63 protein-coding genes and 6 pseudogenes (1 of these 69 running past the window's edge) are annotated in these 53,726 nt (G+C 51.6%); 29 read left to right on the top strand and 40 right to left on the bottom strand.

The features are described 5' to 3' along the window. The 4 genes in view from A7C91_RS00300 to A7C91_RS00285 are tightly spaced (at most 3 nt apart) and all read right to left on the bottom strand, a layout consistent with a single transcriptional unit that may run on beyond the window. On the bottom strand, nt 1-23 hold the beginning of the coding sequence (locus A7C91_RS00300; RefSeq protein WP_068663888.1) for a DUF3216 domain-containing protein. It extends 271 nt beyond the left edge of the window; 23 of the gene's 294 nt are visible here — the first part of the coding sequence; it begins with the start codon at nt 21-23; the stop codon falls past the left edge of the window. Between the two features lie 3 nt (nt 24-26). After that, the gene (locus tag A7C91_RS00295) at nt 27-785 is read right to left on the bottom strand and encodes a YchF/TatD family DNA exonuclease (RefSeq protein WP_068663886.1); all 759 of its coding nucleotides are present in this window, start codon (nt 783-785) and stop codon (nt 27-29) included. Continuing rightward, entirely contained in the window at nt 778-1,041 is a 264-nt protein-coding gene (locus tag A7C91_RS00290; RefSeq protein ID WP_068663885.1) for a DUF504 domain-containing protein, read from the bottom strand. The genes A7C91_RS00295 and A7C91_RS00290 overlap by 8 nt, the downstream gene beginning before the upstream one ends. Further along, nucleotides 1,041-1,757: an MBL fold metallo-hydrolase gene (locus A7C91_RS00285; RefSeq protein ID WP_068663884.1), complete on the bottom strand. Its 717-nt coding sequence runs from the start codon at nt 1,755-1,757 to the stop codon at nt 1,041-1,043. The genes A7C91_RS00290 and A7C91_RS00285 overlap by 1 nt, the downstream gene beginning before the upstream one ends. Nucleotides 1,758-1,897: 140 nt before the next feature. Here A7C91_RS00285 and A7C91_RS00280 point away from each other — a divergent pair, with 140 nt between their 5' ends. Beyond that, nucleotides 1,898-2,950: a M20/M25/M40 family metallo-hydrolase gene (locus tag A7C91_RS00280; protein ID WP_068663883.1), complete on the top strand. Its 1,053-nt coding sequence runs from the start codon at nt 1,898-1,900 to the stop codon at nt 2,948-2,950. A gap of 80 nt (nt 2,951-3,030) precedes the next feature. On the opposite strand, the gene A7C91_RS00275 is transcribed toward A7C91_RS00280, so the two are convergent. From A7C91_RS00275 to A7C91_RS12085, 5 genes are all read right to left on the bottom strand, one after another. Further along, complete coding sequence (locus tag A7C91_RS00275; RefSeq protein WP_068663882.1) at nt 3,031-5,808, bottom strand: DEAD/DEAH box helicase; 2,778 nt, start codon at nt 5,806-5,808, stop codon at nt 3,031-3,033. Nucleotides 5,809-5,837: 29 nt separating this feature from the next. Further along, a complete protein-coding gene (locus A7C91_RS00270; RefSeq protein ID WP_068663880.1) occupies nt 5,838-6,971 on the bottom strand; it encodes an iron-containing alcohol dehydrogenase in 1,134 nt (377 codons plus the stop codon). 103 nt (nt 6,972-7,074) lie between these two features. Further along, nucleotides 7,075-7,509 (bottom strand): MFS transporter, encoded by a 435-nt coding sequence (locus tag A7C91_RS11385; RefSeq protein ID WP_234394405.1) that lies wholly within the window; start codon nt 7,507-7,509, stop codon nt 7,075-7,077. A 243-nt stretch (nt 7,510-7,752) separates the two neighbouring features. After that, a complete protein-coding gene (locus tag A7C91_RS11380) occupies nt 7,753-8,178 on the bottom strand; it encodes an MFS transporter (protein WP_234394404.1) in 426 nt (141 codons plus the stop codon). A 179-nt stretch (nt 8,179-8,357) separates the two neighbouring features. Beyond that, entirely contained in the window at nt 8,358-8,486 is a 129-nt protein-coding gene (locus A7C91_RS12085; RefSeq protein ID WP_267886237.1) for a hypothetical protein, read from the bottom strand. A 316-nt stretch (nt 8,487-8,802) separates the two neighbouring features. Here A7C91_RS12085 and A7C91_RS11375 point away from each other — a divergent pair, with 316 nt between their 5' ends. From A7C91_RS11375 to A7C91_RS00235, 10 genes are all read left to right on the top strand, one after another. Then, nucleotides 8,803-9,159, top strand: a complete 357-nt coding sequence (locus A7C91_RS11375) for a pyridoxal-phosphate dependent enzyme (protein WP_234394403.1) — start codon at nt 8,803-8,805, stop codon at nt 9,157-9,159. A 499-nt stretch (nt 9,160-9,658) separates the two neighbouring features. After that, nucleotides 9,659-9,937, top strand: coding sequence for a DUF1611 domain-containing protein (locus A7C91_RS11370; protein ID WP_267886236.1), 279 nt, complete (start codon nt 9,659-9,661; stop codon nt 9,935-9,937). Next, nucleotides 9,894-10,043, top strand: a complete 150-nt coding sequence (locus tag A7C91_RS12080) for a DUF1611 domain-containing protein (protein WP_267886235.1) — start codon at nt 9,894-9,896, stop codon at nt 10,041-10,043. The genes A7C91_RS11370 and A7C91_RS12080 overlap by 44 nt, the downstream gene beginning before the upstream one ends. 14 nt (nt 10,044-10,057) lie before the next feature. Continuing rightward, nucleotides 10,058-10,351, top strand: coding sequence for a DUF1611 domain-containing protein (locus tag A7C91_RS12075; RefSeq protein WP_267886234.1), 294 nt, complete (start codon nt 10,058-10,060; stop codon nt 10,349-10,351). A gap of 19 nt (nt 10,352-10,370) precedes the next feature. Then, complete coding sequence (locus A7C91_RS12070) at nt 10,371-10,742, top strand: DUF1611 domain-containing protein (RefSeq protein WP_324609525.1); 372 nt, start codon at nt 10,371-10,373, stop codon at nt 10,740-10,742. Next, on the top strand, nt 10,729-10,938 hold the full coding sequence (locus A7C91_RS00250) for a hypothetical protein (protein WP_068663876.1): 210 nt from the start codon (nt 10,729-10,731) through the stop codon (nt 10,936-10,938). The genes A7C91_RS12070 and A7C91_RS00250 overlap by 14 nt, the downstream gene beginning before the upstream one ends. Nucleotides 10,939-10,985: 47 nt before the next feature. Beyond that, nucleotides 10,986-11,213: a hypothetical protein gene (locus tag A7C91_RS00245; RefSeq protein WP_199920051.1), complete on the top strand. Its 228-nt coding sequence runs from the start codon at nt 10,986-10,988 to the stop codon at nt 11,211-11,213. Further along, nucleotides 11,213-11,407: a hypothetical protein gene (locus tag A7C91_RS00240; protein WP_068663871.1), complete on the top strand. Its 195-nt coding sequence runs from the start codon at nt 11,213-11,215 to the stop codon at nt 11,405-11,407. The genes A7C91_RS00245 and A7C91_RS00240 overlap by 1 nt, the downstream gene beginning before the upstream one ends. A gap of 2 nt (nt 11,408-11,409) precedes the next feature. Beyond that, nucleotides 11,410-11,544 (top strand): GNAT family N-acetyltransferase, encoded by a 135-nt coding sequence (locus tag A7C91_RS10655; RefSeq protein ID WP_234394402.1) that lies wholly within the window; start codon nt 11,410-11,412, stop codon nt 11,542-11,544. A 62-nt stretch (nt 11,545-11,606) separates the two neighbouring features. Continuing rightward, on the top strand, nt 11,607-11,825 hold the full coding sequence (locus tag A7C91_RS00235) for a hypothetical protein (protein ID WP_234394401.1): 219 nt from the start codon (nt 11,607-11,609) through the stop codon (nt 11,823-11,825). A gap of 13 nt (nt 11,826-11,838) precedes the next feature. Here A7C91_RS00235 and mtnA read toward each other — a convergent pair whose 3' ends face one another. Continuing rightward, complete coding sequence (mtnA, locus tag A7C91_RS00230; protein WP_068663870.1) at nt 11,839-12,909, bottom strand: S-methyl-5-thioribose-1-phosphate isomerase; 1,071 nt, start codon at nt 12,907-12,909, stop codon at nt 11,839-11,841. Nucleotides 12,910-12,965: 56 nt separating this feature from the next. On the opposite strand from mtnA, the gene A7C91_RS00225 reads away from it, so the two are divergent. After that, complete coding sequence (locus tag A7C91_RS00225; protein WP_068663868.1) at nt 12,966-13,493, top strand: NTPase; 528 nt, start codon at nt 12,966-12,968, stop codon at nt 13,491-13,493. On the opposite strand, the gene A7C91_RS00220 is transcribed toward A7C91_RS00225, so the two are convergent. Continuing rightward, nucleotides 13,479-14,024 carry a CBS domain-containing protein gene (locus A7C91_RS00220; RefSeq protein ID WP_068663866.1) on the bottom strand — a complete coding sequence of 182 codons (546 nt, stop codon included), beginning with the start codon at nt 14,022-14,024 and terminating at the stop codon, nt 13,479-13,481. The two genes, A7C91_RS00225 and A7C91_RS00220, sit on opposite strands and share 15 nt — an antisense overlap. Nucleotides 14,025-14,569: 545 nt before the next feature. Further along, the gene (albA, locus tag A7C91_RS00210; RefSeq protein WP_014789603.1) at nt 14,570-14,845 is read right to left on the bottom strand and encodes a DNA-binding protein Alba; all 276 of its coding nucleotides are present in this window, start codon (nt 14,843-14,845) and stop codon (nt 14,570-14,572) included. A gap of 190 nt (nt 14,846-15,035) precedes the next feature. On the opposite strand from albA, the gene purB reads away from it, so the two are divergent. Beyond that, complete coding sequence (purB, locus tag A7C91_RS00205; RefSeq protein ID WP_068663861.1) at nt 15,036-16,382, top strand: adenylosuccinate lyase; 1,347 nt, start codon at nt 15,036-15,038, stop codon at nt 16,380-16,382. 1,476 nt (nt 16,383-17,858) lie between these two features. On the opposite strand, the gene A7C91_RS00200 is transcribed toward purB, so the two are convergent. Further along, complete coding sequence (locus A7C91_RS00200) at nt 17,859-18,215, bottom strand: helix-turn-helix domain-containing protein (protein ID WP_068663859.1); 357 nt, start codon at nt 18,213-18,215, stop codon at nt 17,859-17,861. Between the two features lie 106 nt (nt 18,216-18,321). Here A7C91_RS00200 and A7C91_RS00195 point away from each other — a divergent pair, with 106 nt between their 5' ends. Next, nucleotides 18,322-18,780: a 6-pyruvoyl trahydropterin synthase family protein gene (locus A7C91_RS00195; RefSeq protein WP_068663857.1), complete on the top strand. Its 459-nt coding sequence runs from the start codon at nt 18,322-18,324 to the stop codon at nt 18,778-18,780. A gap of 92 nt (nt 18,781-18,872) precedes the next feature. Here the strand turns inward: A7C91_RS00195 and A7C91_RS00190 are convergent, their stop codons facing one another. Beyond that, complete coding sequence (locus tag A7C91_RS00190) at nt 18,873-19,430, bottom strand: hypothetical protein (RefSeq protein ID WP_068663856.1); 558 nt, start codon at nt 19,428-19,430, stop codon at nt 18,873-18,875. A gap of 54 nt (nt 19,431-19,484) precedes the next feature. On the opposite strand from A7C91_RS00190, the gene A7C91_RS00185 reads away from it, so the two are divergent. Next, nucleotides 19,485-19,922 (top strand): PPC domain-containing DNA-binding protein, encoded by a 438-nt coding sequence (locus tag A7C91_RS00185; RefSeq protein ID WP_068663854.1) that lies wholly within the window; start codon nt 19,485-19,487, stop codon nt 19,920-19,922. 46 nt (nt 19,923-19,968) lie between these two features. On the opposite strand, the pseudogene A7C91_RS12465 reads toward A7C91_RS00185, so the two are convergent. The 6 genes and pseudogenes from A7C91_RS12465 to A7C91_RS00160 all read right to left on the bottom strand — a co-directional run bounded on the left by A7C91_RS12465 (nt 19,969) and on the right by A7C91_RS00160 (nt 23,085). Continuing rightward, a pseudogene (locus A7C91_RS12465) lies at nt 19,969-20,427 on the bottom strand (ATPase domain-containing protein). 147 nt (nt 20,428-20,574) lie between these two features. Then, nucleotides 20,575-21,334 (bottom strand): annotated as a pseudogene (locus A7C91_RS12240) (SDR family oxidoreductase). Nucleotides 21,335-21,443: 109 nt separating this feature from the next. Further along, nucleotides 21,444-21,695 carry a hypothetical protein gene (locus A7C91_RS10910; RefSeq protein ID WP_199920049.1) on the bottom strand — a complete coding sequence of 84 codons (252 nt, stop codon included), beginning with the start codon at nt 21,693-21,695 and terminating at the stop codon, nt 21,444-21,446. A gap of 108 nt (nt 21,696-21,803) precedes the next feature. Then, nucleotides 21,804-22,217 carry a NifB/NifX family molybdenum-iron cluster-binding protein gene (locus A7C91_RS00170; RefSeq protein WP_068663850.1) on the bottom strand — a complete coding sequence of 138 codons (414 nt, stop codon included), beginning with the start codon at nt 22,215-22,217 and terminating at the stop codon, nt 21,804-21,806. Between the two features lie 64 nt (nt 22,218-22,281). Then, nucleotides 22,282-22,500, bottom strand: a complete 219-nt coding sequence (locus A7C91_RS00165; protein ID WP_068663848.1) for a hypothetical protein — start codon at nt 22,498-22,500, stop codon at nt 22,282-22,284. Between the two features lie 36 nt (nt 22,501-22,536). Continuing rightward, entirely contained in the window at nt 22,537-23,085 is a 549-nt protein-coding gene (locus A7C91_RS00160) for a NifB/NifX family molybdenum-iron cluster-binding protein (RefSeq protein ID WP_068663846.1), read from the bottom strand. A gap of 172 nt (nt 23,086-23,257) precedes the next feature. Between A7C91_RS00160 and A7C91_RS11350 the strand changes: the two genes are divergently transcribed. The 5 genes and pseudogenes from A7C91_RS11350 (at nt 23,258) to A7C91_RS12060 (ending at nt 25,404) form a co-directional block, all read left to right on the top strand. After that, nucleotides 23,258-23,578: a hypothetical protein gene (locus A7C91_RS11350; protein ID WP_234394398.1), complete on the top strand. Its 321-nt coding sequence runs from the start codon at nt 23,258-23,260 to the stop codon at nt 23,576-23,578. Beyond that, a pseudogene (locus tag A7C91_RS12460) lies at nt 23,523-23,972 on the top strand (substrate-binding domain-containing protein); the annotation flags it as partial. The gene A7C91_RS11350 and the pseudogene A7C91_RS12460, both read left to right, overlap by 56 nt. Nucleotides 23,973-24,069: 97 nt before the next feature. After that, nucleotides 24,070-24,642, top strand: coding sequence for an ABC transporter permease (locus A7C91_RS11345; RefSeq protein WP_234394397.1), 573 nt, complete (start codon nt 24,070-24,072; stop codon nt 24,640-24,642). Between the two features lie 295 nt (nt 24,643-24,937). Next, the gene (locus A7C91_RS12065; protein WP_199920122.1) at nt 24,938-25,135 is read left to right on the top strand and encodes an ATP-binding cassette domain-containing protein; all 198 of its coding nucleotides are present in this window, start codon (nt 24,938-24,940) and stop codon (nt 25,133-25,135) included. An 8-nt stretch (nt 25,136-25,143) separates the two neighbouring features. Continuing rightward, entirely contained in the window at nt 25,144-25,404 is a 261-nt protein-coding gene (locus A7C91_RS12060; RefSeq protein ID WP_068663844.1) for an ATP-binding cassette domain-containing protein, read from the top strand. Between the two features lie 18 nt (nt 25,405-25,422). Here A7C91_RS12060 and A7C91_RS10890 read toward each other — a convergent pair whose 3' ends face one another. After that, the gene (locus A7C91_RS10890; RefSeq protein ID WP_199920046.1) at nt 25,423-25,671 is read right to left on the bottom strand and encodes a hypothetical protein; all 249 of its coding nucleotides are present in this window, start codon (nt 25,669-25,671) and stop codon (nt 25,423-25,425) included. Between the two features lie 180 nt (nt 25,672-25,851). Next, entirely contained in the window at nt 25,852-26,250 is a 399-nt protein-coding gene (locus tag A7C91_RS00140) for a NifB/NifX family molybdenum-iron cluster-binding protein (protein WP_068663842.1), read from the bottom strand. 71 nt (nt 26,251-26,321) lie between these two features. Here A7C91_RS00140 and A7C91_RS00135 point away from each other — a divergent pair, with 71 nt between their 5' ends. The 4 genes from A7C91_RS00135 to A7C91_RS00120 all read left to right on the top strand — a co-directional run bounded on the left by A7C91_RS00135 (nt 26,322) and on the right by A7C91_RS00120 (nt 30,287). Further along, nucleotides 26,322-27,191, top strand: a complete 870-nt coding sequence (locus A7C91_RS00135; protein ID WP_068663841.1) for a nucleotide-binding protein — start codon at nt 26,322-26,324, stop codon at nt 27,189-27,191. Beyond that, a complete protein-coding gene (locus tag A7C91_RS00130; RefSeq protein WP_068663840.1) occupies nt 27,191-28,078 on the top strand; it encodes a nucleotide-binding protein in 888 nt (295 codons plus the stop codon). The genes A7C91_RS00135 and A7C91_RS00130 overlap by 1 nt, the downstream gene beginning before the upstream one ends. 151 nt (nt 28,079-28,229) lie before the next feature. Next, a complete protein-coding gene (gene pfdA / locus A7C91_RS00125) occupies nt 28,230-28,673 on the top strand; it encodes a prefoldin subunit alpha (protein ID WP_068663838.1) in 444 nt (147 codons plus the stop codon). 96 nt (nt 28,674-28,769) lie between these two features. Continuing rightward, on the top strand, nt 28,770-30,287 hold the full coding sequence (locus A7C91_RS00120; protein ID WP_082871957.1) for a DUF2341 domain-containing protein: 1,518 nt from the start codon (nt 28,770-28,772) through the stop codon (nt 30,285-30,287). Here the strand turns inward: A7C91_RS00120 and A7C91_RS00115 are convergent. Beyond that, a complete protein-coding gene (locus tag A7C91_RS00115; RefSeq protein ID WP_068663834.1) occupies nt 30,277-31,197 on the bottom strand; it encodes an SDR family oxidoreductase in 921 nt (306 codons plus the stop codon). The two genes, A7C91_RS00120 and A7C91_RS00115, sit on opposite strands and share 11 nt — an antisense overlap. Nucleotides 31,198-31,332: 135 nt before the next feature. Between A7C91_RS00115 and A7C91_RS00110 the strand changes: the two genes are divergently transcribed. After that, on the top strand, nt 31,333-32,352 hold the full coding sequence (locus tag A7C91_RS00110) for an adenylosuccinate synthetase (protein ID WP_068663832.1): 1,020 nt from the start codon (nt 31,333-31,335) through the stop codon (nt 32,350-32,352). 60 nt (nt 32,353-32,412) lie between these two features. On the opposite strand, the gene A7C91_RS11335 is transcribed toward A7C91_RS00110, so the two are convergent. From A7C91_RS11335 to fba, 10 genes and pseudogenes are all read right to left on the bottom strand, one after another. Beyond that, on the bottom strand, nt 32,413-32,709 hold the full coding sequence (locus tag A7C91_RS11335; protein ID WP_234394396.1) for a hypothetical protein: 297 nt from the start codon (nt 32,707-32,709) through the stop codon (nt 32,413-32,415). A gap of 122 nt (nt 32,710-32,831) precedes the next feature. Then, nucleotides 32,832-33,026: a hypothetical protein gene (locus tag A7C91_RS11330; protein WP_068663831.1), complete on the bottom strand. Its 195-nt coding sequence runs from the start codon at nt 33,024-33,026 to the stop codon at nt 32,832-32,834. 6 nt (nt 33,027-33,032) lie between these two features. After that, nucleotides 33,033-33,806: an alpha/beta hydrolase gene (locus A7C91_RS00095; RefSeq protein ID WP_068663829.1), complete on the bottom strand. Its 774-nt coding sequence runs from the start codon at nt 33,804-33,806 to the stop codon at nt 33,033-33,035. Between the two features lie 66 nt (nt 33,807-33,872). Then, a complete protein-coding gene (locus A7C91_RS00090) occupies nt 33,873-34,529 on the bottom strand; it encodes a hypothetical protein (protein WP_068663827.1) in 657 nt (218 codons plus the stop codon). 2 nt (nt 34,530-34,531) lie between these two features. Then, nucleotides 34,532-34,825: an iron-sulfur cluster assembly protein gene (locus A7C91_RS00085; protein WP_082871956.1), complete on the bottom strand. Its 294-nt coding sequence runs from the start codon at nt 34,823-34,825 to the stop codon at nt 34,532-34,534. Beyond that, nucleotides 34,815-35,806 (bottom strand): annotated as a pseudogene (locus A7C91_RS00080) (ArsA family ATPase). Before A7C91_RS00080 ends, A7C91_RS00085 begins: the two are co-directional and overlap by 11 nt. 15 nt (nt 35,807-35,821) lie before the next feature. Continuing rightward, nucleotides 35,822-36,082 (bottom strand): annotated as a pseudogene (locus A7C91_RS00075) (DUF7990 family protein); the annotation flags it as partial. Nucleotides 36,083-36,123: 41 nt separating this feature from the next. Then, nucleotides 36,124-37,720: pseudogene (locus tag A7C91_RS00070) on the bottom strand (carbon starvation CstA family protein). A gap of 180 nt (nt 37,721-37,900) precedes the next feature. Continuing rightward, the gene (locus A7C91_RS00065; RefSeq protein WP_068663825.1) at nt 37,901-39,652 is read right to left on the bottom strand and encodes a pyruvate/oxaloacetate carboxyltransferase; all 1,752 of its coding nucleotides are present in this window, start codon (nt 39,650-39,652) and stop codon (nt 37,901-37,903) included. Between the two features lie 130 nt (nt 39,653-39,782). Beyond that, a complete protein-coding gene (gene fba, locus A7C91_RS00060) occupies nt 39,783-40,628 on the bottom strand; it encodes a class I fructose-bisphosphate aldolase (RefSeq protein WP_068663822.1) in 846 nt (281 codons plus the stop codon). A gap of 99 nt (nt 40,629-40,727) precedes the next feature. On the opposite strand from fba, the gene A7C91_RS00055 reads away from it, so the two are divergent. From A7C91_RS00055 to A7C91_RS00040, 4 genes are all read left to right on the top strand, one after another. Next, nucleotides 40,728-41,462, top strand: coding sequence for a biotin--[acetyl-CoA-carboxylase] ligase (locus A7C91_RS00055; RefSeq protein ID WP_068663821.1), 735 nt, complete (start codon nt 40,728-40,730; stop codon nt 41,460-41,462). 103 nt (nt 41,463-41,565) lie between these two features. Next, on the top strand, nt 41,566-42,840 hold the full coding sequence (locus A7C91_RS00050) for a dicarboxylate/amino acid:cation symporter (protein WP_068663820.1): 1,275 nt from the start codon (nt 41,566-41,568) through the stop codon (nt 42,838-42,840). A gap of 126 nt (nt 42,841-42,966) precedes the next feature. Next, nucleotides 42,967-44,424, top strand: a complete 1,458-nt coding sequence (locus A7C91_RS00045; RefSeq protein ID WP_068663818.1) for a hypothetical protein — start codon at nt 42,967-42,969, stop codon at nt 44,422-44,424. Nucleotides 44,425-44,485: 61 nt separating this feature from the next. Further along, nucleotides 44,486-45,130: an alanyl-tRNA editing protein gene (locus tag A7C91_RS00040; RefSeq protein ID WP_068663817.1), complete on the top strand. Its 645-nt coding sequence runs from the start codon at nt 44,486-44,488 to the stop codon at nt 45,128-45,130. Between the two features lie 328 nt (nt 45,131-45,458). On the opposite strand, the gene csx1 is transcribed toward A7C91_RS00040, so the two are convergent. The 7 genes from csx1 to cas6 are packed head-to-tail and all read right to left on the bottom strand — an operon-like array spanning nt 45,459 to nt 53,287. Continuing rightward, nucleotides 45,459-46,757, bottom strand: a complete 1,299-nt coding sequence (gene csx1 / locus A7C91_RS00035) for a CRISPR-associated CARF protein Csx1 (RefSeq protein ID WP_068663815.1) — start codon at nt 46,755-46,757, stop codon at nt 45,459-45,461. Continuing rightward, a complete protein-coding gene (gene csm5, locus A7C91_RS00030) occupies nt 46,754-47,947 on the bottom strand; it encodes a type III-A CRISPR-associated RAMP protein Csm5 (RefSeq protein ID WP_068663814.1) in 1,194 nt (397 codons plus the stop codon). The genes csx1 and csm5 overlap by 4 nt, the downstream gene beginning before the upstream one ends. Further along, a complete protein-coding gene (csm4, locus tag A7C91_RS00025; protein ID WP_068663813.1) occupies nt 47,944-48,813 on the bottom strand; it encodes a type III-A CRISPR-associated RAMP protein Csm4 in 870 nt (289 codons plus the stop codon). The genes csm5 and csm4 overlap by 4 nt, the downstream gene beginning before the upstream one ends. Beyond that, nucleotides 48,813-49,685 carry a type III-A CRISPR-associated RAMP protein Csm3 gene (gene csm3, locus A7C91_RS00020; RefSeq protein WP_068663812.1) on the bottom strand — a complete coding sequence of 291 codons (873 nt, stop codon included), beginning with the start codon at nt 49,683-49,685 and terminating at the stop codon, nt 48,813-48,815. Before csm3 ends, csm4 begins: the two co-directional genes overlap by 1 nt. Then, complete coding sequence (csm2, locus tag A7C91_RS00015; RefSeq protein WP_394326655.1) at nt 49,682-50,239, bottom strand: type III-A CRISPR-associated protein Csm2; 558 nt, start codon at nt 50,237-50,239, stop codon at nt 49,682-49,684. Before csm2 ends, csm3 begins: the two co-directional genes overlap by 4 nt. Beyond that, nucleotides 50,236-52,569, bottom strand: a complete 2,334-nt coding sequence (gene cas10, locus A7C91_RS00010) for a type III-A CRISPR-associated protein Cas10/Csm1 (protein WP_068663804.1) — start codon at nt 52,567-52,569, stop codon at nt 50,236-50,238. Before cas10 ends, csm2 begins: the two co-directional genes overlap by 4 nt. A 4-nt stretch (nt 52,570-52,573) precedes the next feature. Then, nucleotides 52,574-53,287: a CRISPR-associated endoribonuclease Cas6 gene (gene cas6 / locus A7C91_RS00005; RefSeq protein WP_068663803.1), complete on the bottom strand. Its 714-nt coding sequence runs from the start codon at nt 53,285-53,287 to the stop codon at nt 52,574-52,576. Nucleotides 53,288-53,726: the final 439 nt, after the last annotated feature.

Below are 53,726 nucleotides of genomic sequence, written 5' to 3'. Positions count from 1 at the left end.
TCCTCAATCTCCGGAACGTTCATCTCTCACACCTCCAGTCCAAAGAACTCAACCGCGTTCTTCTCCGTTATCCTCTCGACTTCCTCGAACTCAATCTCCTTACGCTTTGCCACCTCCTCGATGGCAACCCTTACGTAGCACGGCTTGTTCCTCTGCCCCTTGAGGGGGCTCATGTAAGGAGAATCGGTTTCGACAAGAATCTCCTCGGGTTCGAGAACCCTGGCGGCCTCTCTAACCTCTGGGATGAAGGTTATCCCCGTGTTTATGCCCACCAGGTGGTCGTTTTCCGCGATTTCTCTGGCCAGCTCTGGGCTTCCGGCGAATGAGTGGAAGTAAGCTTTCACGCCATACTTCTGGACAATTTCAAAAGCCTCCTTTTCCGCTTCCCTAGCGTGTATCACCACCGGTAGCTTAAACTCGACCGCCAGCTCAATGAAGTGCTCAAAAATCACCCTCTGGTTCTTCCTCTGCTCCTCGTTTTCCGCGTAGTGGTAGTCGAGGCCTATTTCGCCCACGGCCACGATTTCGTCCTTGTGCTCCCGGATGAAGTCTTCGACTTTCTTCACCTTCTCCCAGTTGCCTCGCCTAGCCTCGTTCGGATGGTAGCCGAGCGTCGGAAAGATGAAGCCAAAGTAAGGCTTTAAAAGTTTCCAGCTCTTCCAGACATGGGTTTTTCTGTACTCGGTGATAGAATCAACCACGGCTTTGAGCTCCTTCCTGCACTCCTCGATTACTTGGGGCGCTTCCTTCTTGTAGAACTCGAAGTGAGCATGGGCGTCAATCACTTTCTCCCCTCCTGCTCTTTCTCGTTTCCCACACGACTTTCCCGTCATTTCTCACTACTCGAAGGATTCTGTGGTATGGTATCTGGGCCTCGCCGACGAAGAAGTAGCCGTGTCCGAGCTCGATGAGCTCGACTGGGATTTTTTTCACATCGCCGTAGGCACCGCGGTGCTCAATGATCACGTAATAGTCTCCCTCATCTTCGCGCGGGTCATACTTTATCTTTGCCAGAACTTCCTTAACGCTACCCTTTCTCATCAGAGCCACCCTAAGATTTCCCTAAGGTTTTCACTCCAGTTCTTTATTACCCAGCCGTGGCCTGGCAAACCGAGGTAAACGTCGAACTCCATGAGCATCTCCAGCGATTCCCAGAGCTCCCATCCGTTGCCCGTTGGCAAATCCGTCCTCCCTACTGTTCCTTCAAAGATTGTGTCTCCCGTGAACATCAGCTTTTCTTCTGGTTCATAGAGACACGCACTTCCCGCGGTGTGGCCCGGCGTGTGGATGAGCCTTAACTCAACCGAGCCTATTCTCAGCTTGTCCCCATCCTTGAGCTTGACCTCTATCTCGCGGGGGTCGTATCTTCGGCCGTAGTAGTGGGAGAGGATGACGTAATCGTCGCCCCTTTCGAGGGTTCTTGCTGTAATTTCATGAGTGGCAAAGATGACCTCGGCACCTTTTTCCTCGAAGTAGCGTTTCAGAGCCAAGTTCCCGCCCACGTGGTCGAAGTGTTCGTGGGTGTTGAAGATGACAACCCTCTCAATTCCCTCGGTGTAGCCCCCGCTCTCCCAAACCTCAGTGTAAACGTGCCAGTTAATCCCGGTTCCGGTATCAACGACCAACGCTTCTCGCCTATCCCTGAGGAGGTATATGTTTGAGTCCCAGCCGATGCCCCTTAGCATGACTGTGTGGGGCGGAATCTCGATGGGTATTACATTTCTCATGCGGAAGTCCTCTATGGGCATCGCTCTCACCTCGAAGGGGCTCCAGGGGGGACCGCGTCCTCATCCGAGGGAGCGAGTCTCGTCGGGAGGGATGAATCTCTTCATCGCCCGCTCAACCTATGTGGGGGATGTTTATAAACCCAACCACAGAGCTTTATTAGGTGACCCAAATGAAAACTGAGAGAGCAAAGGAAATCCTTCTCAACCTCCTCAAAATTCCGTCCCCCTCAGGGAGCGAAGATCGTATAGCCCTTCACCTCATGGAGTTTCTCCACAAGCTCGACTACGATGTCTACATCGAGAGCGATGGGGAGATAATCGACCTCGTCGTCAATCCCAACGCTGAGCTCTTCTACGAGGTCCACATGGACACGATACCGATGAGGGCTGAACCCTTTGTGAGGGGTAACATCGTCTACGGAACCGGCGCGAGCGACATAAAGGGCGGCATAGCTGCTATTCTGCTTATGCTCGAAGAACTTAAGAAAGAGGGTAAGGATCTCAACGTCGGCATTGTCTTCGTCAGCGACGAAGAGCACGGCGGTCGCGGGAGTGCACTCTTTATGGAGCGGTACAGGCCCAAGATGGCCGTTGTGCTTGAGCCCACTGATCTAGAGGTTCACATAGCCCACGCGGGCAGCATAGAGGCCTACTTTGAGGTCGACGGCAAAGAGGCCCACGGAGCCTGCCCTGAGAGCGGAATCAACGCCATAGACCAGACCTTCAAGATGCTTGAGGAGCTCAAGAAGCTCGAACCTTTCAACGCAAAAGGCAAATACTTCGACGCCCACATAGGCCTCCAGGAGCTTACCTGTGATAACCCCTACTACCTTATTCCCGCCCTCTGTCGCGGTCGTGTGGAGGCGCGCCTTCTGCCAGATCAGGAAGTCGAGGACATCCTTGACCTTATGGAGCCAATATTTGAGGAGTACACCCTCAAGTACGAGTACACGGAGATATGGGACGGCTACGAGCTTGAACCCGATGAGGAGATAGTCCAACTGGCTAAGAAGGCTATGGAGGTCACGGAGATAGACGAGTTCGGCGGCATGAGGAGCTGGACGGATGCGATAAACTTTATGTACAACGGGACGAGAACGATAGTCTTTGGCCCCGGCAACCTTGACCTCTCACACACAAAGAACGAGCACATTGATGTCAGGGATGTTGTCACAGCAAGTGAGTTTTTGAAGGCCTTGAATGAGATTTTTGGAAAGAGCTAAGGTTTCCCCCTCTTTTTACTTTCCCTTCGCATTACGGCCTTTATATAACTGGTCCACCAACAGATAATTTGTGGAATCCATTATTCCTCGGACTTCTTCGCTTCCTCCTTTTTTACATCCACCCAGAATCTCCTGGTCCTTATGAACTCCCTCTCGCGCTCCATTAGGGCCACGAGGAGTGTTTCTCCTCGGTACTGACTCAGAAGCCTCACCGCAGTGTCCGGGCCCGTTCCGTAGCTCGCCAAGGCCAGAACTGCGTCGAAGCCGTAGCTCTGAACCAAATCGGCCGCCTTTATGAGCTTTCTGTATGCCTTCTCCTCCTTCGGCTCAAGTTTTCCGCCGTGCCTGACCTTTTTGAGAACTCCTAAGAACTCCTCCGCATCTATTGGATGAGCTACCGCAAGCATTCTTGAGCTGCACTTAGGACACTCCCAGTGCTTAAGCCTCTCCTTCAAGCGGGAAACTTTAGTCTTTGAGCTCCAGCCGCAGTTGGTGCACACAAGAACGACCCCGTGGTCGAGTATCCGGCTCTTGAAAAGCTCAAGTATCTCATCCCTCTCGAGCTCTCCGCCGGTTAAGAACTCCCCTCCAACGCTCACGTTGAGCCTCGCAAGGGTCGAAGGTTCTTTCCTCAGCTCCGTTTTAACGCGTAGACTTCCGGCCTTGAGCATGCTCAGAACGAGTTCACCTCTCTCAATATCAACCTTGTCGTGATATAGTTCGTTCAGGGTTTCCCTCTCGATTACCGTCCCCTCGAAGAGCCTCTCGATTCTTCTGATCTTCGCGTCCCTCCTCAAAGCCCCGAAGCGCTTGGCAACGTTGAGCATCCTCCAGCGGTAGGCGTGCGAATCCCTTAAGACCCTCGCCACTATAAAGGGCAGCGCCTCTGGCTCCTGGTAGAGGTAGCCCTTCACCTCACTCGGATTCAGCTGGAAGGGCGTCTTTATCACTATCGCGTGGGCCTGGCTCCTGACCGAGAAGACCTTTCCGTACCGCATCATGAGGAAGGAGTGCACCAGTCTTCCAAGGGCTTCATTGGTTCTGTTCCCGAAGTCCGCGTGAATTATCAGGGCCTTGGGCGTGCTCTCTACTACGATGTCCCTGTCGGTTGAGAATGGCTCGTCCTTGATTTCCTCAAAGGCCCTTTTGAGCTCCTCCTCGCTGAACTCAACCCCCTCCAGAAGTTCGAGGGCCCGTTTGAAGTCAAAGGCCAGCTCCCTCTTGAGCCTCCCAACATCGAGCGCAACGCCAAAAGGAACAGGAATCATCTCGCCCTCCCAGCTCGGTATCGCGCTTTCCAAGCTTTTGCTCTCGTGCACCTTCAAAAGCCTGGCCCCTTCGTCGATTTTCAGGAGAATCCAGCTCCGCCCGTTCATGACAAACTCCATACCCTCCTCCAGATCCATGACGAAGCTCTCGTCTAAACGGCCTATCACGTGCCCGCTCCCGGCGTCGAAGACCCTCCACGAGATTTCATCGGGAATCGTCGAGAGGTTCTCGTAGTAGTACTGGAAAGCCCCGCGCCTGAGGTAGAGCAGGTTAGTCTCCTCGTCATAACCTACGAGCCTAGCCTCTTCAAGAACGGCCAGAACATCGAGATAATCGCTCCAGCTCAGATTCCTGTAAACGTAAGCTCTCTTTGCTATCTCATAGGGCCTCTCCCGCGGGAGCTTCTTGTACTCAACGAGCAGGCCGACGATGAAGTGTGCCAGAACGTCAAGGCCTCCGATAGGCTCAACTGCCTCGAATCTGCCCTCAAGCGAATGCTTGGCTATGACCAGACTCTGGAGGTAATCTTCCACGTTGGCCGTTATTACATAACCCTCGCTGACCTCGCCTATTCTGTGCCCTGCTCTGCCAACACGCTGGACGAGCCTGTTGACCTGCCTTGGACTCATGTACTGAATAACCACATCCACGTCTCCTATGTCTATTCCCAGCTCCATCGAGGAGGTACAGATTAGGGTCTTTATCTTCCCCTCCTTGAGGGCTTTCTCGGCCTTTATGCGTGCCTCTTTCGAGAGGCTCCCGTGATGGACCTCGACGGGCTTTCCCCAGGCCTTCAGGCGATGGGCGAGTATCTCTGCAAACTGCCTCGTGTTGGTGAAGATGAGCGCCTTACCGTGCCTTTCCACGATTTCCCAGAGCGTTCTGAGGCGTGCAGCGACGTCTGGAGTTAGGCTTAGCTCCTCGGCCAGCTTGAGGTCTTCCTCCCTTGGCTTTGGACAGAGCACGTGGAATCGGTAGAGCTTCTTCCAGCTCGGCTTTACGATTGTCTCGGCACCGAGCCACTCCTTGATTTCCCCCTCGTTGCCCACTGTTGCCGTCATACCTATCCTCTTGAAGTCCGCTATCTCCGCGAGACGCTCCAGGTTGAGCAGTAGCTGGGCTCCCCTCTTGTTGTCCACCAGCTCGGCTATCTCGTCCACGATGATGAACTTGACGTTCTCCAGGGCTTTTCGGAGTGATTTTACCGTTAGAATAACGCCAAGAGTCTCTGGAGTTATGATGAGCATCTGCGGCGGGTTCTTCGTCTGTTTGGCCTTTTTGTAGGCAGAAGTGTCCCCGTGCCTAACTTCGACACTTATGCCGAGCTTTGCCCCCCACCATTCGAGCCTTTCGAGCAGGTCCCTATTGAGGGCCTTGAGGGGAGCGATGTAGAGGGCGGAGATTGGCTTGAGGACTTCCTCAAGGATCGCGTTGAAGACGGGCAGAACGGCTGCCTCAGTCTTTCCTGAGCCTGTTGGTGCTATGATTAAAACGCTCTTTTCCGCGCTAACCTCTTTAAAAGACTTCATCTGGAGCTCGTTGAGCCTTCCAAAGCGCTCCCTTATGACCTTCTTGAGGAGGGGGTGCATGGTGGAAGAAGGGAGGGGAGGTTTATAAATCACTCCCCGTAGAAGGCCTTTAAATAGAGCTCCCTTATCTCCTCGGGCTTGGGCTCCACCGGGTTGAAGGCTATCAACCCGTCGCGGTAGGCCTTCTCCGCCATCTCCTCGACCCTGCTCACGAAAGTTTCTTCGTCAGCCAGCTCGCTCAGCTTCGGAACGCCGAGCATCTCGTTTAGCTCCTTAATGACTTCCACTAAATCTTTGGCGCTTGAGAAGCCCAGCTCCCTCGCTATCTCTACGTAGCGCTTCCTTGCGTAGTCGCTCCTCATGTTGAACTCCATCACATAGGGCAGGAATATCGCGTTGAGCAGGCCGTGAGGGCCCATCCAAGCAGCTTTGTGGCTCATGGCATGGCAGAGGCCGAGGCGTGCGTTGAGAAACGCTATCCCTGCCATGGTCGCCGCGTAGTGGATCTTTGCCCTCGCCTCAGCATCACCCTTCACGGAGAGCGGCAGCCACTTGTAGACGATCTTTATCGCATTTATCGCCATCGCGTCGCTGAAGGGGTTGGCTGTCTTCGTCGTGTAGGCCTCTATTCCATGCACCAAGACGTCCAAGCCGGAATTCCTCGACACTTCAGCCGGCATCATTCTGGGCAAGCGGGGATCGAGGATGGCTATATCTGGTGCTATCTCCGGCGTAACGATGTTGTATTTTATGCCACCCTTCTTGAGAACGCCCGCGGCAGAGACTTCGCTGCCGGCTCCACTGGTGGAGGGTATGGCTATCAGCGGTGTTTTAAGCTTTGGCACGGGCTTCGGCTTGGAAAAGCGGTCAATGAAGGCTATCTCCTCGAACTCAACGTCAGGAGCATCGTAGAAGACCTTCAGCGCCTTGGTAGTGTCTATGACGCTTCCGCCACCCAATGCTACCAAAAGATCCGGGTTGAACGCCCTTACCTTCGGCAGGAACTCCTCGATGACTTCCACACTCGGCTCGGCTGGAAGGCCCACTATCGAGAAAACCTCTGCTCCAGCGTCCCTCACGTAGTCCTCTGCCTCCTCTAGAAAGCCGTGTCTCTTCATCGAGTTTGATGAAAGGATTAAAACGCGCTCGTGACCCTTTGCAGCCTTGGAGAGGTAGCTCAGGCTCCCACCCCCTTCAACTATCTTCGTCTTCAGCCAGAACATGGGCATCACCATGGGGATTTGGGGCCTTATGCTTTTAATCCTCTCGCCCCGTTCCCTAGAGGAATAATCGACAACAGAAGCAGAAGCGATGCTATTGTAAAGTTCACCGTGAACCAAGGGTCGAGGTTATGACTCCGCTCAGGAAGTTTCCAGCTATCGCTCCGAGAGAGCTTATTGGATTGTAGGTCCCAATGAGTGCTCCCCTTTTCTTAGGCGGGGCGTTCTGGGAGATTAAAGAGGTCGTTGAAATGCTGATGAAGGACCATGTGTAACCCGCGAGGAAGTAGGAAACCGCCGCTAGAAAAATGAATGATTCCCCTTCAGAAACGGTTGAGAAGGCCAGCAGGGAAAATGCGAAGGCCCTGAGCGAAAGCCCCTTGAACAGTGCGCTCTTCCCCCTGTTCTGTTTTATGCTCCTCCCAACCCCGGTGTACATGAAGGCCGAGACCGCAGAGTTCACCATGCTCATCGCGTAGAGTGTGAACGTTCCAAAGCCGTTGGTCTTTAGCAGAACTGGGAACTGGCTGAAGCACAGCATGGCCTCCACCCAGAAAAGGAGGCTGGAAATGTAGAGTTCCCAACACCGCCCGTTGAAAAGCGCGGTAGGTGTGTTATCATGTTCGGGAGATACCTAAACTTTTCTATGACGTAGCAAAAGTATGCTCCGAGAATATGCCTGTTAAGGTGCAGCGGAATTTCCCTGATGGTTTTCAGCCCCAGTGAGACTGAGAAGAGCCCGATGATTCCGAACATCACGGAGAGATTCCTTAGGTCTACGACACTAAACCACCAGCAGGCCTATTACCATTCCCGCCACCCATGCCCAGATGCCTATCTCGTTGAATTTTCCAATGGCGTGGTACCGGTCCTCCAGCTGAAATGTTTTGGTGATGATGAGAATGGGTATCGGGATGGTGGCCGCGATGAAGAAGGTATAAACTTCGTTGATGAACATGACCTGATGCACGGTACGGGCAAGGGAAAAGAAGAACGTTGCAATGGCAGAACCAAGAAAACCCAGTATTAGGAATACCTTTCGTCTGTTGAGCCTGTCACTCAGCTTTCCCCAGAAGGGCCCACCCAGCATTGAGGCGAGACTTCCGACGGCGTTCACCACTCCGACTTCGGTGAGTCCGCCCCCAACTTCGAGGGTCAGGATGGGTATTAGGGGTGCCGTTCCCCCCAGCGGACACCTTGAAGGGTACAAAGGAGTGGAACCAGCTTTTATGGTTGAGCTTGTGCATTTGATGCCTCTTTTCCAGAGTTTTAAGGGTGGTGCGTTTGCGCTTCTGGGAATACCTGACCACTTGTAACACCCAAAACAGGGGAGAGGTTAGAATAATATCAAAAACGGGACGCTTCTCACTCTTCGTCCCACTCATCGTCTCAGTCTTCCTCAGAATTGTCTTCGTAGTAGTACTCCTCCCCAACCTCATCGAAGGGATCGAACTCTTCGTCCTCCTCGACGGGAGGCATCACCTTGGATTCCGGGACCTTCTTTTTCTTTGGCACCATGGCTTTAACCCTCTCACGGGGCGTTATTTCATGGTTAGAATGAGCTTAAAAACTTTTCGTGTACATAACCATCTTATCGCCAAGTACTAATAATTTTAGGCGCTTTGAACGTTGTTATGCTCAAAAAATGGCTTCTCTCAGGAGGAAGATTTATAAACCTTTGTCTGATTCCACAGTGCCCCCATCAAAATATGGGGAGAAATCACACGCTGGACCAAAAATTAGAGAGCTGTCAATATAGAAATCACAAATTAGAGCTAAGTAGTGGGGGATATGGAAGTCAAAAAAGGTCCCGATGACGACGAGGGCCCCCCTCATGAGGGTGCCAGCTCTCGAAGATCTCTCCGGTATTTCAAAAATATTCGTGAAATTTGAGGGGAGGAACCCCACTGAAACCCACAAGGACAGAAGAGCCAGGCTTCATGTCGAAACCGCTAAGACACTGGGGTTCTCTGTCATTACGGCTGGAACCTGTGGAAACTACGGTGTCGCATTGGCTTACTACGCGCGGCTGTTCGGCCTCAAGGCTTACATCTTCGTCCCTGCCAGCTACACCCTCAGGCGCTCTGAGGAGATGCTAAGGTACGGTGCAAGGATAATCCCAGTTCACGGGCCATATGAGAAGGCCGTCCTGGAGAGCAGGACATTCGCTGTTGAAAAAAGGTCTCTATGACGCCAACCCCGGAAGCCATCCCGAGGTAGGCTAACCTGGCTATGCTGAGATAGCGAAGGAAATAGCGTTGAGAATAAATCCCTATGCCGTCTTTGTTCCAGTTGGAAACGGTACAACACTTTAAGGCATTCATTATGGCTTTAAAGCGCTCGGCCTGAAACCGAGGATAGTTGGGGTGACCACCAGCTTTGGAAACCAAGTTCTTCGGGAGTTCTACGGGGTCGATGGGAATGACTTCACCGAGATCGAATTTAACGAGCCCCTTGTCTCCATCGTTTCCTTTGACAGAGATGCGGTCCTCAAAGCAGTGAACGAGTCTGGGGATACGTCTTCGGTTTTGCGGATGATACCGCACTGTATTACGCATCCCTCCTGAAGGGGGTTGGGATAAACGCCCTACCGGCGTCTCCACTTACCCTCGCGGGACTGGTAAAGTTCGTGAGAAAGTTTGGTGTTAACGTAAAGAACTTCGTTCTCATGGTTACTGGAGGTGTAAAGAATGGAAGAGGCCCTACTCTTGACAGAAGAGCGATATCTGTCAACGGATGGAAAGACCGCGCATGGATTGGTGAGGTACTCCAGAAGGTTTAGGATTGTGGACCTCGTGGACTCGACCCTCGCGGAAAGGGACGCCGGTGAGGTTCTAGACGGCATCAGGAGGGGCATTCCCATCTACGTAACATTGGACAACGCATTAGCTGAGAATCCTGGTGTGGGTTATCTAATAATCGGCGTTGCCACCCCTGGCGGTTACCTTCCCCCGATTACAGAAGGGTAGTCACAAGGCCATACGGAGGGGACTGAGCATCATCAGCGGACTCCACAGCTTTCTGAGCGATGACCCTATCTCAAACGGCTGGCGAAGAGGTATGGAGTCGAGCTGATAGACGTCAGGAAGATGTTCTACAACCTGAGGATATCCTTCACCGGTAAGATAGAGGAGGTTTCCTTAATTAACGTGGCCGTTCTTGGAACCGATGCGGCTATAGGGAAAAGGACGACGGCCATAATGCTCCAGGAGGCATTTGAAAAGCTCGGAAAGAAGAGCAGTTTCGTCGCCATGGGTCAGACTGGGTGGATGCAGGGCTTCAGGTACACGATAGTTATGGACTCCATAATCAACGATTTCGTTGCAGGAGCGATAGAGGACGTTATCTGGAGGGCATGGGCCGAGGAGAGACCGACGTTATAGTGACCCACGGGAAGGTTCTCTGCTCCATCCGGCATATCCCTGCGGTTTCGAGCTGATAGCTGCTGGAAGGCCCGATTATATCGTCCTTCAGCACGCTCCAGCTAGGAAGAGCTTCGACGATTTTCCGCAGTATCCCCTACCGCCGCTGGACAGGTATATTCAGCTCGTGGAACTGCTCTCGGGTAGAAGGCCAATCGCCATAACGATAAACTCCCAAGGACTCACGAGGGAAGAAGCTTTGGAGAAGGCGAGGGAGATAGAGGAAACCTACGGCATACTGACGAGGGTTCCGCTATATGAGGAGGTAGAAGACATTGCCAGGATGATACTCGACGACGCAGAGGGAAAGCCTAGAACCACGGAGGAGGTGGGGGCTCTTGTCGCTCCCTGACCTTAAATGTTTTGACTATATCCTTTTGGAGAGCCCCAAGATTAGGAGAAAACAAGTAAGCTCGATTTACCGCTTCGGTCTCGATGGAAAGGAACTTGAGTTTAAGCTCATCCATAGTTACCAGGAGAAAATCCCCAGGATAGAGCCGTTTGCGAAGCTCATGAGCATCGCACCAGCGGTTTTACACCTCTTATAAGGTTCGAGCTTCCCCTCGATGCGAGGGATTTCAGGTTTTTCGTTGAAATGATGAACGTAACCTTCAGGGACATTTTCGTCAATAGAATTGCCCGGAGAACGGGCTTCGTGAGGGAGGAGTTCGTACCTAGAACGGTAACCCCCGAAATGGCGGAACCCATGGCAAAGGTGGAGGCCGAGGAGATAACCCTTGAGGACATAGATTTTATCCAAGACTATGAAAAGTGCGCCGTCATGCTCAGTGGAGGTACGGAAAGCCTTCTAAGTATGGCCTAATGAAGGAACTCGGTTGCGACGGCTATCCCCTCTTTTTCAATGAATCGGGTGGTCACTGGAAGATTGCCTTACCTGCATACCGCTGGTTTGAGAAGAACGAGCCCAACACAAAAAAGGTATGGAGCAACGTTGACAGGCTCTACACGTTCATCGAGAAGAATCCAAAGGCCGTGGTATTGGCTCTGCCCTGCTGAGAATGGCAGAGGAGTGGGCCAGAAAGCGAGGCGCCCTTAAAGTTTCTTTGAGGGTGGAAAAGGACAACCCTGCCATCGACTGGTACAAAAGAAGGGGCTACACTGAGCGGGCACTGATCCTAGAGAAAACCCTTTAACCAGCGGTTCTTAACCTCTTGTTCGAGAAATCTTTTAATTTCGAGCCATTTTTCAATTATCGATGCTCGTGAGGGGCAAAATCGCGGGGAATAAGGCCTCAGTGCCGTTTACGGCTCGCAAGGACAAGAAGGGTGTGGAGATAAAGGTCGATTTTTTGGACGAGGAATTTACCTATTCCGTGGACTGTCCATGCCTCGAACCCCTTGAGCTCCTCGACCTATTACTACCATCTTTGAGGAAAAGCTCGGCGAGATTCATGGGGTGTTCGTGGAGGGGGTAAAAGACGAGAAGAGTCACTCCCTCTTGAATAGCCTCTTGAGGTTCCTCTCGAAGGGCGGGTAAACGACTCCTCTGTCTGTGATTATGCCCGTCAGATACTTGTGCGGCGTCACGTCGAAGGCAGGGTTGTAGACGTCAACATCGGGCGCTATCTTACAACCGCCGCAGGTCAGGACTTCTTCTTTAGCCCTCTCCTCGATGGGTATCTCCTTCCCGCTCTTGAGGCTCATGTCTATTGTCGAGAGGGGCGCGACGGTGAAGAAAGGAATTCCATGCTCTTTGGCCAGGACTGCGAGGGTGTAGGTTCCTATCTTGTTGGCGAAGTCGCCGTTTGCCACTATCCTGTCCGCGCCGACTATAATCGCATCAACCTTTCCCTGCTGCATCACAAAGCCGGCCATGTTGTCGCTTATAATCTTGAGGGGAATTCCATCGTAGTGGTACTCCCATGCTGAGAGCCTCGCGCCCTGAAGGACCGGCCTCGTTTCGTCCACCCAGAGGAGCTTTAGGGTTCCTTCCTTGTGCATGACTCTCAACACGGCACCAACCGTTCCCAGGTGAACCGTTGCCAGGCTTCCGGCGTTGCAGTGGGTCAGAACGTTCCCCTCGGGAAGAACCTCTGCTCCGTAGTGTCCCATCCTGAGGTTTGCTTCCACGTCTTCGTCCGCTATCTTTTGGGCCTCTTCAACTATAAGGTGCTTTATCTTATCAAGTGAATTCTCTCTGTGTTCCTCAACCAGCTTTTTAACCCTGTTGAGGGCCCAGAAGAGGTTCACAGCCGTTGGCCTCGTGTTCTTGAGTCTCTCGTAGGTCTCGTAAAAGCCGTCAAAGAACTCGTCCTTTGTCTTTGCCTTCGTCGTCTCCGCGTAGAGGGCCAGGCCAAAGGCTACCGCGGCCCCTATCGCCGGCGCTCCGCGCACCTGCATCGTAACTATTGCCCTGGCCACTTCCTCGATCGTCATGAGCTCTATGACCTTGAACTCCCTCGGAAGGAGCCTCTGGTCGATCAGCTTAACCTTTCCGTTCTCATAGGTAACGCTTCTCGGAAGCCTTGTGAGTTCCTCTGGATTATACCTGAGCTCCATTACGCACCACCTCAAAGGGTTTAAGTATCGTGCTTAAAACTCAATCGGTGGTGACGATGAGGATATTCGTAACCGGTCCCGCAGGAGTCGGGAAGACGACGCTTGTGAGCAGAGTTGCCAGGGAAGTCAATCGCTGGGGCTACATCGTCGGCGGCATGATAACTCAGGAGGTTCGCCAGCGGGGAAGGAGGATGGGATTTAAAATCACTGCCCTTGACACAGGCGAGGAAGGAACTCTCGCGTGGATCGGCAACGGAAGGCCGAGGATAGGAAAATACGTAGTCCATGTTGACGAGCTCAACCGCGTTGGCGTTTCCGCGATAAGGAGGGCCTTAACCGAGGCAGATTTGATAGTTATTGATGAAATCGGCCAGATGGAGTATATGAGCGACGAGTTTGTAAGGGTTGTGGGAGAAGTCCTGAAGTCAGAAAAGCCACTTCTAGCGGCAGTTCACAGACGCTTTGCGGACAAGTTCAGGCCGCTTGGAAAACTCTACACACTGAGCGTCGGGAACAGAAACGGCGTGTTCTCTGAGGTGAGGGATGAAGTCATGAAAGAGTTGAAGAGCTTAGAGCCTAAGTGAGTCCTTGCAGCTCTCGCATACCCACTTTTCGCCGCCCTCGATGTGGACCCTGTAGAGCAAACGGTACTGACCGCAGAGCTCGCAGATTCCATAGACGTCTGTCTCCGGCTCGGGCTCCTCTTCAGCCGCCTCCTCAGCTTCGGTGGCATAGGTATTGAGCGCTGCGAGAAGGTCCGCAGCAGTTACGAACCCTATCGGCTTTCCAAAGCGGGTAACGAGGAGCCTCCTTATACCCTTGTCCATCATCTTGTCAATAGCATCCTGCACCTCGTAGTCATCCTCGATCGTTACGGGGTTCCTGGTCATTACCTCTTCGACTTTAACGTCCTTGGGATCCCTACCTCTTGCCACGACCTTGTCGAGTATGTCCCTGTCGGTTATTATACCAACAATCTTATCGTCCTCAATTACAACGGCACTCCCGACCTTGTTTTTGGAAAGAATCCGCGCGACCTTGTGAACCGTGTCGCTCGGCTTGACGATGACTGCTTTCCTTCTAACTACTTGTCCCACAGCGATTCTCGATGCCATCACATCACCCCGCTAACGGGGGTTAGAGAAGAAACTTAAAAACCTTTCCTCGGCGCCTGCGCTTCAAAAGATACGAGACGAGGAGAAACGTTAAGATAAACGTCGCAAGGGGAAGCACCACTGGAAGGGCCGAAGTAGAAGTCTGCATTAGCGGTGTAGTGGTTGTTCGTTGCGTGGTGTTGGCCGTGAGCACGGTTATTTCCCTGTCCGCTTCCATCACGGCAAGTTCCCGATTGAGTCGTGTTGTTATAAGTGGGAATGCCATTTGGACTCAGCAAGTCCGTTGAGGGCCTTGTAGACGCCATCATCATGTGATGGCCAAACTTATCAGATGAAGCCTCTCAAAACAGGGCACGGCCTTCTTAACTTTGGCCACGCTTTTCCTGGGAACAAGCAGAATGGGCCTGTCCAAAGCCTATGGTCTCGTAGTCCAAGCGGGCCACCTAGGAAAATACGGTGGAGCCGATATTAAAGCTTTTCACGGCTTCAAACTGAGTTGAAGTCAATCCAGAAAAGCGCGAGAGTAAAAGGAAAGGAAGTCAGATTCACGGCTTCTCGAGAACGATCTCGATGGTCGAGGTGTTAGCAGTCCTACCGTCAGCGGTCGGAAGCTCCTCGGTGCCGATCCTGATCTCCTTGACCCTGACCTCTGGAAGGAACCTGTTCCTGACGATCTCGGCGACGTCGACAGCCCTGCTGATGGCCCTTCCCCTAGCCTTGACGCTAACTTCCTTAGCACCCTCATTGAACTGGGTTATGACGGCCAGGACGTAGTTCATAACCGGCTTCTTTCCGATGTAGACGACATGCTCCTCTGCCATCTTTGGCACCTCCGGAATTTTGTCGTTAGCTTCTCATGGCTATTGGTTAAATACTTTTCGGTCTTTCCTTGACGGTACTGGACAACCTTGTGGCTCTGATAAATCTATTGAATGTCCTTCTCCGTGCTGCATGTGAGTGTTAAAGCAAAATATTTTAACATCTTAACATTGCCATAGACATGGTGATAAAATGGCCGTTCATCCAATTGATTACCGCTATGGTAGTGAAGAAATGAGACGTATCTGGGATGAGAAGAACAAGCTCCAGAAACTCCTCGACGTTGAGGCAGCGTTGGCGAGGGCACATGCAAGGGTTGGTAACATACCAGAAGAGAGTGCTCGGGTCATAAGCGAGAGGGCGAACACCAATTGGGTCACGCTTGAGCGCGTCAAGGAGATTGAGGCCGAGATACACCATGATATAATGGCCGTTGTTAAAGCCCTGAGTGAAGTCTGCGGCGAGCACGGCAAATACGTCCACCTTAGTGCCACATCCAACGATATAATTGACACTGCAAACGCTCTCCTCATAAAGGAATCGCTCGACATCGTTCTTAGGGATTTGAGGGAACTTCGCTCGATTCTCAAGAACCTCGCTAGGGAGCATAAATACACCGTTTGTATAGGTAGAACCCACGGGCAGCACGCTGTTCCTACTACCTACGGCATGAAGTTCGCCATATGGCTCGATGAGATACAGCGGCACATTGACCGGATTGAGCAAGCAAAGGAACGCTTCTTGGTTGGCCAGATGAGCGGCGCCGTTGGAACCATGGCATCCTTCGGCGGGAAGGGCCTCGAAATACAGTGCCTCGTCATGGAAGACCTCGGCTTAAAGCCTGTAAGGATAAGCAACCAGATAATCCAACGCGACGTTTACGCGGAGCTCATAATGATTCTGGCCCTGATAGCTTCTACCCTCGATAAGATTGCCCTTGAAATAAGAAACCTCCAGAGGACCGAGATACTGGAAGTCAGCGAGCCGTTCGGGAAAAAGCAGGTGGGCTCTTCGACCATGCCTCACAAAAGGAACCCCATAAGGAGCGAAAAGGTGAGCGGATTGGCAAGGGTCCTCTACTCCAACGTTATCCCAGCGCTGCTCAACAATCCGCTCTGGCACGAGAGGGACCTTACCAACTCCTCTGTTGAGCGTGTTATCCTTCCAGAGAGCTTTATACTGCTTGATGAGATGCTTAAGAGCATGAAGAAGGTCCTCTCCGGCTTAGAGTTCTTCCCCGAGAACATAGAGCGCAACCTCTATATGACTCACAACCTTGTGATGGCCGAGCCACTGATGCTCAAGCTCACCGAAAATGGTATGGGGCGGCAGGAGGCTCATGAACTCGTGCGGCAGATTGCCATGAAGGCCTTTTACGAAAAGAAGGACTTGATGGATGTGGCTAAGGAGAGCGAAGAAGTTAGAAGGTTCCTGAGTGATGAGGACTTTGAGAGCCTGAAGCCTGAGAATTACATAGGCCTCGCGCCGCAGATAGTTGAAAATGTAATAGCCCATATAGAGGAGAAGGAGCAAAAATGAGGTCAGTGGATGGGTATTTAAATAATTAGGGCTTTATTCTCCCTTTTGCTATTCTTCACTTCTTCACTTTATGTTTAGAGGTGTCTCTCAAATTTTAGGGTCAATCTTTACGTTTTTCTTTATTAGAATCTCTACTTTTTAAGCTTGTTTTATTTTAACTTCTATTAATTCTTTATTTTTTTAAAATGTTAAACAAATCACAATTTCTAACTTTTGAAGTTTGTAAATATTGTTCGTGAATTGGGGGTAAATCACCAGTAAACATCCGAGCACGCAACCTTTTTGCAATGGAGAATATCTGAGAGATGCCACTACCTTTGCTCGTAACTAATTTTTGGTTCGTGAGGTCGGGGCTTCTGCAGTTAAAAATATGTATGAGGCACATGTTAACTTGAGAATGGTGTTCTAGGGAGAACATTGTGAGGGCAGGATAACCTAAGCAGGTTTGTTATTTAGTTTTGGCTGGTTGCTTTTATTTGCCCCTTCATTTACCTCTAGTTCTATGGACGTTAATTGCATATGAACAATCAGGTTAAGGTGTGTTGTCCATTCCCTAGGAAGTGGCTTCATATTACTCACCCGCCATTGTCTTATTGTACTTTGTTGTTCATGTATCTTAGATATAAGGTATGTTATATCTAAAACCTCTGCACATAAATGTTCGCTGATTTTGGCATTCCCTGCTGCAAGCGAGTGGACAAATACTAGAGTTCGAAGCTCTGAACGTAGGGGGAGGAGAATAAGAAGGCCTATGAATGTTCTTGTTAGATGAAGGTGGTGCCCCAGTAAGACACCAACGGCGCTAGGGACTTTCGAATCACCTCAGTATTAGTGTGGTATATATCCCTCTCCACAAGCTTTGTTTTTATTTCCCTAGTCTCTAATGAGGTGCCGTCAATATAAGTTAACCTTTCGCAGTGTTGCTCTACAATTTCATGAGAACACCAAAGGATCTTAAAGTTCACGTGATAAAGTCCGATGTCCACACTCTCCAACTACCTTAAGTTGTAACCAGGTATTTGAGTGTTTAGACGGCATCATACAGCCTAAATTTCCAGAGAAATTACAATCTTTCTGGATGCAGTTGGGGTTAAGTATTTGCCCTGAGTATATGCTCTCTAACTATATCCTCTGGCTGCTATATCTTGCACTAGTGTTTAATTTTACTTTCGTGTAAGGTCAACTTTTGATAATTTCTAACATTTTATTGCGTGTTTTAATAACTTTTTAAAGTAGTACTTTTTACAATTTTTATTAATTTTATGTTTTCTTATTCTTATCTTAAAAATAAAAACTATATTATAAAAAATAACTAATTTTAATATTACTTTGAGAAATAATTCACCGAAGAATTTGAGGGATATACCAACACAAAAAATTAGGCTAACCTAAAAATGTGAAAAGCTAGAAAACTGCCCTTGCGGACAAAAACAGCTACCAAAACCCAATTCGCCCAAAATAGCCTGAAAATCCAGCTCACTCACCCTCGGAGGAGTCCATCTTGGGGACCTCATTTCCTTCGGCAAGGATTATGAGTTCCCGGCCCTCAACTAGCATCTGGGAGACCTTCTTCCTGGCCGAGCTTAGCGCCCTCCAGACAGTGCCCCTTGAAACACCCATCCTCTTTCCTGCCTCCTCCTGGGTCAGGCCCTCGTAATCAACTAGCCTCAATGCCTCAAACTCCTCATAAGTCATAAAAATGGGTGGTTTTGGCTGTCCAACGGGGGGTATGGCTGGATAGAAATGTCTAACCTGGGGAATGAACCCTATCATCCTGAGCTTTCTCCGCCTTCCCCGGCCACGACCCCATCCGCGTCCCATTCCCATCGGCATGACTATCAACACAATGATAGTGAATTCGTTTATAGTTTTTTCTAATGTCCCATACATTCCAGTAATGATTATAACCTGTGCCTTCTATATAGGATGGGTGAGAAAAATGGGCTTTCGTCTGATTAAAAGAAAGATAGGTTGGCATAAAGATTTTGACAGCTCCCACTTCCTCGTCCTCCCGTACGAAAGCAAGTGCCTCAGGATTCACGGCCACACATACAACGTGGATGTCGAGATATGGGGTGAAGTAAACGAGAACGGCATGATATTTGACTTCAACCACTTAAGCGGATTAATTAAGTTGCTTGACCACCATATCCTTGTCAGTAGAGAGTGGGTTGTTACGGAAACTGACAAGGTTGTGGTCATTGAAAAGAACGGTAAGCGGCTTGAGTTACCTAAGGATGAGGCGGTGATTCTGGACAAGAGAAACGTTACCGCTGAATGTATTGCTGAGTGGTTTGCAGAGAGAATAGCCGAAAAAGCTGGCGACAACGTCAGAAAGATAAAGGTGAAAATTTGGGAGGATCCAAGGAGCTACGCGGAGGTCACTCTCGAGCGTTGACCGTCGTGATTCATAACTATCACATGACGCAGTGTACGTGCACTTCAGAAGGCTGACTGAGGAAGGGAAAGCTTAGCAATTCTTCTTTAACTTTACTTTTCGGTTATTTCTCTGCTGATACCATATTTCTCCCTGAGGTTTTCCAGGTTCTCTTTGGCCACTATCTTCAAATCATTGAAATATGGCTCGCCGAACGTATCCTCCGCGTCAAGAGCCAAGTTGTAAATGAGGGTCAAATATGCATCCGCCATTTCACGCTCTTGGCTTTCGGTCAGATAGGGCATCATGTCCACGAGATAGCCAAGGAAGTTGTGGAGTATGTTGAGCCAGTCCCTTTCGTAGCCGTTCTCGATGAGCCATCCTTTGAGGGTTACTAACACCTTAATCGCTGGAACAACCATGGCCTTTTCCTTGTACCTGCGATACCTTATGAGCAGGTACTGGAGAAGAGAGATAAGGAACTTTCCGACTACCTCCTTACTGCCTCCTTTCTCCTCGACGAACTTCTGGAACTCTACGAGGCCCTTCTCCTCAGTCCTTTCGAACTCCGTTAATAATCCCACGTATGGAGTGGAGTACTGGGAGAAATCGACGTCATCAAGCTCCGGAATCTCGGGAAATATACTCATAATGGCATCTTTAATGCCCATGATACCACCCAAATGTTAAAATGCTCCCCCGCTTATTAGCTTTGGGGTGATGGTATGGAGTTCTCCGCTGGAAGGAGCTTTCTCTTCAGGGTTCCCGAGGGCGAAGAGCTTTTGGGCTTCATCAACGAGTTCGCGAGAAAGAACAACATCTTAACTGGAACCATTAGTGCCATAGGGAGTCTGAGGAATCCCAAGATTGGCTACTTTGAAGAAAGCAAAGGAGAGTACAAAATCATCGAGCTGGAAGGGACTTATGAACTCGTCTCCCTCATGGGCAACATAAGTCTCAAGGATGAGAAGTCCTTCGCCCACATCCACATTGCCCTCGGCGATTCCGAGGGGCGGCTCTGGGGCGGCCACCTGGTTGAGGGTGAAGTTTTTGTCGCCGAGGTCTTCATCCAGGAACTCCTCGGAGAGCCCCTTGAGAGGAAGCCCCAGGAAAACGGACTGGCGCTTTGGAGTGTGGAGAACCTTAATTCTCAGCAACTTTGAAGGGTCTACTCACAGTTACCTAAACAATATCTTACCATTTTTGCAGTCAGAGATCGGGCTCTAATATTTTAAAATCGTTGGCTTTTGCTTGGTAGATTTTCCCCGAGGGAAATACGATTATTTCCATTTCAGTTATCTCGAATGGATACTTGTACATCGAATGGCGTGTTCCACACATCTTTCTAACGACTAAATAGCGTTTGAGTTTACCCATTCCTCATCCACTACTTCCTTGAGACCAAGGGTTACAATGCCATCGGCAATGTAGCCCTCCACAAGGTATTTGCTGAGTTCGTATGGAGTTTTCACGTATCAGAAGGATGGTTACGTTCATGTTGGAGAATGCTGTCTTGAGCTTCAGCATCATCGATCTAACGTCAAATTTTTTCCATGCGAGTGTTAGCGGCGATATAGAATCAATTACGAAGTGTTTTGCGTTGATTGATTTGACAAGTTGGGTTATATGCTTTATAAAACCATCGACGGTGATGTCTTTTCTGAGCAAATTTTTCCTCTATGGATGATCTGTAAATTTTGCCGACCCAATCAACGAGATATTCGCACTCTCCCGTCGTTTAGGATATACCGCCCAAACAATAAAAGTTCTTTAAGAGAGTGTTGTATTCTAGAAAGGCATACTGAAGAGCGCTTCTCAAAACACCGAGCTCAACCTTCCACCGTCGACTGAAAAACTCGCTTGCGAGGAGGGCAACTAGGTAGCTTATCTCCTCGGGCTCGCCGAGCCTTTCCAGAGGTATTGGCTTCGCATACTCATGGAGGACCTCCTTCACAGTCTTTCCTTCCCTCTTCGCCCTGTCATGGGCGAGCTGGATTATCTTGTCCGTCCTTATTATTCCAGGCATTATGCCGTTCACCGTTGTCCCCTTCGGCCCGAGTTCCTTCGCCAGAGTCCTCACAAGACCGCCATGGAAATCCTCACCACGTTGCTCAAGGCTATGTTGGATATGGGCTCCTTTATAGCCACACTTGTCAAGTATACTATCCTTCCGTAGCCCTTCCTTTCCATCGTCGGGACTAGAGCCTTGGTGGGATAGACTGCTAGATAGAGGAGAGCCTAATAGCTCCTTCCCAGTCCACCATTTCCATCTCCATGAAGTAGCCGGGCTTTGGGCCGCCTATGGAGAAGAATATCTTTGGCTCTCCTATGTTTCCAAGCTCTTTTACCGTTCTCTCGAGATCCTCTATCTTCGTGAGGTCGGCCACTATGTACTTAACACTAACGTCGCTCTCGGCCTTTATCTTCTCTTTCGCCCTCTTCAGGCTCTCCTCGCTCCTAGAGAGTAGTATCACGTCAGCTCCTGCCTTGGCAAGACCCTCGCAACGCCGAAGCCTATTCTCTTGCTTGAGGCTGTTGTAAAGGCAAGCTTTCCAGAAAGGTCTATGCCCAGCATAGGGATCACCAGAAAACCCTCGTGGGGAAGGAATAGAGGGTTTGCGGGTCATTTTTGAGTATCGGTCAGTCTGAATTCTGCTTGAGCGTTAGGATAGCACGTAGTGCCGTTATGATGCCAAGACGTCGATGAACTTGGGAATGGCAATGCCCCTGAAGGTTTTCATTGCCCACACCGCCAAGAGCCAGCCCATGAGGATCATTCCACGCTCGCTGTTATGAAGAAAACCACAGCTCAAGGGGTAGTGGGGACAAGTTCCCTCTGGAAACCAGTCGCGGTTGAGAAGTAGAGCGATAAAACCCCTTGGGCTATGAGCGGGCAAGAAGACCCGCGAGCCACCGCCTTCTGTTCCTCCTACCACCAATTGGGGATTCCAATACTCCGGCTATTAAACTTGTTGGGCACGTGCTGGACTCGATTGGGGGCTAATGTCCTAAGAAATCGGAAATGAAGGAAGGGAAGAGTTCAATCACCAGCCGCCCCTGCCGTGCCCCATGCCACGTCCCATACCACGACCCATTCCGCCGCCTTCTCTGCCCATCACGGCACCCTGAAGCTCGCCGCGGAAGAACGCTTCAACGGCCTCTTTGACGGTCATCGTCGGAGGTGCCGAGACCATCCTTATGCCTGCAGCCTGGAGAACGTTGTAGGAGTTCGGCCCGAACTGTCCGGCTATTACCACTTCCGCACCTTGGTCAATACAGAACTGGGCCGCGATAACCCCTGCTCCCCTTGGCTGGCTGTAGCCCGGGTTCTGGACGACCTGGACGTTGGTTATCTCTCCGTTCTCTACGTCCACTATGGTGAAAGAGGGAGTCCTTCCGAAGGCTTGGTTCACCCTGTCGTCGAGTCCTCCGTTTATGGTTGAGATTACTATCCTCATCTTTCCACCTCCAGTTAGGATTAGGAAAGCCAAATTTAAAAAAGTTTCATAAGCTCAAATAAATTCAAAATGACCTCCAGAACCTTGGTCTCATAAACTCGCGCAGGATTAGCAGAACCAGAAGACCAACCGCGTAGGGAGCCGCAACTATGAAGAGCTTGACCAGGAGGTAGAGGATCCCTATCAGCAGGAGAAGGTCTATCAGGCCGTAGAAGCCAAAGGGTCCCAGGTAATAACTCCTGCCGAAGCCTCTACCGTATCCCCTGCCCATTCCCCTCGGCATCTACCATACCTCCAAGGTAGAATAAAGAAAAAGGCCTCACCACCAGCCGTAGAGCCAGCGGGGGGTTTTCCTGCTTGGCCGGCCCGTCCATGGGCAGTAGCCCAGGCGAGCTCCCCAGCCTCTGCCACCTCTTCCCCAGCCACGGCCCCAACTGCGGCCACGGCCCCATCCAAAGCCGTAAGCGGGGTAGACCGGGTAGGCTGGTCCGTAAGCTCTGGCTGGGACAACTGGAGCAGGAGCGCCGAACTGGCTAGCACTTCCACTGGCAATGGCCTTTATGGCCTCTTCAACTGGAGTTCCTGGGGATACCTGATAGAGCTTTATTCCTGCTGCCTGAATGGCACCGAGCGCATTTGGTCCGACCTGTGGCGCTATAACCGCCTCAACGCCCTCGTTGATGAGGGTCTGCACTGCCATCGGCCCGGCTCCACCGCCGGCCATGGCTGTACCGTTCTGGATGACCTTGCTGTTCGTGATGTTGCCGTTCTCGTCAACGTCTGCTATGAGGAAAGCCGGAGCCCTTGCGAAGACAGGGGCGACCGTGTCTTCAAGCCCTCCACCGTTGGTGGGTATCGCAATCCTCATACTTATCACCTCCACACTATTCGTTCTTCACGTATTTGTGCATATGCACACAATTATAAACTTTTCGGTCACCCTAATCCTTGCGAGGGGTTTTTTGCAAAGAAAATCATTTAACTTTAGTGAAATTGTTTACCTAAAATGTTTAAATTCTCCCAAACCTGTGTATCACGCGGTGGTTTCCGTGAAGGAGCGCTTGGCGTTACTCCTGAGTGAACTCCTAATCCTGGGAGTGGTTTCAGGTGTCTGCATTAGCGAAAAGGTGGACAATACGAGCACAAGCACGAAAAAGTTTGAGGGTAAAACCCTCGTCATCTGTTCTGGAGCGGGCTTGATGAAGCCCATGAACGAGCTGATAGGAATGTTTGAGAACGAAACTGGGGCAGAGGTCGAGTCCACTATGGTGGGAGCAGCGAGATTTTTGGGATTCTGCAGACCACGTGCGGCTGCGACGTCTTTATCCCCAGCGCCTGGGACTACACCCAGGTCGGCATAGAGAAGGGCTACGTTCTGAGCGACACATTGAGAAACGTCACCCTGCACGTTCGGTCATAGCGGTTCCAGCCGGAAACCCCAAAGGGATACAATCTCTTGAGGACTTGGCAAAGCCCGGCGTTAGGGTTGTCCTCGGCGACCCGAAGGCCTGTGCCATAGGCAAAGTTGCGAAGAAAATCCTCGAGAATAACGGCCTCTGGGAGAACGTGAGCAGGAACGTCGTGACTTTTACGCCAACGGTCAATCAGCTGCTCATTTACATCACCACTGGGCAGGCAGATGCGGCGATAATCTGGGAGGACATGACAACGTGGGCACAGGCAAAGGGCAAGATCGAGGTCATCCAGATTCCACCGGAGCAGAACATCATAAAGACCATTCCAACTGCCGTGACGACCTGCGCTGAAAATGACAGGCACCTGGAGGTGGCAAAGGCCTTCAACGAATTCATAGCGAACCACGCAGAGGTCTTGAGAAGTGGGGGTTCAGGCCATGGCAGGGCTGAACTTCAGGGGGCTCTGCATTGCTGTTTCCCTCCTTTTTACCCCCTTCCTTTTCATGGCCATAGTGGCCCTCTTCGTTGTTCCGGGCCCAGAGGATATATTAGAAGCTCTGAAATCCGAGGAGATGATCTTCTCCCTCAAGCTGTCCCTTCTGACGGCTTCCATCTCTACGGTCATCGTCATGTTCATTGCCATCCCCATAGGATACGCCCTTTTGAGGTTCTCCTTCCCTGGGAAGAGCGTTGTCAAGTCGATACTTGACCTCTCCATGGCATTTCCAGAGCTGGTTCTGGAGCTCGCCCTGCTTCTCCTCTTTGGCAGGACCCTCGTTGGGGAGGCATTTCAGAGCCTTGGAATTAAAGTTGTCTTCACCAAGCTCGGCATCGTGGTGGTCCAGATATTCACCGCCCTGCCCTACGCCACCAGGATAGCCTACTCAACCTTTGAATCGGTAAGCTTTAGGTACGAGCTCGTCTCTAGGAGCCTCGGCTACGCGAGTTCGAGACGTTTAGAAACGTCACGCTCCCCCTGGCGAAGAACGGCCTCTTTACTTCTACCATAATAACCTTCGCGAGGTGCATGGGAGCCTTGGGTCCGTGCTCATCCTTGCTGGCGGCTCTTACATGAACACGAGATACTGCCCGTGACTCTCTACCTGAACAGCTCCTACGGCAACATAGGGATGGCCATAACGAGTGGCATATTGCTGATAGTGGGGTCCTTCCTCGCCATTCTTGCTTTCGAAAAGCTGGGGGTGGTACCTGTGTTCCTTGAAATCAGGGAACTGAGCACGACTTGGGAAAGTTCAGGCTCGAGGACGTTTCTCTGGATATTGAACGGGGGAGTACGTCACTGTAATCGGGCCCACGGGCAGCGGGAAGTCCATACTCCTGGAGACAATAGCGGGCTTCTATAAGCCACAAAAGGGACAGATAATCCTTGAAGGGCTGGACATAACGGAGTTGCCTCTAGAGAGAGGAGGAATCAGCGTGGTCTATCAGGACTACGTTCTCTCTCCGCACATGAGCGTCTATGACAACATAGTCATGGATTAAGGAAGCGTATGAAAGATAAGGAGAAGATCAGGGAGGAGGTTCACCACATCGCTAAGCTCCTCGGCATAGACCACCTCATCCACAGGAGGCCCACTACACTGAGTGGCGGCGAGCAGCAGAGGGCGGTGATAGCGAGGGCTCTCGTCGTTAAGCCCAAGCTCTATGAGGTCTTTTATGGCATCGTTAATCGTCTGAACGTCGAGCTCTGTCATCCTGGCCATTATCTTGGTGTAGTCAACCCCAGCCCTCCCAGGTGGAGCAGGACGTAGAGGTGAACTGGCAGGAGTTTAAATCCGCGGTATGAACCTGGGCGTTCTTGATGTGTACTCTCTCCACTCATTCCCGAACCGCTCCTCTATTTCCTTCTCCTCCTCACATATTAATCTCACCACAGCGAGCCAAATATGATATATGAACTGTAAGGGTGGAGGTTCTGCAAGCATCAGCGAAAATCCCGGAACGATAAAGAAACCCCAAATGGAGTATATTGAATGTCTGACCCTAGAATAGCAGCCCGAAGTCAGGAGCTTTTCCATTTCATGCCCTTCTGATTTGGGGGTAGCGGAGGAGCCATAGGGAAATCCCCAATGAGGAAAGCGGTCAGGCCTACGACGTAGCACTTAACCGTCAGAGGGTTTAGGGGAAAATCGAGGAAAAGCGCGAGGGCCTCGTAGGAGAGGACAATTTTTTCGACCCTTGGGGCTATCCCCGGAAGCTCATCCTCCCGTCTTGGCTTTCTTTTCCCGCACCTGCTCCCAGAGGTCATTGAAGTTCTCGGCAACCCTCTGGAGGGCGAGCTTCAAATCCCTCGTCCTCGTGAAGAAGGCTACCTTGTCGCTCTCATCTCTTATCCTCAGAAAGTTCGGTCCCATCCTGAATGCAGCTAGAACGTCAACATCCATTAGCTGGCCCACTATCGCTTTAGCCTTCCTCGGGTCGCCGTGCCCTTCGTTGTGCTCTTTTATATCTTTTGCCTTGTTGGGACGCTTTTCAAGGAGCTTGACGCTCCCGTCTTCACAGACCTCGTAGATGGCGAAGAACTCAGAATCGCCGTAGTGAGCATCGATGAGCGTCTCGTCGTTCTCCATCCCAAAGGCAACCTTCAGGCACTTCATCTACACCACCGTGTGAGCATATGCACAACGCTTAAAAACTTTTAGGTTATCCTAATTCTGGAGGTGAGGTAATGCAGATTGCAGTGAGCGGAGGAAAAGGAGGCACTGGAAAATCAACAGTTGCGATAAATCTCGCGATAGCCCTCAGCGAGTACTTTGACTTGGTGCTGGCTGATTTGGACGTCGAAGCCCCTAACGATCACATTCTCCTCGGAATTGGGCTCCAGAACGAGGAGCCCGTTGAGCTTTTCATGCCGCGCTTCGACTACTCCAAGTGCACCCGTTGCAGGAAGTGCGCGGAAGTTTGTGAGGAGCACGCAATAATAACCATGCGTGACGGAACTCCCTTCCTGATGCCTAACCTCTGCTCTGGCTGCGCCGCCTGTGAGATAGTCTGCCCAGTTCCTGGAGCGATACTGCCCGGTAAGAAACTTATGGGCCATACCTATCTGACGGAGACACCCTATGGCTTCCCGCTCGTTACGGGCAGGCTTTTGGAGGGCGAGGAAAGGGCCATGCCCATTGTCTCCAGAGCCAAGAAGAGGGCCCAAAGCTTAAACAAGGAGCTCCTCATAGTGGACACCGCAGCAGGTACGAGCAATACTGTTTCGAAGGCACTTGAGGATTCTAAGCTCATCATAGCCGTTACGGAGCCGACTCCCCTCGGCCTTCACGATGGTGAGCTGATTCTCAGGCTTGCCCAGCTTATGGACATTCCAGTGATGGTAGTTGTCAACCGTTCCGACCTCGGAGATGTGGAGAAGGTGAGGGAAATCACCGAGCGCTACGACGCCGAGATAATTGCCGAGATTCCCTACAGCGAGAACATCATACGGAGCTACGTCAGCGGAAAACCCATAGTCCTAACCAATTACTCCGAGGCCGAGATACTCAGGAGAATCGCCGAGAGGATCGTCGGGTTCCTGGGAGGTGGTGAGTGATGCAGCTCGTAATTGCGAGTGGCAAGGGCGGCGTTGGAAAGAGCACCGTAACTGCTTCGCTCCTCTACCTTCTGAAGGATGAATACAACTTCGTGGCGGTGGATGCGGACGCAGATGCGCCGAACCTCGACCTCCTTCTCGGCGTCAAGCGCTGGGAAGAGGAAAGGGAGCTAGTTGGGGCAAAGGTTGTGCACATCAATCAGGATAGCTGCATCCACTGCGGCATCTGCTATGAGAGGTGTCCCTATAACTGCATTAAGTTCGTAGACGGCAACTACGTCGTGAGCGAGCTCACCTGTGAGGGCTGCAACGTCTGCGGTCTTGTCTGTCCAGTGCCAGGAACCATAACCCTTAAGGAAGTCCGCTCAGGTATCGTACGCAAGACCACAACGCCCTATGGTTTTCCGCTCATCTCTGCCCAGCTCGACGTTGGAAGGCCGAACAGCGGTAAGCTGGTAACCGAAGAGAAGGAGTGGGCCAAGAATCTCATGGCCGAGCTCAACCTGGAGCACATGATAGTGGACAGTGCAGCGGGAATAGGCTGTCAGGTTATAGCTAGCATCGGCGGGGCAGATTTGACAATACTCATTGCCGAGCCGACGCCAGCGTCTCTCAGCGACGTTCAGAGGGCTTACAGGGTCGTCCAGCACTTCAGGCAGCAGGCTTACCTCATAATCAACAAGACCGACTTCAACCATGGGTTCAAAGCCCTCCACGAGTGGGCAGAGAGCGAGGGGATACCGATACTCGGCGAGGTTCCCTATGACAGGGCGATACCGAGGAGCATGGCGATGCTTAAGCCTGTCGTAGAGGTCTTCCCAGACTCAAAGGCATCCCAGGCGATGAAGGAGATAGCCGAGAGGGTTAAGGCCGAGATACTGAAATGAGACCACAGCTCGCGAAATCTGCACTCTTCCCATTTCTTGTCCTTTGTCATGAGCTCGTGCGCGGGCTGGTTCTGTAACTTTCCTTGTAGTTTGTGGCAAAGGCAACCCAAACCTTAAAAGCCTCCAACCCAAATCCAATCGGTGGTGCGAAATGGCGGAGAGAAACGAGCAACTCGAAAGGCTCGCTTACGAGTACCAGCTCCTGCAGGCTCAGGCTCAGCTTTTAGCCCAGAACCTCGAGCTCCTAACCCTCGGAATGAACGAGTTCCAGGTGGTAAAGGAGACCCTTGAGGAGCTCAAGAATGTTGAAGACGAGAAGCCTGAAATCCTCGTGCCAATTGGTGCTGGCTCCTTCCTCAGGGGAATGATAATGGATAAGAACAACGCGATAGTCAGCGTTGGCTCGGGCTATGCTATCGAAAAGAGCCTCGACGACGCTATAGCCTACCTCGAGGCCCGCATAAAGGAGTACGACAGGGCGATAAGGAAGACCCAGGAGGGTCTTCAGAGGCTTGAAGGCCAGCTCCAGGAGCTCGCCCAGAAGGCCCAGAAGCTCCAACAGGAGGGCGCAATGGGCTTCAGCTTGAAGAAGTGACGTCATTTGAGTTTCTTTTCTCTCCACTTTTGGAAATTTGAAAAGCGAAACTTGGAGATAACATTTTAAACTTTTCACTCTATATTTCATTTTAAGATGAGGAAGTTGAAGCTGACCCCATTGATAATTTCATTGATGCTTCTCCTCGCGACGTTTGGGTTAGCCGTCCTCAGCATTAATGTTTCCGTGCAGGAGATTGGAGTGGGGAGCTGTGATGTGGTGAGTCCAGTTAGGGAGGCAACCGTTAATATCTCTTGGAGTCCACGGACTGTTGGGCGGATTATTCCTGAGGATAGATACTATTACAGTAATGCCCAGATTGTGATAGTGTTCTCTGATGACATCCCTGCTGGCACTACAATCTACTTGAACATAACCTTGGAAAACTGGACGCGGCAAGGATTTTGGTGGTCAAAGACTGATCCGGGATATTATATTTATTCTACCACCTTAACCAGCGACCTTCCGGGTGGACAGCCGTTGTACGTGTCCCTTCCCAATAGCGTGGAGTATCTGAGCTATCCCTATGGAACCCCCCTCAATGTAGTTGGCATAAAAATGGTAGTATTGCCTCCTTCGGATAACTTCCTGTCTTATACTGGGTGTCTATCTCCCTCCATTTCTCTCAACGTACTGAAAGTTGGTGTGGGTTCCGATAAGTACTCGCCAGTTAGTAGTGGCAATGTTTCCATAACTATTACAGAAAGAAGCGGACAGGACCTTACGGACTATGTTGTAAACTTCACCCTTAATGGTGACTGGAGCTCTCTATACCCCTACGTCACTTATGAAAATGGCAGCCGTCTGTACTACTGGTATTTCTATGACAATACCTCGCAGAAAACTTGGTTCTGGGTCAAGATGAACCTGAGCGCCAGCCAGACAACCACGATATACATCTTTTACGGTAACCAGTCTGCTTATAACTCCACGTACAATAATCCCAACAAGGTATTCTGGTTCTTTGATGACTTTAATACTGCCCTAGACAATTGGACGGTAGTATTTGGGGCCACGCCGGTCCTCGTTGGTGGGATCCTTAATCTAACTGATGGCACTTTGATAATTACAACTGAGGACCTCGGCACCAATGTAGGGTCGTGTCCATATTGCGACGGATACGAGGTTGCACTTAGGGCGGATCTTGGAGTGCCTGTTGTTAACGGACAGGAAGTCTATGGACCACTCTATCTGATATATGTAGATACCGCTAATAATGTGGGTCTGGGAGAGATAATCTCTTCGCGCACTTACAGGTGGTGGGGAAACTGGCAAACTGATTACTATGACTACATGCTAACATTTGATCTGAGCAGCGGCAGCTACTATGTGTATGAATCAGCGTCAAACGAATACATACTTAACGAGTGGGCCATATTCCAGCTATCTGCAGACCAAAATGGCACTGTCTACACATACCAAAATGGCTCTCCAGTCTGGATATTGGATTTCAGTTCTGAAAATCCTGTTATTGGGCCTTTTGGACTTGGCCAGGACGACGGTAGTTTCAGCCTCTATGATTGGGTAGCGGTCTATCCATACGTGTATCCGAGGCCTTTGGTGAGGATTGAAGGGCAGGAAAACTACGTCCACACCATCTACTTCAAGCCCTGATCCTGTACCACTCTACCGTTTTCTTCAGCCCCTCTTCTAGCGTCCACTCTGGCTCGAAGCCGAGCTTTCTAATCTCGCTTATATCCGCCTGGCTGTGCCTTATGTCCCCCGGCCTCGGCTTGTCGAAGATTATCGAGCTGGTCGTGCCAGTTATCTCAATGATTTTCATCGCCAGCTCCAGAATCGTTGTCTGCCCCCCAGTTGCGACGTTGAATATCCTACCGTTAGCCCTTGAACTCTCAGCGGCTAAAACGTTGGCCTTAACGACATCCTTGATGTAGATGAAGTCCCTCGTCTGCTTCCCGTCGCCGAAGATTACAAGCGGCTCGTTCTTCAGCGCACTGTTGATGAAGATGCTTATAACTCCCGCGTACTGGTTGGCACTCTGCCTCGGGCCGAAGACGTTGAAGTAGCGCAGGGAAACCGTTGGGATGCCGTAGAGCTCGTTGAAAACTCTAAGGTACTGCTCGGCCGTTAGCTTCGTGACGCCATAGGGAGAGAGTGGTTTTGGCGTTTCCGTCTCTTTGAGTGGCAGATTCAGATTGTCGCCATAAACGGCGGCGGAAGATGCGAAAATCAGCTTTCCATAACCTTCCATTAGGGCTCTCAAAATGTTGAGTGTGCCTATAACGTTGACCTCCTCTGTGAAAACCGGATCCCTAACGCTCTCGACGACGCTGACCTGGGCAGCCTCGTGAAAAACGTAATCTGCGTGGCTTATCAGCTCGGCTATCGACTCGTAGTCCCTGATGTCGGCTTGAACGAACTTTGCTGCAGGTGGGACATTCTCCCTCTTTCCCGTGTAGAGGTTGTCAATAATCACCACGTCATTGTCCATGCTCACCTCCCATGCAATGTGCGAGCCTATGAAGCCTGCCCCGCCAGTAACGACGACCAGCTTGTTTTTCATCTTCCCTACCTCCGTAAGTAGTGTTTGCCGTGGGTTTTAACCTTTTGCCATTTATCTCCTCCACTTTTTGGCATACTCCTGTTTAATTCGAAACCATTATAAGCCCCCTATTGACTTAAACATGGGTAAGGAGCCATGCCGAGCTACATCGTTGTTGGCGGTCAATGGGGAGACGAGGGCAAGGGTTCCCTCATAGCCTATCTTGCCATGAAGGACAGGCCCCAAATCATAGCGAGGGGCGGCGTTGGAACGAATGCAGGACACAGCGTCTTCATTAACGGCAGGAAGTACTGGGTAAGGCAGTTGCCAACGGGCTTCATGCAGAGGAATGCCAGGCTTCTCGTTGGGGCTGGAGTTCTCGTAGATCCAGAGGTTTTCTTCTACGAGCTCGAGCAACTAAAAGATTTCAATGTTGCCAACAGGGTTGGGATAGACTACCGCTGCGCCATTATAGAGCCCAATCACAAGGAGCGCGACAAGAAAAACATCCACCTGCACGATAAAATAGGAACCACTGGCTCAGGCTGCGGGCCGGCAAACGCCGACAGGGTAATGCGCGTGGCAAAGCAAGCCAAGAACATAGGGGAGCTCAAGCCCTATCTGACCGACGTGGCTCAGGAAGTAAACGACGCGCTCGATGATGGGGAGCTAGTTCTCGTCGAGGGGACGCAGGGCTTTGGCTTGAGCCTCTACTACGGAACCTATCCATACGTTACATCCAAGGACACAACGGCATCTGCCATAGCAAGCGATGTGGGGATAGGGCCAACGAGGGTCGATGACGTCATAGTCGTCTTCAAAAGCTTTCCGACGCGCGTTGGAGAGGGGCCGTTCCCCACAGAGATGAGCGAAGAGGAAGCAGAAAAGCTGGGCCTGGTAGAGTACGGCACCGTAACTGGTAGGAGGAGAAGGGCGGGCTGGTTTGACTTCGAGTTTGCCCGCTATTCGGCCAGAATCAACGGGGCCACAATGCTGGCCATCACAATGCTCGATAAATACGATAAAGAGGCCTTCGGCGTTACGGACTACGATAAGCTGCCCATGAAAGCTAAGGAGTTCGTCGAGGAGGTTGAGGAGCGCGTTGGTGTTCCGGTCGGGCTGATAAAGACCGGTCCTGAGATGGAGCACATAATAGACCTGAGGGAGAACATCTAGCCTTCAAGGAACTCTAAAATCCTGCTCCTGACTCTTTCTTTCTCCAGTTTTACTATCTCCTCAAGGAGAGCGTCTCTTCAAGCCCCTGATGAACCTGTAGCCGGGATAATAGCCCGTAAACCGCATTCCGAAGAGCTTATACCACAAGCCAAAGAACGGGTTCAGCGGTTCGTTTTTCTGGACTCTTCTTGAGAACTCCTCCTTGATATACCGCTCATTCCTTTCGCACCATTCGAACCAGCCTTCATGTTCTAGATGCCACGGTCTCCCTGTAAAGATGTCTTCGAACCCCTGGGCGAATCCCTCCGGGTACAGCCACATAAGGGCCTCCTCTTCGAGCTTTTCCAGGTTTTTCACTCCTTATGAGCTAGTGTACAATGTGTCCAAATTCGTGTGCAATCAGACCCTCACTCCTGTCGTACCGTCCAAGTTCAGCTACAGCCTCTAGGCCGAAAAGAATTGGGGGGCTTTCCTTTGAATTACATCACCCACCCAGCCCCGTTTTCTAGACTCTTGTCCAGCAGCCTTAGGTACTCTCTCCAGCTCGCTCCGTACCTCTCATAAGTCCCTCCAATTTTTTCAAAGAGCTCTGGATAGTTGCTGATGTAGGCAATCCAGCCCTCCGCACTCCCGCCCCAGTGTTCCATAAAATCATGGAAGGTGTCAAATGGCACCAAACTTCACCCTGTGTGTCTCACTATCCACTCCACTATCGTTCTATGGAACTCATTCCCCCATTCGGGGTCCTCGAATATCTCATGGTATGCTCCCTCGAACTCTGTAAGGGTTTTGTCTCTGACCGTTAGCTTTTCAAAAAGCCTTCTGGAGCCTTCCGGTGGAGTTATCTGGTCGCCGGTGCCAACTACGATGAGAACGGGCACGGTTACCTTATCTGCTTCTTCGTGAGCCTTCTCCATGTTGACGAAGATGCTCTTCCCGAGCTTGAAGGATATCCTATCGTGGACGAGGGGGTCGTTTATGTATGCTACAACAGCCGCGGGACACCTGGAGAGGAGCTCTGGATCGAGACCGTTGCCTATGGTGACACTGGAAAGAACATCTCCTAGCAGCTTTGCGAGGGTCACGAGAAAACCTGGTGTCTTGGGACTCTTCGCCAGCGCTGGGGAGGAAGCTATTACTCCCTTTATCTTATTCGGTCTGGTCTCGGCGTATCTGATAACTGCCAGGCCACCTAGACTGTGTCCAAATAGGAATGGCCTCTCCCCGATTTCGTCTATGATTTTATCAATTATTTCCAGGGCCTCTTCGACGCTTGTATGTCCCCTCTTGCCCCTGCTCCTCCCGTGGCCGGGCCAGTCGAATGTGTATACGGCAAAACCCGCCTCGTTCAGCATTGCAACAAGTTGCCTATATCTCCCACTGTGCTCCCCAAGACCGTGGACGAGGACCACCCAGCCGAGCATCGGCTCTCCAAACTTGGCCGTGTATACCATAGAGGGTCACCTTCCCCTAATTATGCTCAGGTTAAGACATTAATCTTTCGGAAAAGAAGAAAAGGGTTAGCTTGTGAATTGGCTTTCTTTCAGTTTCCTCTTTGTGAACTCGACGATTTTCTTGATGTCCTCTTCTGTAGTGTCCGGCTCGGGCTTCATGAAGATATAAAAGACGTTGGTCTTAGGGGTAAGTGAAACATGCTTGACGTTGTGCGGCTTGGAGAGACTCTCGACGAGATATTTGAGTAGCTCCACGTCCCTCTTCTTTTCGTAGAGTGCCTCGTACTTCTTCCCAGCTATTTCGACGATTTCCCTTTGGAGGAACTCCTCGTTCTCTATCTTGGGCTTCATTCTGTAGTAATCCTTCTGTATCAGATGCGCTTCGTGCTTTATCTGTGAGAGAGGCTTGATGATGATGTACAGCTTGTCGTGCCTGCTCGTGAGGAGCGCTATCGGGAAGTAGAGGATGCTCTGCCTCGGCAAAAGCGTCAGTGTATACTCGAACTTTCTAATGTTGTCGCGGTTTATCTTGTAGAATGCCCTAAAACCGACATAGCCGCCGAGCCATATGTATTCTTTGTTCTCTGGCTTGACAACGTCCTCTATAGAGCGCAGGTAGTGCTGCATGAGCGCTAGGTTCAGCTTCCTCCCCTTGAAGAACTGTATCGACGAAATGGCCGCGAGCACCATCAAAGCGAGTATAACTCCGGATGTTATCTCCATGATTAAACCTCCTCAGGTGGGTAATACCGTTGGAACGTCATATCATCGACTATTTCAAAGTATCCCAACTTGTCCTCTAACACCTTTGCCATGTCTCTCACAATACGCGCTTGGATCGGCCAGGTGACGGCCATTGCGAAAGGTTTGCGAGGCGTAAAGCGGGAGAAGGCCACGTATACGACGGTCTTATCTTCCTCGACGATAATCTTTGTCACGAGGCCCTCACTTACTATGTCCATCTCTGTGAAGGGGTTCTTCACATTCCTCAGCAGTTTGAGTATCTCCTCAGTCCTCAAGCACCATTCCTCCAAGTTCTTCGAGCCACTTCATCCCCCTCGGCTCCTCCGCGAGCATGGGGACCTTCACGACATCAACGCCCCTGAACTTCTTTTCGACCTCCCTCAGAACCCTCTCCTGGGCCTCGAGTCTGACCTTAAGTTCGGGTATATCCCTCTCTAGCGTGATGACCTTGTTTATGACTATCATGTTGAAGGACACCTTGAACTTCTTGAGGCTCTTGTAGGCCCTCTCTGTTTCGTAGAGCGGTAGCATCTCCGGGTTCATAACTGCAACTACGCTCGTCCTGTCTGGATCGGTTATGACCTTCTCAACGAAAGCAACCTCCTCGCGGTAAGTCCTCAGCTCCCTCATAACTGGATCCTCTTCCTCCTCCTTGGGCAGGGTGAACTCCTCACCTTCAAGCATGAACTTCTGCTCTCCGTGTATCTTTGCAACGGCCCTTCTGCGCTCCAAAATCTTTCTCCTTATCTCTATCAGCTTGTCCGCCCAGATGAGGGAAATCTTTGGCAAAGCTAAAACCCTCAGTGTTAGACCTGTGGGGGGTGTGTCAAAGATTATGACGTCCCATTCTTCACCATTAGAGAGTATCTCCCTAATAGCTTCGAGCGTGGCATACTCCTCTATGCCCGGGGAAAAGCTGAGCACCTCGAAATACTTCTCAAGGTTTATGACGGTCAGATAGCGGTACATGTGCTTGAGGTTATTCTCCAGGTGCTTGAGGTAGGACTTTATGAGCTTCTCCATGTCCAGCTCGCTCGCGTAGAGGTTCTCCATCAGCTTCTTCGGTTTGTCGTTGAGCTTTACCATGAAGACGTCGCCCAGGTTGTGTGCCGGATCGAGGGAGACTATGAGCGTTTTGTAGCCCCTCTTAGCGAGGGCCACGGACAGGGCTGCACTCGTCGTGGTTTTGTCCACTCCCCTTTTCCGATGACGAACACCGTCCTAAACTTTCCCGTTGGAATTAGATATTCCCTCATGCTACCACCTCCATCTATGTCGAACATCCCGGCTATCTCTGCAAATATGTCATCCATATTTATTGCCCTCTGTTGCATCACGTGCATCTCCTTGACCATGTGGGGCATAAGCCTAATCACAAGCGTCGTTGGGGGTGGGGGTATGCCAACGAAGGCTCCCATAAGGACGAGGGCGAAGACGTTCTCTAGCTCCCTGAGCTCGAACTCTATGTATTCCATTGACTGATGCCTGAGGGACTTCATAAACCCCTTGAGAAACTGCTTTATCGGCTCCAATGTTCACACCTCCGAAAAAACAAAATTAAAAAAGGAAAGGTTCAAGCGGTGGCATACTCCTCGGTCGGCTTCTTCCATGCCGCGTACCAGTCGAAGACGAGGAGCACGTTGAGGATCAGGCCAACGACGGTTATGAGGGACACCCATAACCCTGGCTTGATGACGACGAGGAACCAGGCCAGTGCTGTCGTAACTGTAATCCACAGGAAGATCGCTGGGATGAGGACAGCCCATTTCCAGGCTCCCTCTGGCCTCTGAATCTTTGCTACCCAGAGCGAAGCCGTCATCATGGCTATGCTCGCGAGCATCTGGTTCATACCGCTGAAAGCCGGCCAGATGATAAGCCAGTTTCCGCCCCAGGCCAGGTAGATACCGAAGATGGTGAGAATAAACGATGCAATCCACTTGTTCTTGAGGATCTCAGGTCCGTTGACCATCTCTATAATCTCCTGCCAGGCGAACCTTCCAAGCCTCGTCGCCGTGTCTAGAGTCGTGAGGGCGAAGGCCGAGACCCAGAGGCTGGCGAAGATGGTTCCGGTCTTGACATCTACGCCGAAGGCGTCGTTGAGACCGTAGGCGTAGCTCTTGGAGAAGATGGTCACCTTACCAATGGTTCCAGCCACCTGTGGAGCGTATATCTGAGCCCAGTTGGAGGCGGTTATGCTAACTCCCGCATCGGCGAAGACCTGGTATCCGTAGATGGCTATGGATGCGATGACGATGGTCGAGAGGAGACCCTCGGTGAACATTCCGCCGTAGCCGACCATAAGGCCGTGGAGCTCGTTGTCAAGCTGCTTGCTTGAGGTTCCGGAGCCAACTATGGAGTGGAATCCACTCAGCGCTCCACAGGCGATGACAAGCGGTATCGTTGGCCAGAAGGGTGACGGCTTACCGCCGACTACGTTGGCGGACCAGGTGGTGAAGGCTGGGACGGTGAAAGTTCCGACACCCTTGAGGCCGACGACGATGAACGCTAGACTACCTACTATGAGGCCGAACCAAAGGATGTAGGCGTTGAGGTAGTCCCTGGGCTGCAGGAGGATCCATACCGGGAGAGATGAGGCTATGATGACATAGACTCCGAGGACGATGTACCAGGTCTCCTTACTCATCCAAGAATTACTGCAACGCCTAAGAAGAGCAGCGAAGCGGTTGCTGCTTCTGGAGTGCTGACGAATATTCCTGAAATGACCGCGGCGAAAGCGGCTATGACGAGAACCAGCGCGAACCAGACGTAGAGCTCGAAGGCCATGCTCGTCCTCTTGCTCATGAGCTTTCCTGCGATCCACTGGATGGACTTTCCATCGTAGCGGACAGATGACATCAGAGCCAGGTAGTCATGGACGGCACCTATGAAGACATTTCCAAACCAGACCCAGATGAGTCCTGGCAGTCATCCCCAGGCCATAGCAATTGCTGGACCGACGATTGGTCCTGCTCCAGCTATGCTCGCGAAGTGGTGGCCGTAGAGAACCATTGGGTGTGCCGGGACGTAGTCAACGCCGTCGTAAAGCCTGTGTGCCGGGGTTGGTCTGTTGGGGCGGCCTTAACGACCTTGTTCTGGAGGCCCCTTCCGTAGGTAACGTACATCCCGACGTATATTGCAGCTGCTATCAAGATTATTACAGCGGAGTTCATGGTTGCACCTCCACGAAAGTTTTCGGAGTAGTATAAAATTGTGTTCATATAAATGTTTTCGGCGATGGGCTGAAAGTTTTTCGACTTTTAACTAAAAGTTAGAAAGATTACTCTCAACTTGACGAAAAAACTTTAAGCAGAGCGTAACTGGAAAAAGGGGGTAGACAAGAGCTCCTCCCGTCACCCTATTTCTATGAGTGCTTGTCCGGTGTCGACGGTTTGGCCTTCTTTGACGAGGATTTTCTTTACTACGCCGTCTTTTGGTGAGGGTATTTCATTCTCCATTTTCATTGCCTCAAGGATGAGTAGTCCTTGACCGGTTTTGACCTCATCGCCTTCTTTGACTAATATCCTGATGATTTTGCCCGGCATTGGGGCAGTAACTACCCCCTCACCAGCGGGAGCCGGTGCCGGAGTCGGGACACTAGCAGGAACGCTTGGAGCACTCGGAACTGCCGGGACGGGGGCACCGGCACTTGCTATCTGAGGCAGATACTTGAGGGCGCTCAGGTCAACTCCCTCAACGCCAACTTCGAACTCAACACCGTCGATGTACAGTTTAAACTTCTGGGCAGTCTTCGGGATTTCTGGTTTTCTAACTCCCTCCCTTCTGGCCTTGAAGAACTCCAGTGCAATCTGCGGGAAGAGACAGTATGTGAGGACGTCCTCTTCCTTCTCCAGATAGCCGAGTTCCTCGAGCTCCTTTCTACATTTCTCTAATACAGGCTCTAGAAGCTCACCCGGTCTCGCTGATACTGGTTCTTCATCTCCAAGAACCTTCGTCCTTAGCTCGGGGTTTATCTCTGCTGGAGGCCTTCCGTACAGGCCTTTGATGTAGTTCTTGACCTCGTTGGTTATCCTCTCGTATCTTCCGAAGAGAACGTTGAGGACAGCTTGAGTGCCGACTATCTGACTCGTCGGTGTAACCAGCGGTGGCCAGCCGAGGTCCTCCCTCACGTGCGGAATCTCTTCTAGCACTTCGTCGAGTTTATCCAGAGCCTTCATCTCCTTGAGCTGGGCTATGAGGTTGGAGAACATTCCTCCAGGAACTTGGTACTTCAGGACGTATGGGTTCACCATGAGGGCTTCCTTGTGGAGCAGGCCGTAGTACCTCTCCTCAATCAGCTTTTTGAGGTAGCGCGAGACCTGATGGATCAGTTCCCTGTCGAGGTGAGAGCCGACTGCCTCAGGCAGCGCGTGCCATATCGTCTGTATCCCGGGCTGGGCAGTTCCGAAGGCGAGGGGGCTTATAGCTGTGTCAATGAAGTCTGCCCCGGCCTCGACAGCCTTCAGGTAAGTCGCGACGGCCATTCCAGTGGTCGAGTGGGTGTGAACATTAACTGGGATGCCGTAGGTTTCCTTTATCTCACTCACCAGTTCGTAGGCCTTCTCGGGTGTCAGTAGGGCTGCCATGTCCTTGATGGTAATTACATCGACGTCCAGCTTTAGGAGCTCCTCCACCTTTTTCATGTAATATTCAAGGGTAAAGATTGGTCCGGTTGTGTAAGCTATGGCACCCTGAACCTCAGCACCCACCTCTTTGGCCTTCCTTATTGCCACCTCCATGTTCCTGACGTCATTAAGGGCATCGAAGACTCTAAAAATGTCTATCCCATTCTTGTGGGCCAGCTCGACGAACTTCTCGACGACATCGTCCGGGTAATGGCGGTAGCCAACGACATTCTGCCCCCTGAGCAACATCTGGAGCTTCGTCTTCCTTATGTGCTCTCTCAAAAGTCTGAGCCTCTCCCAGGGGTCTTCCTTCAGATAGCGGATGCAGACGTCGAAGGTCGCCCCTCCCCAGACCTCCATGGAGTAGAAACCTATCCTGTCCATCTTCTCAGCTACGGCAAGCATGTCCTCTGTCCTGAGGCGCGTCGCTATGAGCGATTGGTGCGCATCCCTAAATGTGGTATCTACTATTTCAACCATTGTGATCACCTGCCTTCTTGTTGTTTACTCCGTATATGCCCCTCTAACCATCAGTTGACTTAAAAAAGTTCCGACGTTAGAGGACATATTTTCCGTCAAACGCCGAAAAGAAGGGAGCAGAAGAAAATGCTCAGAGAAGCCCTTCGGCCTTGGCAGCCTCTTCTGGCTCTTCGTTGCGATGGATGACTCTTATGAGGGCCTTGATGAGTGGCTCTGGGTTTTCACGCTGGAAGATATTCCTGCCGACGACCGCTCCAGCTCCGCCGGCCTCTATGACGTCGTAAACCACCCTAAGGAAGTCAACTGGATTCTCGGTCTTAGCGCCACCGCTCAGAAGGACTGGAACTCCTGCTGCGGCATCGACCACCTTGGTGAAGGTCTCCCTTGAGCCCGTCCAGTAGGTCTTTATCATGTCGGCTCCGCTCTCAACGGCCGCCCTCGCGCCGTACATAACAACACGATAGTCCTCCTTTTTGCCGTACTTCTCGTTGATGTACGGGCCGCGCGGATAGGCGAACTGTACAACCGGGAAGCCCATGTTGTGGGCGTAGCTCGCTATTTCGGCGAACTGGCGCATCATAACGTCCTCCTGCGGCGAGCCCCAGTAGACGGTCGCCGCTATGGCGTCGGCGCCGAGCTTAATCGCGTCTTCAACAAAACCGAGCTGGCTCTGTAAGAGCTGCTCATCCTTTGGCCTCAGGTTGGTCTTGCTGGTGAGCTTTATCATAAGCCCCCTGTAGGGCTTAACCTCGTCGCCCGCTAACCTTACGAGGCCAGGGAGCATCATCACACCATCTACTCCTGCGCGCATGACCTTTCTTGTGATGATTTTTGGGTTAACGTGCTCCCAGTACTCCTCAAAATCTGTCGGTCCGTGCTCGAAGCCGTGGTCCATCGCGAATATCAGCGCCCTCCCATCTCTGCGGAAGAATCGCTTCAACCTTCTTCTAATCCCAACGCTCTGGTAGGCATCCATACTAATCACCGGGAGTGATATATATCTTGGAGGATTTAAGGTTTTCCTTGATAGAAAGTTGTTTAAGCCTCCCGGAGGATTTCCCTCGGCGGTGGTTTGATGTCGGGACTGGGCAGTGAAATTATTGGCCGTAAAATAATCCACCTTCCTGAAGTAGATTCAACCAATGAGTACGCCAAGCTCATCGCTCTAGATGAGCGTGAGGGGACGGTGGTGGTGGCGGACAGACAGACCGCCGGAAAAGGGAGGAAAGGCCGTACCTGGGCTTCCCCGGAGGGAGGCCTCTGGATGAGCGTAATCCTGAAGCCTAAGGCTGAGCCCAAGCACCTTCCCACGCTCGTCTTCATCGGGGCCCTGGCCGTTGTCGATACTCTCTGGAAATTCGGAATTGAAGCGGGCATAAAATGGCCCAACGACGTCTGGGTAAACGGGAGAAAAATCTGCGGGGTTCTTACCGAGGGGAGGATCAGGGAGTTCGTTATCCTTGGGATAGGCCTCAACGTGAACAACGAGGTTCCTGAGGAGCTCAGGAAAATAGCGACCTCGATGAGAGAGTTCCTCGGCCGTGAGGTTTCCCTGTCAGAAGCCTTCCACACCCTCATTAGGAATCTCGATCACTGGTACGGACTCTTTCTCGATAGACGATACGGTGAGATAATATCCGCGCTGAAGGAGAGGAGCATTGTCCTCGGGAAGGAAGTCAAGATAATCGACGATGAAACAGAACTCGTCGGCAGGGCTGTGGACATAGATGTGGACGGCGCGCTGATTCTCGAAACACCAAAGGGCAGAGTGCGGGTACTCCATGGCGACGTTTCTCTCAGATTTCTCTAAATTTCCCACGATTTTTTGTCATATTATCAACTTTTTTTGGTAAAAATTAATATAATGTCGCTATTAATGCTATTTCGATGTTATTCTTAAAGAGGTGAAGCCAATGGGAAGGGGGATATTGAGAACATATCTTGAAATTCCTGTGCTTTACAAGATCCTCGCTGGGCTCGTGCTGGGTGTTATCTTAGGCATGCTGGTTCCAGAGTATTCAGCAGCCCTAAAGCCGCTCGGAGACCTATTTGTGAGACTCCTGAAGATGCTAGTGATGCCGATAATACTGTTCTCGCTAATAGTCGGCGCCGCCAGCATCAACCCAGCGCGGCTCGGAAGGGTGGGCGTCAAGATAATCCTATATTACCTGGCCACATCGGCATTCGCAGTGTTCTTTGGCCTGCTGATGGGCAACCTCTTCAAGCCAGGAACTGGAATCGAGCTCGGAACCGGCTCTGGAAAGGCTATAGAGGCACAGGCTCCATCGCTCGTCCAGACACTCCTCAACATCGTCCCGACCAACCCCTTTGCAGCCCTCTCAAGCGGCCAGGTTCTTCCTACGATATTCTTCGCCATAGTCTTTGGAATAGCCATCAGCTACCTCATGAACAGTGAAGATGAAAGGATCAGGAGCTCAGCTGAGACGCTCTTCAGAGTTATGGATGCCGCCGCCGAGGCGATGTACAAGATAGTCGCCGGCGTCATGCAGTACGCTCCAATAGGTGTCTTTACTCTGATTTACTACGTCATTGGCCAGTTCGGCCCGAACGTCGCCGGACCACTCGTCAAGGTTGTCGTAGCGGTTTATCTTGGCCTCATCCTCCAGATTCTCTTCGTCTACGGCGTCCTGCTCAAGCTCTTCGGCATCGACCCGCTCAAGTTCCTCAGAAAAGCCAAGGACGCTATGATTACTGCCTTCGTTACGAGGAGCTCCAGCGGAACTTTACCCGTCACAATGCGCGTTGCCGAGGAGGAGATGGGCGTTGACAGGGGCATATTCTCCTTCACCCTGCCGCTCGGTGCAACGATAAACATGGACGGAACGGCGCTCTACCAGGGTGTCACGGTGCTCTTCGTTGCCAACGCCATCGGCCAGCCGCTGACACTTGAGCAGCAGCTCGTGGTCATCCTCACGGCTGTGCTCGCCTCGATCGGAACCGCTGGCGTTCCGGGTGCGGGAGCCATAATGCTGGCCATGGTGCTTCAGAGCGTCGGCCTCGGGCTCGTTGAAGGAAGTCCAGTAGCCTTAGCCTATGCCATGATACTCGGAATCGACGCAATACTTGACATGGGCAGGACGATGGTGAACGTTACCGGTGACCTAGCCGGAACGACTATTGTTGCCAAGACGGAGGGAGAACTGGACTCTTCAAAGTGGGTGGATTGAATCCTTCGCGCTTCTTCCTTTTTTTTCAGATTTTGTATTGGTTTCTTTTCTGGCCTTTCTGAGATAAAGTTAAATACTCCAAAGTGGCGCTAACTACCAGCACAGATAAAATGGAGGTAATGTGTAATGAAGCGAGTGCTGGCGGTGTTTCTTGCCGCGATTCTGCTGACCTCTCTCATCGGCCCGACCTTTGCGGAGGATTTCCAGCCCAAAACGTACAAGCAGAACTTCGTGTTTACGATTCAGATTTTGCCCAACGGGAGCGCTAACATAACCATGAAAACCGTCTGGCTGGGCCCAAAAGACGAGATAGAGAAGCAGATAGAGATGATTCTCAACGAAACAAATCAGAGCAACGTGACCATCGAGGAGGCCGTTCAGAAATTCGAACAAGAGCAGCTCAGGAGGTATATAGAGAGCCTTACCCAGGCCGGCATGAAGCTCGTGAACGAGAGCGTAAAGTCCTATGGCATAGAGAGTGGCGATAACATCACGATACTCTTCAACGCCATTGCCCTCAACTTCGCCAAATACTATTCCTACGGTGATTATTGGGAGGTTCAGGTCGACCCCACGAGGGGCTATGCAACCCTTGCCATCCCGGACACGGGCCTCCCATTCGCCATCGAGATGAACAACACCTTCATCGTGATGCTCCCTGAAAATGCGACCCTTCTGAGCTATCCCAGGCCCTTTGCAAAGCAGTACAACCAGAGCAGGTTCTTCGTCACCGCTGAAGCCCAGGACGATATGGTCATAATAAAGTCCCAGATTTACCTTGAGCCGTTCCTGCCACCAGAAGGCTACCAGGCGCTCTTCGGGGACTACAAGGACTACTACATCAGATACAAGGCCCCCTACAAGGGCGAAGAGCAGTACCAGAGGAGTGTTATGAACGAGTACGTTACCCTTGACGTCTACGCCAATGGTACCATAAGGCTCCACATGAGGGACGAGTACATCGAGCCTAAGTCAGAGGTTCTTGCGAGAAAAGCTGAGATAGCTGCCTACGGCGTCAGGAACGTCACCGAGTACATCCTCAGGACGTACTCAATAGCCCTGGGCTATCAGGGCGCCCTCGTTGACCACGGTAAGGTTACCATCCTCGGCCTCAACGAGACGGACGCGCCGCTGACAATCGACGCCGAATACCTCGTTAGGAACTTCACCAAGTTCGTGAACGGCTCCTACGTTTACTCCTTTGACCCGACCATGGGCATCACCAACGGCCTCGGCGACAGGATGGAGTATGAGGTGAACCACACCCTCAATCTGACGATTAACCTCCCTGAGGGGGCGGCGATACTGGAGGTTCCCCAGAACGTGAGCAGGGACTTAAATGGCAACAGGTTCGTGCTCACTACTGTTGTCGAGGGAAGGACGATAAAAATCACATCGAACGTCTTCCTCCGCTACGGAGCTCCAGTAGACGATGTAAAGGAGCTTTTGGCAAACTACACGACCGCCACCGTCAAATACACCCTGCCCGAGGAAAAGAAAAACCTCACCACGACCCAGATTGCTGGCATAGTGGGAGCCTTGGTTCTCATAGGCCTCGCGGTTGCGATATGGAAGAAGCGCTGAGCCTTTCTTTCTTTTCGATATTCATTTAAACTTGTTCCCCAACTTTTCTATGGTGGTGGAAGTGACGAGGAAGCTCTACTACGAGGATGCCTACATGAGGGATGCGAGGGCAAAGGTTCTTGAGGTTATGGAAAACGCCCTTCTTCTCGACCAGACGGTGTTCTACCCTACCGGCGGCGGCCAGCCCCACGACAGAGGAACGATAAACGGCGTCGAAGTTCTGGACGTCTATAAGGACGATGCTGGAAACGTCTGGCACGCCGTTGCTGAGCCGGGGAAGTTCAAGCCAGGTGACGAGGTCGAGCTCAAAATAGACTGGGACTACAGGTACAAGCTCATGCGCATCCACTCGGCCATGCACCTCCTCGAGCACGTCCTCAATGAGGTTCTTGGGGAAGGCAACTGGGAGCTCTACGGCAGCGGGATGAGCGTCGAGAAAGGTAGGTATGACATACTTTATCCGGAAAACATCAACCAGTACAAGGAGAAGATTATAGAGCTGTTCAACAAATACATCGACGAAGGCGGCGAGATGAAGATATGGTGGGAAGGGGAGACGCGCTACACTCAGATAAGGGACTTCGAGGTCATCCCCTGCGGCGGGACGCACGTGAGGGACATAAAGGAGATAGGACACCTCAAGAAGCTCAAGCGTTCCAGCCTCGGAAAGGGCAAGCAGAGGCTTGAGATCTGGCTTGAGGACTAAGTCTGGCTTTCTTCTTTTTCCAGTGCTCAAAGCAGTGAACCCCGCTGGGGGAGTTTATCGGTATTGCCCTCTTCCCGTTCTCGTTCTCAAAGGAGAGGGTGTTCCCCTTCCGCTCAAGGATACCCATCTAGGTAATGTAGTAGGCCTTTTTCATTGGAACAACCTTCAGCGACTTATTTGACACAATTCTGTCCCACGTGAATCCTCCCCGGCACTTTGGGAGGAAACCCCCGGGAACCTTTCCACACGACTACGTTCTACGGAAACTCGTCAGGGACATTCTGTCTGGTTTGCTGACACCCAGTAAGCTCATAATTGGTAACACACCTTAGCTCTCCTTCAGCGCCCTGCTTACGATGTCCTCCACCTTTTTGAGTCCCACCGATGTGTACTTCAGGTGGGTGTGCCTTCCTGCCTCTTCCTCGGGCCGTTCAGGCTCCCAGGCCTCCATCGATATTTCGACGACGTTCGCTTCGAGGCCGGCGTGGGCGAGCACGTTCCTTGGACTCACCTCCCGGTTGGCGGCGTCAAACCCAAGGAAATCCCGCAGGGGAATGTCCCGCGGAAATGCCCCTTTCCTTGCGTATTTTATTGCTTTATCCTCAATCTTACCGAGCTCCACTCTTGCCCTCTGCAGGGTGCTTCCGCGGAAGAGCCTATCCGAGACGCTGTAAAGTTTGCCGATGGAGTATGGTTCTTCTACGAGTAGGCCCCTGGTTATCCTCGCTTGGAAGAGGAGCTTGACGAGCGTTCCAAAGCCACTGCCAAAGGCCAGTCTTCGTGTTACTGCCTTTTCTTCGGCGTTAACGGCTATTGCTCCCTCCCACGTTTCGGCGAGCTCCTCGATATATAATTCCAGCCATCCAATGTCGGGGAACTCTTCCAGAAAAAGAAGGGGGAGCCCGAAGAGCAGAGAGCCAATCCACGCCTCAAGCTTTTTCTTCTCCTTTCTCAGGTTCTTTAAAGTGTTCAGAGAGCCCTTGAGCCTTACGAACTCGGCCCTTTCCATTGAGTACGGGCACAGGTACTCATCAAAGCCGGATAAGGGCTCAGATAGGGGGGCTGGTTTGATCGTCGTCGTTTCTATCGTGTTTATGCTCAGCTCCCTCGTTATCTTGGGAACGAACGGGTCGGAGTTGTAGGCGTGGAAGGTGACGGTGTTCATTACCGCCGCGATGCCCAGGAGGTCTTTGAGCGCCCTATACGTCAGCAGGGTTACGTAGTTGAGCCCGTGCGTCGAGTCAAAGTGGACTTCGAGATCGCCTTTGGTTGGGATTATCTCAGAGAGGGCGTGGAGAACGTAGTGGTAGGCATCCATAGCACTTCCCCTGAAGCTCCCGTGGGTGAATTCGCCTATCCCGGGGGCGATAATGACGTCTACCTCTCTGCCGGCTCCTATCCTGTCGAGGAAATCCGTAACCCTATTCCTCACGTCCTCTCTCAGAGTCTCCACCGAGGAGAAGTCCTTCCCAATAGTGTCCGAGAGAACTATGACGGTCCAGTCCGGTTTGATGACCTTTTGAAGTATCGGGAGTGTTGAGGGCCCTACTGAGGTCTCTCCCCCAAAGCGATACTTGGTCTCTTTCCATCTTTCAAAGTCGCCCCAGGAGACGACTAGGAGCTTCATTCCAGCACCACCCACCCCATGGGCATTCCGTCGGCCAGCCTCCTGGTCTTGGGGAACTCCCTTGAGAAACCACTCCCACCGGGCTTCTTTCCGAGTCCGAGTTTTTTCCTCACATTCTCCCACTTGTAGCCCCTCTCAACAAGGAGCAGTCCTATCGTCATCGCCAGCCAGCCACTTCCCCATCCAAGCCTCAAAACGTGCCCTGGGTATTCCTTAATGGAAGTATAGAAAGACTTAACCTGTGAGGAATATCCCCTAAATTTTTGAATTTCTTTAACTTCTTGCTTCATTACCTCTCTGTAAAACTCATCAACAGCCTCCCACAGGAAGTCTTCGAAGACCTCCCCCGGTTCTCCTCTCTCTTTAAGGCACTCCCAGAGGAGACCGTTGAAGTAGTCGGCGTTAAGCCTGAGGGCCTCGGTGTCCACATGTATCTCGACGTCCGTAGCCGCTCCAGATTCAATGGCTTCGACCCATATCGGTATGGGTTGCGGATTGCCAATGACCTCAACGCGGTAGACCGCCAGGTGCTTTCGGCCTACTGGTTTGCTGTCCCGAACGATGAGCGCTTTCATCGGGTCGCGCTTCGGTTCGTAACGGATTTTAGACCGGCTATCAGGCTCCATCCCGAAGACTATGGCTTCGAGCAGATCGTCAGCGCGTTTTCTGTCTACCCTGTCCCTTGAAAGGGAGCTCATGTAGTAGTCGAGCACGTCCTCATTCCGTCCAATGTCTCTCGCAACATCACCGTTTACCTTTGAGACGACCCTCATGACCGCCCGGGCATCGCCGCACTCCTTTAGGGCTTTGTAAAGCACCGCGGTTCTTATCGCCCCCTTGAGGGACGAGCCCGGAATGTAGGGCCTTCCGTTGAGCTTGATGAATTCCTTTATCTGCATGCTCTTTCTCCCAATCTTTCCATGGATTTTTAGGGTGTATATGGAATAGTCCGAGGGATCGAGGTGGAACTCCTCGATATAACCCTTCCAGATGTATGCGTCCCCGGGAGGATTCTTGAGCAGGGCGAGTATCTCGTTCAGCTCCACCCCAAGGTTCATGAGGTCGTTCACGAGCCTCTCAGTGTCAAGGACATGGATGATGTTTTCCCGAGGGTAGATGTCCACCGGCGTCAGCTCGTTCCCGGTTCCGATATGAAGTGGCGAGAGAACTTTGAGTGTTCGCTCGGTCATTCCAGACCCTCCGGGAGTTCAACGCCCAGCGGGAAGGTGAGACCATAGACGTAAACTTCATGGCTTAAACCCAGCTCAAGCCTTTCCATCCTTCCCGGATCATTTTTCACGATTGAGCCCTCTGCGATGAACGTCATCCGCGGCTTCCTCCTGCCGAAGCTCCAGCCGCCTTTCCTGAGGAGCCTCCAGAGCACGGGGGTTTTGGTCGGGAGGGCATTCGAGAGGGTAACGCTGTACTCGCTTCCAGGTGCGTCTATTTTCATCTCGTGGAACTCGACCTCAAACAGCCCTGCCCCCCAGGCCGATTTCCCACCTATGCCCGTGTCGCCGAGGAACCTCATGGCCGGCGCTATATATTCATCGAACACCTCCCGCGGGCCTGAATAGAGGAAGTAGACTCCGCTCTTCTCTCTAAACCTGATCTCCTCCCAGAAGTATATCGAAGAATCCTGTGTAACCCTGTCAAGGACAACTCTGGGCACGTCCACTCTGGCGTAGGGAATTTCTTTTGGGATAGTGAAGGGCCGCAGCCGGAGTGCAAGCTCGAAGTTTTTGAGGTCGAGGTACTTCGCCTTTCTGAGCCTCCTCGCCGTTGTATAGCGCTCCTCCTCATCGAGCCCTGTGAGAATTCCCTCCAGAGCCGGCTCAACGCTCAGGGGCTTTGGTAGGTAGTAGGTGTCTCCGGAATATGGGAACGCGGAGCTTATCCTCGCACCGCCCATGAAGGCATCCACAAGTTCCTCGACAGCCGATTGTCCATGGATGGCTGAGGTTGCGTTTCCTATTGCTCCGAAGAGCGTGTCAGCCCTTGGGATGTCCCGAAACGGCCCCTTCGGGATGAGCTTTACTGCAATGAACTTCGGCATCACCCTGCCTCCAGCTTGCCTTCCACCTCCGAGAAGAGGGAATCAACTCCTCTGAGTATATCACTAACTGACTTCTCCCTGGCGTCAATTGAAACGATGTCCTCATCTTTGCCCGTCCTGTAGTAGTCCAGAGGCCTGAACTCAAATCTATCAATGATGAACTCCACTTTTCCGTAGCCTCTCGAACCGGAACCGCCGAGATAGCTGTCTTCAAGGAGTGCCATGGCAGTTAGGAGGTTCTTGATGTCGTCCCTCCAGTGTGTGGTGTTCTCCACGTTGTAGATTATCTCAAACTTGAATTCCGCGTCGGCGACGACACGTTCGGTGATTCTGAGGTTCGCCTGGGATGTAACACGGTCTATACCGACCTCTATCTTAGCCTCGGTTATTGCCTCTCCAGCGCGCCACTTCTCCTCCCACTTCTTGGTGAGAAACGCGTCCCTGACGATGATCCTCGATGGGAAGTTGCTCTCATTTCCGCTGGCACCAAAGAGTCTGCACACTGGACATGCGAGGGCAGTCTCGTAGTCAGGACAGGCGTGTATCCATCCATTGTGAATCTTTTTGTTGAAGAACTTGCCGCAGTTTTCCCTATTCTCTGGTCTACAACTTCCCGGGGAGTATTTTGAGAGAGAGGGGTATTTGTCCTTCCACTCGGCAAGTTTTGAGTTTACAAGGACTTCAAATAGGTTCCTGAGTCTCCCCTTGAGCGAGGAACCGGGTATGTATGGCAATCCAGTGTAGGGGTCCTTTATGACTGGATTGTCTATTCCCCCGATTTCCAGAACCTCCCTCTGAGAACCTATATGGAGCCCGGTAACGGCCTTTATCTTACCCTTAATTACAATCTTGCCGTAAAACATCCTGTTCATCTGTCTTTCCCCCCGAAAAACTTGTGATAGGCAACAACAGCTTGGAGGAAATCGTAAAACTTTTCAAAGTTCTCCGCCTTAGGGTCTTTCATCAACACTTCAAGCATAGGATCAAGGATTTTATGAAAAGCTTCCAAAGGACTTTTTGAGCGACCGGTGGCCCTTCCAACAGTATAAGCCAAAACGTAGCGTATTCTAACTATATCGTCGCGTATATCTTCGCCCTTATTCCTTTTGAGCTTTAGCTCAACATTTCTTGCCATTTCGAGTATCCTTCTCACCTGGTTGGTCTTCAGTCCTTGAGCAACCAAATATGATGCCACGATGACAGCATGAGACAACTTCTCTTCAGGTTTCCAGGCCAAATAATCCCTGGCTTTTTTGACTACCCCCTCAAAGTAGAGTCTTATCATTTCCAACTTTCTCTGCTCCAGCGCAGCCTTTATGTCCATAACATCCGGGAACTCCCCGAAGAGCTTTAGGGGGTCAACTGTAGAACCTCTACCCCTATATCCCGGTTTTCTCATGTGGTTTCCATACCTCAATCCATTCACCTCCTAACCGCCATGAGCACGATTTTCAAAACCCCATCAACCCAGTAAACCGGCTGGGGTTCTTTCCTCTCGATGGCCTTTGTGTCTATGCCAACCAGCTCCGGGAACAGATCAGAGAGACCGTGCCTTCCGAGCAGGTATGCGGTCAAGTAAGCCCAGCGGACGTCGTTCGGGTCTCTGACGTAAAGCTCTCTTATTTCAAGGAGCTTCCAGAGAAGACCCTTCTTGGACTCCAGCTTTCCTTTCAGCCTTCCGTTTCCGGCGTATATCCTCGGGGCATAGGTTCTCCAGAGCTCCTCGTAATGGCTCCACCCGTAGGATAGCTTGTGCTTCCCATCAAGCGGTCTGCTCCTCCCGACAACGAAGACCCTGTTTCTGCCTTCATCTTTGGCCGTGTCAAGCCTTTCACTTACAACATCCGCCATCCTGTATATTGGCGTGCGCTCGTCGAAGTAGCCGAGGCCAACCGAGAGCGTCAGCTTTCCGCCGGTGTAGGCATTGAACGCCCTACGCACCTTGAATGCGAGCTCGAATATCTGGTCCCATGCCCCAACGATGAAGAAGTCGTCGCCGCCGGCATAGACGACGACAATATCTGGTTCCTCAGGCCAGTCCCTCAGAGAGGGGACGTCTCCTATGAGGTAGCCGAACTTTCCCTCGATTATCGCCCTGAGGTAGCCCTTGAAGAAGTAGTCCATGAATCTCGACGCCGTTGCGAGCTTTGACGGGCTGTCCATCGAGATGAAGAACTCTCCAAGACTGTCCACATCCCCCTTCATAACGCCAAGCCTTCTCGTATCGGTTGACGCCATTGAAAGCTCTTCAAACGTCGCAACTCCTCCCTTAGGGTCTTTCTTGAAGTAGTCCGCCACGAAATACGGGACGAACTGGGCACTCTCGGGGATTCCACTGGGGTCGAGTGTGTTCTTAACCAGAATTTGTTCTCCGACGGGCCTGCTTCCCGGAAGGTATGGGGCGAAGCCCGAAAAGGGCCCCTCAACGAGGACTCCAGCGTCGTTTTTGTCGGTTTGCCCAAATCCGAGCAGCTTTGGAAGGTTACCCCCGAGGCTGATGAGCCTGTTGCACGTGGGACATACTTTGGTCTCGGGGTCAGAGGCAGAAGGTTCGAGTTTTCCCTCAGGAAGCTCTCGGCCGCATACGGGACACTCCGCTAGCCTTTCGGTGTGCCCGTGCTCGAAGAGGCCCTTTATCTCGCCGAAGCGCTTGAGCTTTCTCACAGTGAGCTTGTGCTTGAGCCTTTTTCTGGCCTCCGCAAAGAGGTTTTTCCCACCTTCTCTTCCAAACTCCCTGCCGGAAACAGGCTCCCATTCTATGGCAAGGTATAGATCACTCTCAAACTCGCGATAAAGCCACTCTACGGCCTTCCCCCTTATCTCTTCCAGCTCCTCTATGGCATCGGGGGTGTTCTGGGCAATTATCATGAAGTGACCGCCCGCGTTGAATATCACGTTGGCCCTCGTGAGGCCCAGCCTTGAGAGTATCTCAAGCACGACGTCCCAGCCGATGAGTTCGAGGTATGCACTCCTTGCGCGGAGGTATTTCAAGGTTCCTTTTCCGCTCACGCGGTAGATGAAGTCCTGTATTCCGGAAAAGTCCCCCTCAATGAGTAGAAAACGTTTCTCTTTCCTGCATCCCCCGGACCTAACGTCCTCGGCGGTGCATCCGGAACGAAACATCGCAAGGGCTATTGCTGAGGTCATTTTCATGTGGTCATATAGCGAGATGACATTCCCCTCGCTCGTCACGGAGCTGACGAAGGTCAGGTACTTTTCGAGAACCGGCAGGAGTCTGTCGCTCCCAAGCTTGGCCTTGGAAAGTTCTTCCCAGAGCCTCTTGACCAGCTCTCTGTAGTCTTGGGACCTGATGGAAAAGACGTCCCCCGGGACTGGAAGTTCTTTCTCGAAGTCCAGCTCAGCCCAGGGATAGGCTTTCTTTGGGTTGAACACGGAGTACAGCGGCCTTGACGCCTGCGGCTGCCCCTCTTCCCTTTCGCCCGATGCCAGGTTATCGGCCTCGTAGACTATCCAGAGGGCGTTGAGGACGTCATCTACCGCGAGGCCAAAACGCTCGGGGGAGGCCTCCTTTATCCTCTTTATCATCAGTTCATCTTTTTTCATGTGCCCCCTGTGATGGAACTCGGAGAAAAGGGAAAGGAGCTCGTATTCTGCCCTTCCGGTGTTCCGGGCTAAGTCCTTGAGGAACCTCGCACCCTGTGTGGAATGATCTCCGGAGTAAAGACCTGCCCGCTGCACGGGCTTCCCTATGTCGTGGAGAAGCCCGCCCAAGGCGATCAATTCATCGATTTCCACCAACTCACCCCCTTATTGGGTTCAAAAAGCCGAATCCAAGGCTGTTCTTCTCGCCCAGCCCGGTCTCCATTATGAACCTGTAGAACCTCCGCTCTTCGGACTTTATGCGCTCCTTTTCGAGAAGCTCCCAGTTGGAGCCGATGACTGGGAACAGAACCCCCTGCTTGACGACCTTGACGTAAACGTCGAGCTTGCCGTTTTTCCTCAGCTTGGGTATCATCCTGTCGAATATCGGCCCTTCTAGTGTAAACTCGTCCCCGTAGAACGCATTGTATTTCTTCTCCGCGTTCTCCTTCAGCCGTCTCAGGAAAAAGTTTAGGTCTCTATGGGAGTGGAGCTTGAAGTACTCGTTTTTCCGTGAGTCCCGGTATAATACCACCGGAGAGCCCGTTTGAAAGCGTTTTTTCAGGGGGAGTCTGAACTTCTTCAGCTCGTCTATAATGAGTTCCTGGGTCCCTATGTACACTCTGACCCTGTCCTTCAGGCTGGAGTGGAGTGCCCTGATGAATCCCTCGTCCGGGGAGGAGACTAAGAAGGTCGGCCTTCCCAGGGAGTCTATGAAAACGTCCGAGAAAGTGAAGAACTTGAACCTCGATGCGTCGTGATTTTCCCCATACTCCGTGCCCTTCAGCATGTTGTAGATGAACCCCTGAACGGCGTGCTTGTTGGGATAACTAAACCCACCATCAGGGAAATAAAAACTGACCTTAATGCGCATAAGCTATCCTCCCCGGAAGGTTACCGTCTTTAACGTGCATGCTTTATCCTTATAACTCTTGTGGTTGTATGTCCCCTCTTATAGTCCTGTGGAAATCACGTTTTACCCCTCCGTTTAATATCCACCGACTCTACAGAAACGTTTCGGTCAGGCTTTTAGCTCGTTCGTTAGCTCCCGCTCTTTTCATACGAGCCGTTCTACGGAAACCAAACGAGATAATAACAATACAGCCGCCAGATGGAAAGATATGGGGCTTTCACACAATTCTGTCCTACTGAAACTTTGAAGGATGAGGAGTGGAAGGTTTTTTGGCTTGATGATGAGTTTCCACACAATTCTGTCCTACTGAAATGGAGGCCATTCTTAATTTTCTTGCACAGAGGAATGATGTTTCCACACAATTCTGTCCTACTGAAACTCAATAATAGAAGCAGACGAT

This window comes from Thermococcus piezophilus (genome assembly GCF_001647085.1).
GTDB classification, from domain to species: domain Archaea; phylum Methanobacteriota_B; class Thermococci; order Thermococcales; family Thermococcaceae; genus Thermococcus; species Thermococcus piezophilus.
The sequence above is the reverse complement of the archived record's forward strand: the minus strand, read 5'-3'. Positions and strand labels throughout refer to the sequence as shown.

What these genes read in the sequence shown, in the direction of transcription:
- purB (WP_068663861.1), top strand. Translation starts at nt 15,036, where the DNA reads ATGGCCGTTCATCCAATTGATTACCGCTATGGTAGTGAAGAAATGAGA.
- A7C91_RS00065 (WP_068663825.1), bottom strand. Translation starts at nt 39,652, where the DNA reads ATGGTTGAAATAGTAGATACCACATTTAGGGATGCGCACCAATCGCTC.
- A7C91_RS00235 (WP_234394401.1), top strand. Translation starts at nt 11,607, where the DNA reads ATGCTCGTGAGGGGCAAAATCGCGGGGAATAAGGCCTCAGTGCCGTTT.
- A7C91_RS00270 (WP_068663880.1), bottom strand. Translation starts at nt 6,971, where the DNA reads ATGTTCTGGCTGAAGACGAAGATAGTTGAAGGGGGTGGGAGCCTGAGC.
- A7C91_RS10655 (WP_234394402.1), top strand. Translation starts at nt 11,410, where the DNA reads ATGGCAGAGGAGTGGGCCAGAAAGCGAGGCGCCCTTAAAGTTTCTTTG.
- A7C91_RS11375 (WP_234394403.1), top strand. Translation starts at nt 8,803, where the DNA reads ATGAGGGTGCCAGCTCTCGAAGATCTCTCCGGTATTTCAAAAATATTC.
- A7C91_RS00200 (WP_068663859.1), bottom strand. Translation starts at nt 18,215, where the DNA reads ATGCCGATGGGAATGGGACGCGGATGGGGTCGTGGCCGGGGAAGGCGG.
- A7C91_RS00130 (WP_068663840.1), top strand. Translation starts at nt 27,191, where the DNA reads ATGCAGCTCGTAATTGCGAGTGGCAAGGGCGGCGTTGGAAAGAGCACC.
- A7C91_RS12075 (WP_267886234.1), top strand. Translation starts at nt 10,058, where the DNA reads ATGTTCTACAACCTGAGGATATCCTTCACCGGTAAGATAGAGGAGGTT.
- csm4 (WP_068663813.1), bottom strand. Translation starts at nt 48,813, where the DNA reads ATGCCGAAGTTCATTGCAGTAAAGCTCATCCCGAAGGGGCCGTTTCGG.
- csm5 (WP_068663814.1), bottom strand. Translation starts at nt 47,947, where the DNA reads ATGACCGAGCGAACACTCAAAGTTCTCTCGCCACTTCATATCGGAACC.
- A7C91_RS00160 (WP_068663846.1), bottom strand. Translation starts at nt 23,085, where the DNA reads ATGAGGATTGCGATACCCACCAACGGTGGAGGGCTTGAAGACACGGTC.
- A7C91_RS00165 (WP_068663848.1), bottom strand. Translation starts at nt 22,500, where the DNA reads ATGCCGAGGGGAATGGGCAGGGGATACGGTAGAGGCTTCGGCAGGAGT.
- A7C91_RS00120 (WP_082871957.1), top strand. Translation starts at nt 28,770, where the DNA reads ATGAGGAAGTTGAAGCTGACCCCATTGATAATTTCATTGATGCTTCTC.
- fba (WP_068663822.1), bottom strand. Translation starts at nt 40,628, where the DNA reads ATGGATGCCTACCAGAGCGTTGGGATTAGAAGAAGGTTGAAGCGATTC.
- A7C91_RS00195 (WP_068663857.1), top strand. Translation starts at nt 18,322, where the DNA reads ATGGGCTTTCGTCTGATTAAAAGAAAGATAGGTTGGCATAAAGATTTT.
- A7C91_RS00045 (WP_068663818.1), top strand. Translation starts at nt 42,967, where the DNA reads ATGAAGCGAGTGCTGGCGGTGTTTCTTGCCGCGATTCTGCTGACCTCT.
- A7C91_RS00225 (WP_068663868.1), top strand. Translation starts at nt 12,966, where the DNA reads ATGAGGATATTCGTAACCGGTCCCGCAGGAGTCGGGAAGACGACGCTT.
- A7C91_RS11385 (WP_234394405.1), bottom strand. Translation starts at nt 7,509, where the DNA reads ATGCTGTGCTTCAGCCAGTTCCCAGTTCTGCTAAAGACCAACGGCTTT.
- csx1 (WP_068663815.1), bottom strand. Translation starts at nt 46,757, where the DNA reads ATGAAGCTCCTAGTCGTCTCCTGGGGCGACTTTGAAAGATGGAAAGAG.
- A7C91_RS00140 (WP_068663842.1), bottom strand. Translation starts at nt 26,250, where the DNA reads ATGAAGTGCCTGAAGGTTGCCTTTGGGATGGAGAACGACGAGACGCTC.
- A7C91_RS00280 (WP_068663883.1), top strand. Translation starts at nt 1,898, where the DNA reads ATGAAAACTGAGAGAGCAAAGGAAATCCTTCTCAACCTCCTCAAAATT.
- A7C91_RS00050 (WP_068663820.1), top strand. Translation starts at nt 41,566, where the DNA reads ATGGGAAGGGGGATATTGAGAACATATCTTGAAATTCCTGTGCTTTAC.
- A7C91_RS10890 (WP_199920046.1), bottom strand. Translation starts at nt 25,671, where the DNA reads ATGGAAAAGCTCCTGACTTCGGGCTGCTATTCTAGGGTCAGACATTCA.
- A7C91_RS00095 (WP_068663829.1), bottom strand. Translation starts at nt 33,806, where the DNA reads ATGGTATACACGGCCAAGTTTGGAGAGCCGATGCTCGGCTGGGTGGTC.
- A7C91_RS00275 (WP_068663882.1), bottom strand. Translation starts at nt 5,808, where the DNA reads ATGCACCCCCTCCTCAAGAAGGTCATAAGGGAGCGCTTTGGAAGGCTC.
- A7C91_RS00115 (WP_068663834.1), bottom strand. Translation starts at nt 31,197, where the DNA reads ATGAAAAACAAGCTGGTCGTCGTTACTGGCGGGGCAGGCTTCATAGGC.
- A7C91_RS00220 (WP_068663866.1), bottom strand. Translation starts at nt 14,024, where the DNA reads ATGGCATCGAGAATCGCTGTGGGACAAGTAGTTAGAAGGAAAGCAGTC.
- A7C91_RS00185 (WP_068663854.1), top strand. Translation starts at nt 19,485, where the DNA reads ATGGAGTTCTCCGCTGGAAGGAGCTTTCTCTTCAGGGTTCCCGAGGGC.
- A7C91_RS00240 (WP_068663871.1), top strand. Translation starts at nt 11,213, where the DNA reads ATGAAGGAACTCGGTTGCGACGGCTATCCCCTCTTTTTCAATGAATCG.
- A7C91_RS00290 (WP_068663885.1), bottom strand. Translation starts at nt 1,041, where the DNA reads ATGAGAAAGGGTAGCGTTAAGGAAGTTCTGGCAAAGATAAAGTATGAC.
- pfdA (WP_068663838.1), top strand. Translation starts at nt 28,230, where the DNA reads ATGGCGGAGAGAAACGAGCAACTCGAAAGGCTCGCTTACGAGTACCAG.
- A7C91_RS12085 (WP_267886237.1), bottom strand. Translation starts at nt 8,486, where the DNA reads ATGGTGCCAAAGAAAAAGAAGGTCCCGGAATCCAAGGTGATGCCTCCC.
- csm3 (WP_068663812.1), bottom strand. Translation starts at nt 49,685, where the DNA reads ATGAACAGGATGTTTTACGGCAAGATTGTAATTAAGGGTAAGATAAAG.
- A7C91_RS12060 (WP_068663844.1), top strand. Translation starts at nt 25,144, where the DNA reads ATGAAAGATAAGGAGAAGATCAGGGAGGAGGTTCACCACATCGCTAAG.
- A7C91_RS00190 (WP_068663856.1), bottom strand. Translation starts at nt 19,430, where the DNA reads ATGGGCATTAAAGATGCCATTATGAGTATATTTCCCGAGATTCCGGAG.
- A7C91_RS11370 (WP_267886236.1), top strand. Translation starts at nt 9,659, where the DNA reads ATGGAAGAGGCCCTACTCTTGACAGAAGAGCGATATCTGTCAACGGAT.
- mtnA (WP_068663870.1), bottom strand. Translation starts at nt 12,909, where the DNA reads ATGGAGCTCAGGTATAATCCAGAGGAACTCACAAGGCTTCCGAGAAGC.
- A7C91_RS00245 (WP_199920051.1), top strand. Translation starts at nt 10,986, where the DNA reads ATGATGAACGTAACCTTCAGGGACATTTTCGTCAATAGAATTGCCCGG.
- A7C91_RS00135 (WP_068663841.1), top strand. Translation starts at nt 26,322, where the DNA reads ATGCAGATTGCAGTGAGCGGAGGAAAAGGAGGCACTGGAAAATCAACA.
- A7C91_RS00055 (WP_068663821.1), top strand. Translation starts at nt 40,728, where the DNA reads ATGTCGGGACTGGGCAGTGAAATTATTGGCCGTAAAATAATCCACCTT.
- cas6 (WP_068663803.1), bottom strand. Translation starts at nt 53,287, where the DNA reads ATGCGCATTAAGGTCAGTTTTTATTTCCCTGATGGTGGGTTTAGTTAT.
- A7C91_RS11345 (WP_234394397.1), top strand. Translation starts at nt 24,070, where the DNA reads ATGGCAGGGCTGAACTTCAGGGGGCTCTGCATTGCTGTTTCCCTCCTT.
- A7C91_RS00090 (WP_068663827.1), bottom strand. Translation starts at nt 34,529, where the DNA reads ATGGAGATAACATCCGGAGTTATACTCGCTTTGATGGTGCTCGCGGCC.
- A7C91_RS00110 (WP_068663832.1), top strand. Translation starts at nt 31,333, where the DNA reads ATGCCGAGCTACATCGTTGTTGGCGGTCAATGGGGAGACGAGGGCAAG.
- A7C91_RS00170 (WP_068663850.1), bottom strand. Translation starts at nt 22,217, where the DNA reads ATGAGGATAGTAATCTCAACCATAAACGGAGGACTCGACGACAGGGTG.
- albA (WP_014789603.1), bottom strand. Translation starts at nt 14,845, where the DNA reads ATGGCAGAGGAGCATGTCGTCTACATCGGAAAGAAGCCGGTTATGAAC.